A 57,671-nucleotide genomic window follows, 5' to 3' on the forward strand; every position below is an offset into this window, starting at 1 on the left:
TTTGCGTTTTTTGAATAGTGTTTTTTCTGTATAAGGACATTCAGAATTATTCAGAGGTGATGGACACTTTTTGATCCAAACACATAGAGAGTCACTACTTAGAACGTAAGGCCTGAGTTCCGTCAATAAACAACTGCTGTTCAGTGTAATGTAATCTTGTAGCGTCTGGATTTACCTTACGTATCCAGACAGACACCACGCGTTGAGGGAATTTTTCAAAAAGCCAATGGTAAACTTCCGGGTCTTTTTCGCCGTCATCGCCGACCAGTACAAATTTCATATTCGGAAACGTCCGCAATATGTGTTGAATTTTTTCGGTCTTAAACTTGAACTGATCGAGCAAGGGATCACTATCTTCGCCATTGAGTTTCTTCGTAAGAATTATGCGCCTTGGAAAACCTTGATAGTCCAGAAACTGATCGATTCCACGCTGCAGTTGCTTTGGAGAGCCAGTAACGAAAAACAGTGTTGTGTAGTCTGCTTGAGGATTATCGGAGAGTAATTTACTGTACCAGTCAGCCATACCCTCAACCACCCGTCTCTGTTTATAATTCAAGGCGAGTGTATTGCTTATAACATTTTGTTTGTTGATTACGTCGGTGATAATAACCGTGTCATCAAAGTCGGAAATGATACCTAGTGTGTTCTCGGGTGGTATTACAATAAGTTGACATTGCGTGGATAAACCGCCACGAATTTTGGCATCGAGTTGATGATACCCGGAAGATAGGCCTGATGGCTTAGGCACTTCGAGTGTAAAAAATCCTTCCTCGCCAGAGCTTAGCTGATAAACAGTCTCGTTTACATTAAGCTCAATCTTAGCATTTTCTCGTTCATCATTAATTAGCTGACGAAGCTTACGCCAGCTATTGACCAGCCAACTATCATCCGAAGTCACATCTCTTTCATTTTCGACTTCCAGGACGCGTCCCTCGACGAAAATGCTGTCCTGGTTACCATAACAATAGGAGAACACCACCTGATCCTCGTCCGCCCAGGTAGTTTTCACAAGCACGTTGATCAATACGATGGTAAATAGAGCTATAAGAATTCTTACGAGATGACTGCGCATAAGCATCTTCCTTTTTGAAGACTATTATGCAGGAGATTTCCTACACCTCGCAATTACCTAAATGGCAAATCAATACCCGACGATACTCGCTTGCGGAAAGCTGTTCCTTACAAGGGAAATGATATTTCCAAAACGGATACGGTTGAAATCAAATTCTATATTCAATAAGTTTTCTCTGTTTAAAGAAAAAAACACGTTTATCACACCAGGGGCATTTAACACGTGAGCAATGGCTTTTTCGCGCATTTGTTCGTTGACTTCCTCTTTCAACCAGACAATTGCTAACGCATTTTCGATAGTTGCTGAACGTATTGGTGAAGATTCCGACGGAGTGGCATAATTTTCCTCGACTGTTGCTACGGCGTGCATGACATTCCCCTCTTTATTAATTGGATCTAGCGATTATTCGCCTTCCTTGTGAGTGAGAAGATTAATGTTTTTTCGGAGGAATGTTTGTGACCATAGTCACAAAACAGGCGTGTAATATAAACAATCTGAAGTGGTAGATGATTAGGCTTCAGGCTCTGTGCTGAAAACAGACTTTACGGGTATCAGTAATGACTCACCAGCATCGCCAGAGACGCTGGTGAGTTTAAAAATCAATTTCGGAGTTTTTCTGAAGCGAATCGCAGTAACACACCCAGTATCAATTTTCACTGGCTGTGTTTAAGACAACAATCTAGCGATTTGAAGCCAGATCATACTGGTAATACAGACCTTTTATTTCTGGTTTATCATCGATATCGGACTTCAGGACGCGTACATAGATACGCCCTTCGACATCATTAGACTCGCCGGTCTCCTTGATGATAACTGTCAATTTAAACGCGCCACTGCCCACGGCCATCAGTCCCGTAGTTTTCCAGCTGATATCTTTATAGCTAAACACGCGATAATCGGTAGCGGCAAACAACTCCTTGAAACCATCTGTAATCGCTTTGCGTCCAGCAATATTGTCATTGGTGCGTGCATCCTCCGTGAACAGACTTGATATCATATGGCTGTCACCCGATTCGTAATACCACTTGAACCGCGTCATCATGTGGTCCAGCTCTTCAACCGACACATCGGCTATCTTTTTCTCGGCCTTAGGTGTAGTTACCGCTTCCATTTTAGGAATCACAGGTTTCGCTGGTGGTGTCTCAACGCTAGTATTGGCAGGTGATTTTGAAACCATAGCCACTTTTACTGGCTTGGGTTCTTCAATGGTCTTGACCGCGACTGCCTTCACTGGCGCAGACTCTTGTGGTTTAGAAACCGCTTTTTCTACCGGCTTGCTAGCTTCCTGGGACTTCTTTACCTCAACCAGCTTATTGTTCACTAACGCAATATTCGTGACTTTCGGCTCTTCTTTCGCTTTCTTTTCAACCACAACTACCGGTGCAGGTTTTTCTTTTGCTGCTGGGGCCTGCACGATCACCGGCTTTCTTTCATCGGACTTTTTCTCTTCCGGTTTCTTCTCTTCTACCTTAACCAGTTTCTCAGGTTCGATCGGCTTAACTTCTTCTGCGATCTTCTGCTCAGTAACTACTGGCAAAGGCGTTTCTGCGGTGGTAGTTGTTTCATCCGCACTCTGTTTCTCCGCGATTGGCGTCGGAATCACGTCTTTGTGAACTTCAAATGCTGCAACTTCGGTGCTTTCGTCTGCTGGTGTAGTACTTTCCACATCGAAACGATCAACCGAAGAGACCACGCGAGCAGGAGCCTCAGCTTTATCGCTATTAATCGCGATGAACCCGACAAAAATAAGCGCAACCGCGATGCCTGCCGCCATAACCGTCATACCACTGAAACCCTGGCTTGGTGCTGGCGCCTGTTCAGTGGCCAGAGGAACAACCGGTACAAGCTCCTGGCCATCGACGGAATCATCTATCACTTTTGGCTTTTGCTCGCTTACCGGAGGGCGGATTTTTGCCGCCTTACGTACCTCAATTGACGCAATCTTCCCACTGGCATGTTTTTCTGCTTTAGGAAGATCCGGCTGTTTCTTTTCTACTCTAGGCTTGGCTTCAGATTTCTGTTCAGGCTGCATTTCTTGTTTGGTGTTCTTTACAGCTTCCTTTTTCGCATCGGATACAACTTTCTGTTGAATCTCTGGCTTGATTTCAGGCGTCTTAATTGCCGTTTCTACCACTGGCTGCGGCTCAATTTTCGGTGTGGACTTATTGACTGTTTGTTCAGGCGATATCGGGCCGCTTGCTTCGAGCAATTTACCTTTATATGCCTGCTTGCCAAAACTACCTTCATTGATTTCACGATTCAATTGCTGCAGGCGACTCTCGATATCGGATAGTCCTTCTCTTATATCGTCGTCCTCTGATTCTCCACTGGACGACTCAGTCTTCGCAGGAACTTCCTCTTTTTTTATGTCGGCAGATTTCGTTTCTACTGTTTTCGCTTCGTGTGATTTTGCGACATGTTCGGCCGATTTAGCTTCTACCGATTTTACTTCCAGTGGCTCTGCCACTTGTTCAGCCGGTGCTTGCAATTCAGTAATGCTTGCTTCTTTTACCTGATCCTTTTGCATTTGTTTTTGCTTCTGCAAAAGTGACCCTATGGCCTCCACCACGTTTGGTTGAGGATCCGCTTTTGGCGGTTCAGTTTTTCTGTTTTCACTTTCGGGTATACGCTTGAGTATTTCCCCGTCATCGAACGTCAGGTTTGCGTCATTCGACAACTCACCATGCAACTCTGTTAAAAACGTATCGATTCGCGCCTGATCCATAGCATGTAAACCTTCGAATGCCATGTGCTGAAACAAGCGGTCAAAAAAGGAGTTGATTCTTCTGGGTACGCCACAGGTTATTTCAAAACAACAGGTATACACACTTTCAGAGAGTTCGGGATCACCATTCCAACCACTGTTGCGCAAACGCAACTCGACATACTGGGAAATTTCGTCTTTATCCAATGGTTCGAGGGAACAATGAGTAACCTGCAAATCCGCATTGCCTGACACGTCGTCAAATCCGACAAGATTTCTCGCTTCGGCGTGCCCAACCAATACGACTTTTAAAACCGTATCGCTATGCTCACCCAGGGCGACAAAATCGTGAATGAAATCAATTTCATCAATAGACAATCGCTGCGCCTCGTCGATGATTAGCAAATAATCACGCGACGTGGTCTTCATCATTTTGTGCAGTGCAGACGCTTCTCTCGTCGGACCTCCCGCGGGTGCGGACTGTCCCAGACGATGACTGAGCTCCTCTACGATCAAGTGCTCTATATCTGCATCTTCGCTTTTACTAATGCGATAGACAAATGTATTGGGGGAAATGAGCTTACTGACTACCTTCTGAACTAAGGTGGTCTTACCCGTACCTTGCAATCCAAAAAGGGTGATGACTGCTTTTTTCGCTGACATCGCCTGTTCAAGACACGATATGGTGTTCCTGTGCGATTTGCCCTCAAAAAACAGCTCTGGTTCCGATTGTGTTCTAAACGGTGTTCGGGTCAGCTTGAAAAAATGCTCGTACATTTGGTTATCCCTGCCAGTATGGTTATGTGTTTCTTTTAAAGGCACAACTACTTAGTTGTTCTGAAGACCGCTGGTCAAAACTTGAGCAGAAGTTACCTGTAAGGATTGATTCGAAACGTCGGTCCACTGATACTTGGAGTTATTCGATTATCAGGATTTAATTATTGTCTTTAAAACACGACACGGTCGCATAGTCTAAAGTAATTTGTCACAATTATCACCTGTAAAATTCTTTAGGACTGGGATTTTTAGCGCTTTAATCAGACGATATAGGGTAAAACACCAACATGTTTGCGAATATAGCCATTCGGTGTATTATCTCCAATCCACAAAAGCAAAATGACAGCAATCAGGGGCGATAGCGACATGGAGCGGCAGAGCGAACTTAGAGAACTCGAAACGGAATTCAAGAATTCCATAAGGGCATACCGGCAACTGGTAAGAACGGGCATGGACGAAGCGATGGAAGTCCCCGGAGAGGTTGCGCAACAATTGATTGCCCGAACCCGTGAACAACTGGACAGAAGTGATTCCATGAATGCTCGAGCAGCCTTGAGCAAGCTAGGAAAGCACATCGACACCATGAAGAGTGCCTTCCCCAAGGTTAAGAGCCACTTCAACCAGGAATTCGACGCGACAATACACTTCCTCGAGCGGCGTATAAATGAGCGCCACCTGGCTGGAAAAACCACTACCCGCTTACACCACGAAGTAACCCAGTTACTGGAGCGACTTCGTTTCGCCGTGCAAAACGACGATTGGCAGAACAGCCGTCATATCAAGGCAGCGGTAATCGAGCACTACATTTCAGGCCATCAAAGCAAAATTCGCCAGTTACCCAGATCCATTCCCGATGCCTCGACCGCGATTCAGGAACTGGTGACGCATGGCGCGCAATGCCGTTCTGTTATGCAAAGTGACGTGGAAAAACTTTTTAGCCTTTCGGCACAACGACGCAGCAATGCGCTCGGCATAGGCGTTGTTGCGTCGCAGCAGATTATCGAAATTCTGTTTAGCGAACTGTCAAAATCCCGGCTCATTCTGAAAAACCCGAAGAGAGACGGTGATCAGGCTTGCGCCTTGATACGCCTGGGACTGGATAGAAACAGTTTCGTCTATATCATAGGGATAGCTGTTGAAGCCGCCAGCGATATCAGTTCACTGGATAGTATTTCCGAGCATCTTGATTCGATTATCATCAAGTCGAGTGATGACAAGATACCTCGCACGACTTATGAACGATTTCTTATCACCGCGCTGGAGAAGATTCCACAGCGGAATGTCTCACTCGGTGGAAACATGGTGTATTCATTCACCCCGAATTGTGGACAATTCGAAGCGGAACTTACGGCCAAAACTTTCACCGACTGGCTTGGTTCGTACTTGCGCAACCAAATTAATTAACCGTACTCGCAATAATTACACTAAGGAGAAGATAAATGACCATCGAGTCAACCGTATCGAGTATTTCAGACAAAAGCATGTCACGTGTACTGAATGATTTTCTAACCATTGACGGCGTCGATGCTGTCGCCCTCGTCGGCCGTGACGGTTTTGTTATTGATAGTTCAAGCACTTTGGATCTCAATATGGATGCGTTGGGCGCAATGGTTGCGACATCGGTTGAGGCCGCAGAAAAACTGGGGACAGAACTCAAGCTTGGCAATATGGGCCAATACCTGTCTGAGTTTTCTGAAGGCAAGGTCATTATGGCGCCTGTTAAAGACGATATTCTCGCCGTATTCGCCAATAAAGACGTTGTTATCGGTAGTATCCGTTACGCAATTTCCAAACAGATGCCCAAGCTGGTGAATGTGCTGCACTAAGTTTTTCGGGTTTTACTGGTAATAAGATGGCTGTATCTAAAAAGAAAACACTCCTGGCTGCTGCAATACTGGCGTCTCTGACGCCAGGGGCATCTATTGCTGCAATATTTGAAGGAGCAACGCTTGGACTACGGCTGGTAACAGAATTATCGGAAGATGTAGACGATGTAAATGACGAGTCTGCTCGGGCGAAACAGGAAAAAGTAAATTCGGTTGAAGTAGAACCGGTTAAAAAGGAAATCGCTCAGCAGGCGCCTGCCAAGGTGGAAGAAGCAACTGTCCTAGCCCCCACAAAAGATACGCCCGTAAAAAATGAAGCTGCGGACCTGGTCAATGTGGACAATATTGAGCTTGGTGACGCTGAAAGAGTCGCCAAGGCTACCGTCAATCGAGAAAGTCATTTAATTACCAGGCCAACAGAAGCCCGTGATATCCCGGGAAAGCGACAAGGCCCACCGATTTTTCAGGCTTTACCCAAGAGCATTCCCGAGATTTTTCCGCGCAGCGTCAAAATCGAATTAACCAACGCTCAGGAATTAATCCCTGAACTGTCCTACTCTTTCAAAATACAAAACTTTCTGACCGGCATTTCCTATGACTCGTTGAAATATGCTACATCCGGAAATATTGATGACGTTTCAGACAGCGCTGTCGGTAGAAATCGGATGAACAGGCATCTTAAAATGATGCCCCTAAGTTGGGCATTCAAAGCGTCTGATGCTTACTTTGCGATTGGTCCATTTTATGGACGCAGAGAAATCGAACGCACGGAATACGGAGTGCTGACGATAGACTCAGGAACGGAAACACCAGAGCTGGTAAATTTCAACAATGAAGTCATATTGAATGGCCAGCAGCTTGGACTGCAGGGTGCTTTTCATTTCGGCAACAAATATTTCAGTATTCGTGGTTCAGCAGATTTTCCATTCTATTCGACGCTCGTCGTCAATGAATCTTCCCTGTTCAGAACCACTAGCAACTTTCCAAAAAAGAATACGCAAAACACCCGATTTGGATTTTCTTTTTCTGGCAAACTTGATGCGCTTATCAAAACGCCATATTTCGTAGACGTATTTATGAACGCGTCATTTGATCGGCTTCCAATGAATTTTTCACAGCTGTCGGCCACATACGATCAAAGCGATATGCTAATTAAATTCGCCTCGACCAAATATGATGCAGTGACAACAACAATGTCATTCGGTGCTGGACTACTGATTGACATACCTAACTCTCTCGACTTACTTCCTTCTGTCGAAGCCAAGCTCGTACAACAGAATATCCACGATAATGTAATGAACTCAACGCTGGAAGCGAGTAGTCTTTTGGTCTCGATCGGGTTTAGTGGTCGATTTTAGTTCAAACACGTCGGTAATTTCTCTCGTTCTTCTCATTTGTACCTGACGAAAGTTTCAGCACAATTTCACTCCCAAACCTTGCGCACAGGGCAGTTTTTCTCTATGTTAGATTCACCCGGGGAGGGAAGGTCATGAATTTCTCGATTGCAGGAGCTGCGCATGACCATGAACAATTGGCTGGTAGATGCTGACAACCTCAACCTCAGCACACTAAATAAAGAAAAATATCTCTTCAAAAACAGTACCGTCGAATCCTTCATCAGCGGTGGTCGGAATATTGTTTGCGCACCCAAGGGATTCGGCAAGACACTGCTGCTCAAATACATCAGCAATCGCTACACCGAAGCCAGCATGGGTGGCCAGGACGCCATACGAATTCCTTACAACCGTGAAATTGATTATTTTCAGCAAGTCATTGATGCCCACAGTGCGATTACCAGTCGAACAAACTCCGATACCTGGAAAGACTTCTGGATTATCTGCATCTGTCTTTCTGTCATTACCAATTATGCCATCAGGACGAAAGACAAGGTTTATCTTGCGGATTTCGTTTCACAGATTAACAAAGAAATCGGACAACTCCATCTATCCCTATCCATCATCAAACAGATCTCGCATAAACTAAACCAGGGCGACGAGATATCACGTTTCGATATGGTACGTTTGAATCCCACCGAGATTTTGAGTCTGCTACTCCAGGAAAGCCCGGAAGAACTTTTTCAATCCCGATCAAGACTATTGGTAGCGGTTAGGCAGGCCTGCTCAATTATTGAACGCCCCATTGTCATCTTCATCGATAAAGTTGATCAAGGCGTTGATAACCTGCCATTTCAGGCCTGGGCCGACGCGCAAAATGGTTTAGCGCAGGCTGTTTATCACATCAAAAGCATGAACAGCCAGATTAAAATATTTGCCTCAATTCGCATGGAAGCCTGGGCGGTATTCAAACACCAGTTACGATTACAATACTCCGACAATATTGCGGAAATTCGCTACTCACATAGTGATCTGGAACATATTTTCGAAAACGCCATCACTACATTCGAAGACAAAGACAGCCTACGACAACCTAACGAACTCGAAACCAATCCAGTAAAAGCGTTTTCAGGAATTGATACCATTAACAATGAATGGGCCGGCGAAGACGAAACGGCTATCGACTACCTCATTCGTTACTCGCTCGGACGCCCAAGAGATTTGATGATGCTTGGCAAAGTGATTCATGAACATGCACGCGATTTAGATGAGTCTCAATTTCGAGATATCGTTGGTGAGAAGACCTCAAGAGAGATCGAAAACTCTTATTTGTGCGAGGTCGAAAAATTCACTGCTACCGATCTCGCTAGCGATCTGCCCAAGGCGCTAAAGCATGTCGATTCTAATATTATTACTAAAACTCAGTTATATGATGCCTGTTATAAATACAATCGCCAGATCGTAGAAGGTTGCGTAGCAAAAAAAGGCGCTTCATGCTCAGATTGTAAAGACGCAAAAAAAATATTTCAGGATATGTACGCCGTCGGCTTACTCGGCACAGTCTCACATGACGAAGACGGTAGCAATAATTTATATCGCCAACACTTCTGTCGGATAGGTGACTACTCCGGGAATGAACTCCCCATTAGCGATTGGTATATTTTGCATCCCGCGGCAAAATGGTGTGCGCGCAATGCAAACGCCAATTACAAAGGCATGAGAGGCATTCTTACAGGCAATGGAAAGGAATGGAAAAGCGAATACGCCGATAAAATCAATATGAACTGGCTTGTACATGAAGCACGAAAGATTGGCTTATTTGACGAAAATTTCAGCGAACGCATCCTCAATCACCTACGAAAAATGGACGACCACTCCATGGAAGTCAAAAAGGACTTCGAAAAAGCCAAGAAAAAGATTTCACTCAATGATGCAAAAACCGTCGGTGGAATTCTAGTGGACGCGACGAAAATTATTGATGCGTTTTATAAGTGGGTTGTCTAGCCCCGTCGGTGAACGGCAGCAATAGAATATTACAATAGTTTTTTCACCGGCCCATAAGAACGCCGATGTATCGGCGTTATTCCCAGCTCACTCAAGGCGGATAAATGCACTTTAGTCGGATAACCCTTATGTCCGGCAAGTCCGTAGCCTGGGTATTGTTTGTCTAGCTCCGCCATCTCACGATCACGCGTTACCTTAGCGATGATGGACGCAGCGGCAATTGCTGCTACACGGGAATCTCCCTTGATTACCGCTTCACCGGGACAAGGTAGTTTGGGCAATTTGTTACCATCGACGAGGGCAAACTCCGGTTGTACAGACAATCCTTCAACTGCTCTGGACATCGCTAACAGACTCGCCTGAAGAATATTGATTTCGTCGATCTCTTCCACTTCGGCACGCCCGATACTCCAGGCCAATGCCTTTTCACAGATTTCAGGAAATAAGGCATCACGTTGTTTTTCTGAGAGCGCTTTTGAATCGTTAAGTCCTTCAATCGGATTATTTGCGTCGAGTATGACAGCCGCCGCAACGACGGGACCGGCCAATGGACCTCTGCCCACCTCATCAACACCTGCGACGAGTCCAAGTGGGATTGTAAAGTCAAAACTGTGCTGCATTGTTTTCCCTTTTCCGTTTATTCTGATGTATACCCAGCCTGCCTAAACGCCGCTATTACATTTACAAATTCGTGCCACCGAAACGCTCTCAAAAGAATACGCAGTAGCCAGCAGTTGAATATTAGCTTGTGGATCCGAAAGAGAGTCGCAGTACGGATATTCCCAAAAAAGATCTCAACTCTCCCACGCGAAAGACTGTCTTACTCTAACATCTTCTTAATCGCTATCGCCGCGCACTCACTGGCATTTTGTCGTAAGGCCTTGTGCAAGACCTCAAAACGCTGCTGGGTACGTTGATATCGCGTCTGATCATCCAGCCAGGCCAGAACCTCACGACTGATGCGCTCTGGCGTGGCCTTCTCCTGCAAAAGCTCCGGTACAAGCTCTTCACCTGCGAGCAAATTAGGCAGTGCTACATGTTTTACTTTGACTAGAGATTTATAAATAAAATAACTGATCGACGACACCCTATATGCAACTACCATAGGTCGTTTTATCAACATCGCTTCCAGCGTCGCCGTGCCGGAGGCTAACACCACAACACTAGACGCCGCCATGACCTCTCGTGAACGACCATCGAAATAGTGAAACACAGGTTTATCTGGGAACGCGGCAGCGATACTTTCAAAAGCATCTCGCGTCTTGCCACTAACAAACGGCACAAGAAACTCCAGACGCGCTCTCTGCGCTACACAGAGCCGCGCTGTATCCACAAAAACCTCGGCAAGTCGCGTAACCTCACTCATACGACTTCCGGGCAACAGGGCGACATAGGTCTTGCCTTTCTCCAAACCAAGCCTTGCACGTACAGCTTCTTGATCTATTTCAAGATCCACTTCGTCCGCCAAAGGGTGGCCAACAAACTCAACCGGTACGCGATGGCTTTCGTAAAACGCCTTTTCAAATGGAAACAGCGTCAACATCAAATCTACGGAACGCGCGATTTTTTTCACCCGATATTGTCGCCACGCCCACACAGACGGACTCACATAATGCACGGTTGATATACCTGCATGATGTAACCATTGTTCGAGTTTCAGATTAAAATCAGGGGCGTCGACCCCGATAAACAGGTCAGGCGGATTGTCTTGCAGAATTCGAAGGAGTTGTTTGCGTATACCTAGAATTTCACGCAAGCGCCCAAGCACTTCTGAAAAACCCATAACCGCAAGTTTTTCCATCGCAAACAATTCGTCACAGCCTTCGTTTTTCATCAAAGGTCCGGCAATACCAAAGAATATTGCGTCAGGATAGTGCTTTTTGAATTCACGGATGAAACCACTGGCGATAATGTCACCCGATACTTCACCAGCAACAATAGCAATTCGTTTAGGCTTAGACATGTTTATTAGGTGAGCAGTAAAAACGACATCAATGTCACCGCCAGACTGGCGGAAGCAATAAAACGCAACTAGCGGATGATACCGCGAGTGGCTTTTTCCAAAAAGTCACTCATGCGGCGAACTTCCGGCTCTAAAACAGCAATCGACTCAAGTTCTATCAAGGCCTGGCTAACGGTCAGACCGGAACGATAGATAATCTTATAGGCATGCTTGAGCGCGCGTTGAGTTTCGGCACTATAGCCCAGGCGTTTCATGCCTTCGCTATTCAAGCCGTAAGGCTTGGCCAGGTTGCCATTGGCCATAACATATGGCGGCAAGTCCTTAGTGAGTATCGTCCCCATACCTGTAAAGGAATAGGCACCAATTGCGACAAACTGGTGTACCACGGTAAACGCGCCGAGGATGGCATGATCACCGACATGTACGTGGCCAGCAATCTGCGCATTATTGGCAAATATGGTTTTATTTCCGACAACGCAATCATGCGCAACATGGCAATAAGCCATGATCCAGTTATCGTCACCTATACGGGTAACACCCTGGTCTTGCGTCGTGCCACGATTAAATGTGCAAAACTCACGTATGACATTGCGCTCGCCGATTTCCAGGGCGGTAGGCTCACCCTTATATTTTTTATCCTGCGGCGCATCGCCAATTGAGGAAAACTGAAATATCTGCGTGTCTGCGCCTATGCGTGTTGGACCATTAATGACCGCATGAGGTCCAATCTTGCATCGATCACCGATTTCTACATCGGCACCGATTACCGCATAGGGGCCGATGCTGACATTCTCCCCAAGTTTTGCGGAAGGATGAATTATGGCTGTCGTGTCTATCACAATATTAGGCGTCGCGTACCGCACACATGAGTTCAGCGCTGGCGACCACTTTTCCATCCACTTTGGCCGACGCTGAAAATTTCCATACCCCACGCATGGCCTTAATAAATTCCACATCCATGATCAGTTGATCACCGGGCTCCACTGGTTGTTTGAAACGGGCATTGTCCACAGCAACCAAATAGAACAATGACCCTGAAGGCGCACCGCCTTCGGTGGCGAAAGCGAGCAGGCCAGTAGTCTGGGCCATTGCCTCAACAATTAATACACCAGGAAATACAGGTTTCTGTGGAAAATGCCCTGGAAAAAACGGTTCGTTCACCGTCACATTCTTGACCGCGGTAATTGACTTGCCTGGTTCAAAACCAATGACCTTGTCCACGAGCAGGAAAGGAAAACGGTGCGGCAGATACTCGAGTATCTTATTTATATCCAATATCTTTTCCAAAACAAATTCCTTCGCTTAGCTATTTCTGTTAGCAGTGGCTTATCTTAATCTCCCGTGTCCGTCTTGGCAATTTGTGCTTCCAAATTTTTTATTTTTTGTTCGAGTTGCTCAATTTGTCGCAATTTCACGGTATTTTTACGCCAGCTGCGATTGTCCTGCACAGGTATTCCCGACGAATACACACCGGGCTCGGTAATCGACTTGGTTACCATCGACATACCGGTAAAGTGTACATTGTCTGCAATAGTTATGTGTCCATTAAAACCACTACCACCACCAAGTGTGCAATTCTTACCGATGCGGGTACTGCCCGAAATACCTGTCTCTGCAGCCGCGACAGTGTTTTCGCCAATATAGCAATTGTGCGCGACGTGAATCTGGTCGTCGAGTTTAACGCCATCTTCGAGTACTGTCGGCTCTAGCGCTCCACAATCGACAGTCGTACTAGCACCGATCTCCACACAATTGCCTATTCGTACGCCGCCGATTTGAGGAATTTTGACCCAGCGCTCGCCATCTTTGGCTATTCCGAATCCATCGGCACCAATAACACAGGCAGAATGAAAAATGCACTCTTTCCCTGTAACCACATCATCATAGAAAGTCACATTCGCAAATAGCCGTGTACCCTCACCGATTATACAGTCGTTGCCAATAACACTCCCTGCGCCAATACTAACGCCGGAAGTGATAACACTTCGCTCACCGATCACCACATAGGGACCGATATTTACATCGGCGCTGACATTGGCGCTCTCTGCGATAATCGCTGTCGGGTGTATCACGCCCAATTGCGGCGCCTGGCCACTCATGTAAGTCGCGATACGTGCGTAAGCGAGATAAGGATTATCACAGATTAGCGCATCAACGGGACATTCATCTGCAAGCTCTGGCGCGACGATAACCGCACCGGCCTGTGTTTGCTTGAGAAACTTTTGATATTTGCGATTGGAGAGAAAGCTGATTTGCTCAGAATTCGCCTTCTCTAGAGTAGCTATCCCCAGAATTTTACGCTCAGCATCACCCCTTAGCTGCCCTTTTACCAGAGCAGCCAGCTCACCCAGGCTGGCACCGCGCAACATTCGCATAATGAATAACTATTTCTTCTTTTTGAGTTCGCTTAAAACCTGTTCCGTCACATCTACAGATTCGCTCATATAGATGACTCCTTCGGCCAACAACACATCAAACTTCTGCTGCTTTGCATATTGCTGGATGATACCGACCATTTCCCGTTGCAGTTTTTCAAGCAAGTCATTGCGCTTGAAATTAAGGTCATCACGAAATGCTTCCTGGTCACGTTGGAAATCCCGTTTCTTGGCGAGGATTTCACGTTCTAATTTACCGCGCTCAGCTTCGCTCATGATAGTGCCATTGCGCGCAAGACGTTCTTCCAGCGAACGCACACTCTTTTGCAATTCCACCAGCTCTCGTTCTCTTGGCGCGAACTCATTCTGTAACGACGTTCGAGCACTTTCCGCCTGTGGCGCTTCTTCCATCACACGCGCGATATTGACCACGCCAATCTTTAATTCGGCAGCAACCAGCGGCGAAAACATCAACGTCATCGCTGATACCAACCAGAGCTTTTTCAATTTCACTTTTCTTCTCCTTACTATTAATACGGTGCGCCAATTGAGAACTGAAATTCTCGCAACTGGTCGTCCGCTCGGAATCGTAGCGGCAAGGCATAGCTAAACCGCAGAGCTCCCATAGGTGTAATCCAGATGAATGATGCGCCATAGGAAACCCTGAATTCGCGCGCAATATCCCATAGATTGTCGATGCTGGTTGGGTTTGGTGCACTCGGCCCATCCAGGTAGCCACCATCAACAAACAAGCTAAAACGCGTGGAACGACTGTCTTCGGAAAACGGCATCGGAAATACCAACTCAGCAGTACCGGTTACACGTCTATCACCACCGATACGCACCTTTCCTAATCCTTCACAATTTGGCACTACTCCTGTATATGTTACTGGTGGATTATAATTACAAAGCTGTTCTACAGGTCCCAAGCTTCGTTCTTCGAAGCCACGTACACTCTGGCCACCACCAGCAAAATAATTTTCGTAAAACGGTAACTCAGTCCCCAAATATCCATGAGCATAGGAGAAGTTACCTTCCAAATGCATAGTGATATCTTTAAACAATGGTATATACCACTGATGCCGGTAGTTCAATTTATAGTAGTTTGTTTTCGTCACAACGGGTGCAGACGCATCTGCCGACAGGGTTATATAGGTACCGGAATCGGCGAAAAGGATATGGTTCCGAGTATCGTATGACCACGCCCCTGAAACCGACAATGTATAGTAATCGCGCTTCTTCTCACCATTCAGTTCATCACGAAAACTCTGCGTCGTTTCGTCACCGATGGTAATACCCGTATTCTCAAGATTGAGACCGGCACGCGCCGATCTGAATTCACTCAGTGGAATACCGAGAGACATGCTAGCGCCAGTGACGTCAGCCGTATAGGCACCCACCGTTGTGGTAAATTGGGAAATATTGGTACGTCGGGATGACAGACTGATACTGCGACTAATACCATCGACAGTGTAATATGGATCGGAAAGCGACAGGCTGAAGACACGACTGATTTGGCTATTGTTGACTTCTACTCCAACACGCCTGCCTGTTCCCAGGAAGTTAGTCTGATTGACGCTACCGGAAACAATAAATCCCGAATCGCCGCCATAACCAACAGCTGCCTGGATATTACCCGATGGCCGTTCTACTACGGTGAAATTCACATCCACCACGTCGGTACGCCCTGGGACCGGCGGCGTTTCGATATTGATGTTGTCCTCAAAAAATCCTGTGCGCTGTAATCGAACCTTGGAACGGTTAATCTTACTTGTCGATATCCAGCCACCTTCCAACTGACGCATCTCGCGACGCATGACTTCATCCTGGGTTTTGATATTACCCGTGAAGTTGACGCGACGTACGTACACACGTTTACCAGGATCAACGAAAAACACGAGTGAAACTTGATTCTTCTCGTCCTTGTGAAACTCCGGCGCTGGATTGACATTGGCGAACGCATAACCCTCTTCACTAAGGCGTTCACTAATGCGGGTGCTAGTCTCCGTTATTTCTTTACGCGAGAAAACCTGGCCACCACTGACTGTCATTACTTTGCGCATCTCGACTTCAGGAATAATGATGTCACCACGCAAACTCACTTCTTTAACAAAGAACTTCTCGCCTTCATCAACATTAACTGTGACAAACACGTCTTTCTTATCCGGCGAGATGCTGACCTGCGTCGATTCAATATTAAAGTTCACATAGCCGCGGTCCATATAATAGGAGCGTATGATTTCAAGGTCGGCCTGCAACTTCTCACGGGAATATTTGCTGGAACTGGACAACAGTGCAAGAAACGAATGCTCGCCTGAATTAAGTTTGGACAACAGCAACTCATCGCTGAATGATTCATTTCCAATCAGATTGATCTGACGAATCCGAGCCACCTCGCCTTCATCTATAGTCAAATCAATAGCGACGCGATTACGTTCCTGTTCAAGGATGCGTGAACTGATCGATACGCCATAACGGCCTAATGAAAAATACTGGCGCTGTAGTTCAAGCTCTACGCGTTCGAGCAAAGAACGGTTGAAAACTCGCCCGTCGGCGAGCCCGATTTTTTTCAACTCTGTAGTCAAATCTTCGGTGCTGATTTCTTCATTGCCTTTGATAGTGATCTTGGCAATGGACGGACGTTCAACCAGGCGTACAACCAGTGTGTCGCCATCGCGCAACACTTGTACGTCGTTAAAAAAACCGGTGCCGAACAAGGCGCTGATCGCCTGTTCGACGCGAATCTGGTCAAACTTGTCCCCTTCCTTGACCGGCAGGTAATTCAGCACAGTATCTTCACTGATCCGTTCTGCACCTTCAATGCGAATCTGTTTTACGGTAAACGCATCAAACGCCAGCAATAACGGCGAATATAACAGAACCAGAACGACTATCAGACGAATCACAACGCTCATCAAAACCCTTAACCAATCAGCCGATTAATATCGTTAAACAATGCCATAAACATCAGTGCGCCTATCATAACAACACCGATTTTCTGCCCAATTATCTGCGTCTCTTCAGAAACGGGGCTTCCTTTGAAAAATTCGACCAGATAGTACAACAAATGGCCGCCGTCCAGAATGGGAACCGGTAAAAGATTCAACACGCCCAGACTGACGCTGACGATGGCGAGAAAGGAAAGAAAAGGCACGATACCGATTTGCGCGGTCTGGCCGGCATATTGAGCGATACTGATCGGTCCACTCAAGTTTTCAAGTGATGCCTGTCCGGACAACATTTTCCACATCATGCGCAATGTAAGAATCGACATATCCCAGGTCTTGCTGATTGCAGCGGGTATTGCAGCAAGCAGTGAATACTGTTGAATTGCACGATAGGCTTCAAATAGACCGTCGGGCACCAGTGGCGACGCACCCACCCTACCGATCACAGCATCCTGAACCTCAACACGCGCAGGCGTTACTCGGATATCCAATTCAGCCCCATTGCGCTCAATCCCGACAATAATTTCCTGTTCCGGTTTGCCACGTACATATTCCGCCCATTTGACCCAGTCGTTCATGGGCTGACCGTCAACGCGAACGATCACATCCCCATGTTGAAACCCCGCTGCCACGGCTGCACCATCTGCCTGTAAATCTCCAATTACCGCAGGCAATATCGGGCGCAAAGGTGTCATACCGAGATATTGCAGAAAATTTTCCTGAATGGCGTCGACCGGTGTTTCGGACACGTCCATAACTAAGACGGCTTCGCTCTGATCCTCATGGCGTACACCGAGTTCTACCTGACCACCTTTCATGACTGAGCCAACCAGCGACAATCGCATCGCCTCTAATGTCGGCGTTTTCTCACCATCGACGGAAATGATTTCGTCACCCGTCTGCAATCCCGCACGAGCGAATGGTGTTTCTGAGATAACATCACCGACGAGCGGCTTGAGACCAGGCACGCCGAGCATAAAGATCAACGCATAGGCTATGATGGCAAAAGCAAAATTAAACAGCGGACCGGCAGCGACAACGGCAACGCGAGAAGACAGTGGCTTGCGATTAAATGCTCGATGGACTTCTGCCTCATCTACCGGACCTTCCCGTTCATCCAGCATCTTGACGTAGCCGCCAAGAGGTATGGCTGCCAGGACATATTCTGTTCCGTCAGTCTTACCCGTCCGCTGCCAGATAGGTTTACCAAATCCGATTGAAAAACGCAGTACTTTGACGCCCGCCTTGCGTGCGACCCAGTAATGGCCAAATTCGTGAATCGCGATCAATAAGCCCAGCGCGATAACGAAAAATACGACTGAATAGAGAAAACCATCCATTTATGATTATCGCTTTATCTCTTCGACCTTTTCTGTGGCAATGGAGCGTGCTGCTTCATCGTCGCCCAGTATTACCGCCAATTCCTGTGCATCATGAATCGACACCTGCTCAAGTGTGTGCTCGATTATTTGAGGAATTGAGGTAAAGGAAATCTTTTCTTCCAGAAACGCTTCAACGGCGATTTCATTAGCGGCATTGAGTATTGCCGTCGCCGTGCCGCCACGACGCAAAGCATCATATGAGAGTCTTAGACAGGGAAATCGTTCAAAATCGGGGGTCTCAAAATCCAGTCGTGCGATCTCAAACAGATTCAGAGGGGCCACACCTGATGTGTGACGTTCAGGCCAGGCCATAGCGTGGGCGATCGGCGTACGCATATCCGGATTGCCCAGTTGCGCCAACACCGAACCATCGGCGTACTGCACCATAGAATGAATCACACTCTGCGGGTGTACAACAACCTGGATATCGTCGGCAGAGGCATTGAATAACCAACGGGCCTCTATCACCTCCAGTCCTTTGTTCATCATACTTGCCGAATCGACGGAGATCTTACGCCCCATATCCCAATTAGGATGGGCACAGGCCTGATCCGGAGTAACATCGTGCAACTCAGCAAGCGAACGGGTGCGAAATGGTCCTCCCGACGCGGTAAGCAGAATCTTTGTCACCCCCTGGGCGCGCAAATCACCGTGATAATTGACCGGCATGCACTGAAAAATGGCGTTGTGCTCGCTATCGATGGGCAGTAATTCTGCGCCATTCTTTTTGACTTCGTCGATGAGGATTTGCCCGGACAAGACCAAGGCTTCTTTATTGGCCAACAACACACGCTTACCACTACGTGCTGCCGACAGAGTCGGGCGCAAGCCGGCAGCACCGACGATAGCCGCCATGACCTGTTGCACCTCATCCAATGACGCGACTTTTTCCAGCCCAGCTATGCCTTGCAGTACCGTAATATCGGAGATACCCGCTGTTTTCAACCGTTGTTCAAGCTGAGTAGCGGCATTTTCGTCAACCATCACCGCATACTGCGGACGAAATTGCTGACATTGTTGAAACAGTCGCTCGACCTGTTTTCGTGCGGTCAAGGCAACCACGCGATACTTGTCGCTATGCTGCGAAATGACATCCAGTGTGCTCAGGCCTATCGAACCCGTAGAACCCAGAACGGTTACGCCAATCACCGTTTATATCTCCAGAAGTTGTATGCCAAGCACAAACAGTGGCGCAGCAGCCGTGACACTGTCGATACGATCAAGTACGCCTCCATGCCCAGGCAGGATATTACCGCTGTCCTTCACGCCGGCGCGTCGTTTATACAGACTTTCCAATAAATCGCCTTCTACCGACACCAACACGATCACCAGACACATCAATACAAATTCGATCATTTTGTCGCTACTGATTTCCAGCCAAAACATACCGCCAAGCAATACATAGATCGTAGCGAACAACAGAGCGCCCATCACGCCTTCACGAGACTTACCTGGGCTTACCTTGGGAGCCAGTTTGTTGCGTCCAAATTTTCTGCCGACAAAATAGGCACCGCTATCGGCCACCCATATCAATACGAACATGAATAACAACCAATGCGCACCACCGTCTCGTCCGTGCAACACAACTAAGGATAACCAGGTCGGAATTAACAACAGCAAACCGACCAATATATTCAAAGGTAAAGCCGAGGCGGACATGCCTTGTTGACCCTGATAACTGACTATAAGAAACAGAGCAAACAACCACCATGCAGCGGAGGCAAATAGTATGGTGTGAAGAATTTGAGTTTCATGACGTTGATCCAAAAGAACAAACATCATGGCGGCGACGATCAAAACATATACCGCGCGTAAAACTGGCTGGCGGATACCAATAATGCGCGTCCATTCCCACGCGCCTATGGCAACAAACACGGCCAGAACATAAGCCAGGTGCTCGCTGCTCAGGGCATAAATTCCCCAGACAACGAGAGGGATGAGCGCCAGTGCGGTAAGGATTCGGTGCTTAAGCACCCGCCACCTTCTCTATCTGGTCACCTGTCAGACCAAAGCGGCGTTGACGACGGGTAAACGAGGCAATGGCCTTGTCCAGTTCCCCTTTAGAGAAATCCGGCCATAGCAACTCAGTGAAATACAATTCAGTATAGGCGAGATCCCACAGCAGGAAGTTGCTAATGCGTTGCTCGCCACCGGTGCGAATGAACAAATCAGGTGTTGGCATATTAGAAAGAGACATGTATTGACCAAGCATTTGCTCGTTAATGTCCTCCGGTTCCAATTCGCCTGCCTTGACCTTTGCCGCCAGCTTTTTCGTGGCATTGGTAATATCCCAACGACCACCATAATTTGCCGCAATAACCAGTTTTAATCCGGTATTACCGGCAGTCAGGTCTTCAGATTCTTTCGCGCGTGCCTGTATCTTGTCAGAAAATGCTTCCAGACCACCGATGATATGTAACTGCACATTGTTCTTATGGAGTTTTTTAACTTCTTTCTTCAGCGCGGTCAGAAACAAATCCATTAACACGCTGACTTCTTTGGTAGGACGTTGCCAGTTTTCACTACTAAAGGCAAACAAGGTAAGCACTTCAATGCCGTACTCGGTACAGGCCTGTACGGTTTTACGCACCGCTTCCAGTCCCACACGATGTCCGGCAAATCGTGGCAGACTACGACTCTTGGCCCAGCGTCCGTTGCCATCCATGATGATAGCGATATGTTTCGGCATTTTGGTCGTACCGATGGGTGTTACCTTGTTGTTCTGGGTATCTGACATGCCCTGTAGTTCCTGTTATAACACCATTGACCGCTCTTGGCCTGATGACACTCCACATAATTTTGAACTAGTCCGTCGATGTTCACGGAACAATACTTTCAGCAGCCGAATTCCGTGTGATATCGCTGAACTATTCAAACAACAATTATATTTCCATCAACTCTTTTTCTTTTTCTTTCAGCATCTCGTCGATGTCAGCGACATATTTGTCGGTAATTTTCTGCACCTGTTCCTGTACTTTGCGATCATCATCCTCGGTGATTTCCTTGTCCTTGAGCAGGCTTTTCACATCACCCAATACATCGCGACGAATATTACGTACCGCAACCTTGGCGGCCTCGCCTTCTTTGCGCACAACCTTTATTAAATCCTTGCGTCGCTCTTCCGTCAGTGGCGGTAAGGGAACGCGGATGAGTGTACCGGAAGTGGCAGGATTCAAACCCAGATCCGAGGTCATGATTGCCTTTTCTATGACTTGAACCATGTTCTTTTCCCAGGGTGAAATGGCAAGTGTCCGCGCATCCTGTACTGTGACATTGGCCACCTGAGACAAAGGCATCTGGCTGCCATAATAGTCAACTGTTATTGAATCGAGTAAGGAAGTATGTGCGCGTCCAGTCCGTATCTTGGCCAGGTCAGTCTTCAACGACGCCAGGCTCTTTTTCATACGGGTCTCTGCATCCTTCTTGAGATCTTCTAACATTAGTCCTCCACTCTTACCAATGTGCCTTCTGCTTCGCCCATCACGACACGCATCATCGCACCCGGCTTGAACATATTAAACACACGAATCGGCATCTTCTGATCACGACACAGCGCAATCGCCGCAGTATCCATCACATTGAGCTTGCGCTCTATGACCTGGTCATAGGTTAAATTAGCATAGAGTTCTGCGTTCGGGTTTTTCATCGGATCCGCTGAGTAGACGCCGTCGACCTTGGTGGCCTTCATCACTATCTGTGCGCCTATCTCTATACCGCGCAAACTTGCCGCGGAATCGGTAGTGAAAAATGGGTTGCCAGTACCCGCGGCGAAGATGACTACACGCCCTTTCTCAAGATGGCGGACTGCACGACGGCGGATGTAGTCTTCGCATATCTGGTTTATCTTGAGCGCTGACAAAACCCGCGCATTCAAACCATGCTTCTCTAATGAATCCTGTAGCGCCAGGGCATTGATTACTGTTGCCAGCATGCCCATTTGATCGCCAGTAACTCGATCCATCCCGGACTCGGCCAGGCCAGCACCGCGAAAGATATTCCCTCCGCCAACCACCATGCCGACCTGGACGCCGGCGTCAACCAGCTCCTTAATTTCGCTGGCGATCCTGCCGATGATTTTGGGATCTATACCATAATCCGCATCACCAAGCAGGGCCTCACCACTGAGTTTGAGCAAGATACGTTTGTATACTGGCTGCGCCACGCGTCACTCCGTTTATTGTTTAGCCTTTGACCTGTGCCATAACCTCTTCGGCAAAGTTCTCTTCTTTCTTCTCGATACCCTCGCCTACTTCAAAGCGCTCAAAACCAACAACCGTCGCGCTGTTGGACTTCAATAACTTTTCAACGGTGGTGTCAGGGTCTTTAACGAAAGGCTGACCCACCAGGGTGACTTCTTTGAGGAATTTCTTCACGCGGCCTTCAACCATCTTGGCGACGATGTCTTCCGGCTTACCACTCTCGGCAGCCTGTGCCGTGAAAATTTCACGCTCTTTTTCCAGCAATTCCGCAGGAACCTGAGACTCGTCAACACAAACCGGGCGACTTGCTGCAATATGCATAGCCACATCCCGCGCCAGTTCCTCATTACCACCTTCCATGGAAACCAGCACAGCAATGCGTGATCCATGAAGATAGGCGCCTAATGTTCCGGCACTTTCAACAATCTTGAAACGACGTACGCTGATGTTTTCACCGATTTTCGCAATGAGTGCGCGACGTGAAAGATCGACGGTATTGCCGTCTGCCAAAGCGGTTTCATTTAGTGCCGCGATATCCGCTGGATTATTGGCCAGAGCCGCATCGGCAACTGCGTTTGCGAAACCATTGAAATCATCACCTTTGGAAACGAAGTCGGTTTCGGAATTGATTTCGACGATAACTGCGCGCTTGTTGCCAGCGTCGATTTTGACCACGACGGTACCTTCAGCTGCGACACGACCGGCCTTCTTATCAGCCTTAGCCATACCGCTCTTGCGCATGAGTTCGATCGCTGCTTCGATATCGCCGTCGGTTTCGACCAGCGCCTTTTTGCACTCCATCATGCCCGCGCCGGTTCTTTCTCTTAACTCCTTCACCAGGGATGCTGTAATTGCCATTGTTTCCAAACCTCTATATTCGCTAGTTAACTGGTAAAAGGGGGGCATTGCCCCCCTTTTTCAAAGACGTGTTACCACTTGCCCTAACAGGGTAAGAATTGGATTTACTCTTCTGAGTCATCCTTCTTCTTAGTAGTAACCTTCTTCTTGGTAGCCGTCGTCTTCTTCTTGGCAGTTGTTTTCTTAGGCGCCGCCTTTCTCTCGTCACCTTCTTCACCGTCTGCCGCATTGCCCTGATCATCAACTTCAACGAAGTCGTCATCTCTACCAGGCAGAGTGATCGCTGCACTACGTGCTTCGATGATGGTATCGGCCACACCGCCTACATACAGGCGGATAGCGCGAATCGCGTCGTCGTTTCCAGGGATGATGTAATCCAGACCTTCAGGGCTATTATTGGTATCAACTACGCCAATAACGGGGATACCGAGCTTGCGCGCTTCGGCAACGGCAATTTTTTCATGACCAACGTCTACGACGAATACCGCTTTAGGCATGCCGGCCATATCTTTAATACCACCCAGGCTGCGCTCAAGCTTTTCCATTTCGCGCTGAAGCATGATGCCTTCTTTCTTGCTCAGACGCTCGAAGTGACCGTCGGCTTGCATGCTTTCCAGATCCTTGAGGCGCTTGATCGACTGACGAACCGTTCTATAGTTAGTCAACATTCCACCCAACCAGCGGTGATTCACGAAAGGCATGCCGCAACGTTCGGCTTCTTCCTTGACCACCTGGTTGGCGGCGCGCTTGGTGCCGACAAACAGAATATTGCCTCCACGGCTGGCAACACTACTGATAAAATTCATCGCGTCCCGATAAAGCGGGAGGCTTTTTTCAAGATTGATGATATGGATTTTGTTACGGTCCCCAAAGATATAAGGGGCCATACGGGGGTTCCAGAAGCGAGTCTGGTGTCCGAAATGAACACCGGCTTCCAACATTTGACGCATAGTGACAGACATAATTACCTCTATATGGGTTAGGCCTCCACATACCCCATGAACCAACCCCGGATATCTCCGAAGCACCCTGGCTCACGTGCCGATATGTGTGCGGATTTACAAGTAAAATAAAGGCGGCATTTATATCATAAAATCGCAGGTTAGCTCAAACACTAATAGAACAATAGCCTTCTCCCGCCTGGTCCATTATCATGTACGGCAAAATTTCCCAGTAATTAGCTAAGCTTTAACCGATCGGATTTACAATTTCGCTATGAGTGTACATATCAAAACTCCGGAAGAAGTCGAAAAAATGCGGGTTGCCGGCCGTCTGGCAGCCGAAGTCCTGACCATGATAGGCCCGTATGTCAAAGCAGGCGTGACTACCGACGAACTCAATCAGATTTGCCACGATTACATCGTCAATGAGCAGCAAGCCATCCCTGCGCCACTGAATTATCGCGGCTTCCCCAAATCGATTTGCACCTCAGTAAACCATCAGGTTTGTCATGGCATTCCAGGCGACAAAAAGCTCAAAAATGGCGATATCATCAACATCGATATCACCGTGATTAAGGACTCCTATCACGGTGATACCAGTAAAATGTTCTATATCGGTGAGCCATCGGTGTTAGCACGCCGGGTGACGGAGACTGCCCACGAGGCCATGTGGAAAGGCATAAACATGGTCAAACCTGGCGTGAGACTAGGCGATATCGGCTATTTAATTCAACAACATGCCGAATCCAAAAACTGCTCCATCGTACGCGAATACTGCGGCCACGGAATCGGACGCCAGTTCCATGAAGACCCCCAGGTCTTGCACTATGGCAAACCGGGCACCGGCATCGAACTGGAAGCAGGAATGACCTTCACCATTGAACCCATGGTCAATGTCGGTAAACGTCACGTCAAATTACTTAAGGATAACTGGACGGTAGTGACCAAAGACCACTCCCTGTCTGCTCAGTGGGAGCACACTATCCTGGTGACCGAGACTGGCGTAGAAGTCCTGACCCTGCGCGAAGAGGAACGTAGTTAAGCCCAATGGCCACTACAGATGTCTATCTGTGTGATTTTGTCCAACTGGATCAGGATCTTGCGTCCACCACCAGTCCGGTAACCGTCATCCGTAAGGCCATAACCCAGGCCAGAAATCGCCTTGTCGATGCCTTTTGGGCAGATATCAATATCGAAAACCTGGTACACGCTCGTTCCGACTTCACCGACGAAATTCTAAAACGCGTGTGGCAACGCCATATACCTGAAGGTCTGGTCATATCCCTGGTCGCCGTCGGCGGCTATGGCAGACAGGAGCTACACCTTGCATCTGATATAGACATATTGATTCTCGTTGAAAATCATGCAGATATTCCCAACGAGGCCATCGAAGCACTGATCACAGAACTATGGGACCTCGGGCTGGAAATCGGCCATAGTGTGCGCGATCTCAATGAGTGTATTAATAGTGGTAGCGAAGATATCACTATCGCCACCAACCTCATGGAAGCGCGTCTGGTTTACGGCAATTCCTCGCTGTTTACGCAATTACAGCAGCTGAGCGATCGTGAACACATCTGGCCTAGCCGTCAGTTTTTTGAGGAAAAATGGCAGGAACAAAAACAACGCCATTTAAAATTCCATGACTCGGCCTACAACCTCGAACCCAATATCAAAGAGGGGCCGGGGGGGCTGCGCGATATACAGATGATCGGCTGGGTCACCAAACGCCATTTCGATGCCGATTCATTGCACGACCTGATCAAGGTAGGTTTTCTCAATGAAGCCGAATATCAGGCTTTAATAGAAGGACAGTCTTTTCTGTGGCGCATTCGCTTCGCCTTGCACGCAATTACCGGTAGAAGAGAAGACCGTTTGCTGTTCGAACACCAGCGCGCCATCGCCGAGCGATTCGGTTTTCAGGATGAATCACCGGGACTGGACCACCATGACCCTGCCCGCGCCGCTGACGGCAGACGACTGGGCGTAGAATTGTTCATGAAAAAATACTTCCGCACTATCACCGAGTTGAGCCGTCTCAATGAAATGCTATTGCAGCTATACCAGGAAGTTATTCTTTACGCCAACCAACCCGTAGCGCCTCAACCAATCAATCGGCGCTTCCAGTCGCTGCACGGCTTTTTAGACGTCACGCGAGAAGATATCTTCGAACACTACCCTTACGCCTTACTCGAACTTTTTCTCATACTCCAGCAGAACCCTGAGCTCAAAGGCGTGCGCGCGACAACGGTGCGCCTGCTACGTAAATATCGCTCACTCATCGACGATGACTTTCGCAACGACATCCGTTGCCGCACGTTGTTTATGGAGATCCTTCGTCAACCTATCGGCATCACCCATACACTTCGACGCATGAATCAATACGGCGTTCTCGCAGCCTATCTCAAGGAATTCGGCAATATCGTCGGTCAAATGCAATACGATTTATTTCACGTATATACCGTCGATCAACACACGCTATTCGTAGTAAGAAATCTTCGCCGTTTTGCCGTCGAGGATCACAAACAGGAATTCCCTTTGTGCAGTCAGGTGAGCGCCTATATTCCCAAACCGGAATTGCTCTACATCGCAGGTCTGTTTCACGATATTGCCAAGGGCCGCGGCGGTGATCATTCTGTGTTAGGCGCGGAAGACGTCACCCACTTTTGCGAACGTCATGATTTAAGTGAAAGCGATACCGAGCTCGTCAGTTGGCTGGTGAAAAACCACCTGATTATGTCGATGACTGCGCAACATAAAGATATTGACGACCCGGAAGTCATCAACCACTTCGCCAGCCTGGTGCAAAACCGCACGCGACTGGATTATCTTTACCTGCTGACGGTTGCCGACATGCGTGGCACCAATCCAAAACTATGGAACAGCTGGAAAGATGCACTATTAATCGAACTATATAAACAAACCAATAACGCCTTTCGCCGCGGCTTGGAAAACCCAATGGACAAGCGCGGCCTGATACGCGAGACAAAAATGCTCGCGGCGCGCCAGCTTGTATTGAAAGGCATTTCGATGGAGCGTATCGAAGCCATCTGGCAAAACATGCGCGAGGACTATTTTCTGCGCTATAGCAGCGAAGAGATTTCCTGGCACATGGAACACCTGGCCGAGGACAGCAGCCACCAACGTCATCTGGTATTAATGCAGCCAACCGCTAGTCGCGGCAGTACCGATATATTTATCCACGCACCGATTAAACCTTATTTGTTTACGATAGTAGCGGGCACTCTTGGACAGCTCGGTCTCAACATCGTCGAAGCGCGCATAGTGCCCACAACCGACGGCTACACCATGGATACCTATGGTGTTCTGGAATACAACAATGATCCCATTACAGACCCACATCGTATCGAAGAAATAGGACAGCGCCTCAACAAGGCACTGGACGCGATGAAACTGGAAAAAGCCAATCGCATGCGCGGCAACCGGCGTATTGAACACTTCTCCATGGCGCCGAAGGTCACCTTTAGTGACGATCCGGCGAATCATCGAACCATTATGGAAGTCGTCGCCACGGACCGGTCCGGACTGCTGGCACGCATCGCAAAAGGGATTACCGATGCCGGTTTAATCATACAAAACGCAAAGGTATCCACCATAGGCGCGCAAGCCGAAGACGTATTCTTTGTAACCGACGCTGAGCAACGCCCTATCGACAATCTGGAAAAAAGAGAAGATATCCGCCGTTTGATTTGCGCCTATATCGAACCGGAGAAGGATTAAGATGGGGAAATTCAGGCGTGTCTTCGCGATCGGTGATCTTCAGGGATGCCTGTCTCCACTACAACAACTACTGACACAAATCGACTTCGATCCAAGTTGCGACCAGTTATGGTTTTGCGGTGATCTGGTCAATCGTGGTCCTGATTCACTGGAAGTACTTCGCTTCGTCAAGTCACTGGGTGATGCCGCCATTACCGTACTCGGCAATCATGATCTGCACTATCTCGCAATAAGCGCCGGCGTCACCACACCGCGACCCAAAGACACCCTAGCGGAATTATTGGCCGCGCCAGATCGAGCCGAACTGGACGAGTGGTTACGCCACCAACCACTGTTACATATCGACGAAGATACTGGTTTCGCGATGGCGCATGCGGGCATCTATCCTAACTGGACATGGGAAACGACTAAGCAACTGGCCAAAGAAGCCGAATCGGTGCTACAAAGCGCAAAAGCCGCCGAATTTTACCAATCAATGTATGGCAACCAGCCGGATCATTGGCAGTCGGCGCTAAACGGCCATGATCGAACCCGCTTTATCATCAACTGTTTTACGCGCATGCGTTATTGCAATGCCGATCACCGACTCGATCTCACCCATAAAGGCCCGCCAGGTTCTCAGGCGTCAGGACTACTGCCCTGGTATAAGGTCATCGGGCTCGATACCGGCGGTCTGCAACTGGTGTTTGGGCACTGGTCAACACTCGCTAGCGATGAAACACCGTCAAATATCCATGCCCTTGACACCGGTTGCGTCTGGGGTGGACAGTTAACCGCTCTGGAGCTGCGCACGGGAAAGCGAATTTCGATACCCTGCACACAAACCCTCAAACCCGAGCCAGGCGCTTGAAGAGAAAATAAAAATCTCTCTGGAAAGTGACTCCCTCTGAAGACTCTGACATAATCGCCAAAGCAGGAAATACGCGGGCTACAGCCCCTGGCATTTAATTTGCTTTTTGTAGTGAAATCCATCGCTACATAAAAACACCAATGGACAAGCCGAAATGGTCACGCATATAAATGTCGTCGATGAGGGCAAAACGTCAGAAATCGAGGGTAATGCCCAGGTCATCGATAAAGTTCTAAATGTGGAGCAGATCGCCTGCGACAATCCGCGGCTCGGTCTGGCCCTGCGCGTGTCCAATGCCCTACAAACAACTCTCGATATCGAACAACTGATCTCACTGTTTTCCAAACGTATCAGCCCTGCCCTGCCACACGAGGGAATCAGCTATTGCAATGACAGGCTGGGCATAGTAATTCAATTAAACCGCAAGAAAAGCAAACACTTGTGTACATATCGCGTGTTATTAAACGATGAGCCCATGGGCGACATTACCTTGCGCAGAAGCTGGGAGTTCAGCAACGAAGAAACCAATATTTTCGAATACACCCTGTGTAATCTGATCTACCCGTTGCGCAACGCGATTTTGTATCGTGAGGCTGTACTTGCCGCCCACAAAGATCCTCTAACCGGCGTGAACAACCGCGCGACTTTTGACGAAACCATCATCCGTGAAACCCGTTTGGCAAGGCGTTATCACCGCCCTTTGTCACTGATCATACTCGATATCGATCACTTCAAATTGATCAATGACGAACTGGGACACAGCATGGGTGACTGCGTTATCAAATCCACGGCTGAATGTACCGCATCGTGTATTCGTAGTACCGATATTCTTTTTCGCTATGGCGGAGAGGAATTCGTCATTATGTTGAGCAACACCAGCGCAGAGGGCGCTAGCCAATTGGCTGAGCGCATCCGCCGTGCAATCGAGCGCAGCAAAACCGGCTGCGGTGCCGAAAGTCGTTCCGTTACCGTCAGTCTGGGCGTTTCCACTCTTAGTCATGATGAAAGCGAAAAAGAATTCTTTTCCCGCGCCGATGCCGCGCTCCTCGAGGCCAAACGCAGCGGACGAAATCGCGTGTGTATTGCCGAACAGCTGGAAAAAACTCAGGCCTGAGCCACCGGACATCGCTCCCTCAAAACACATTGCTGACATAACGGTTTCTTACGACAAACATCTTTGCAATGCATCACTATCAGCGCATGATATTCATTGAACAGCGCCACCTCCGCGTTCAAATGAGCATGAAACAAGTCCTGTACTTCCTGATAGCTAATGTCCTCTTCCATCAAACCCAGACGTGAAAACAGACGCTTTGTATAGGCGTCCACTACGAACCAGGGACGCTCAAATGCGTACAGCATTATATCGTCCGCCGTTTCCGGTCCCACCCCATTAACACTAAGCAGACCTTTGCGTAGTGTTGTGTCATCGAGATTACATAACGACGCATAGCCACCGACATCGAGATACCATAAACAGTAATTTCTCAGGCGTTTCGCCTTGATATTGAAATACCCGGAAGGTTGTAGCCACAGCGCCAGCTGATCGTGTTCGCTATCGACTATGGACTGGGGATCAAGTTGATCGGCCTGTTTCAGATTGGCTATTGCCTTTTCCACATTGATCCAGGCAGTATTCTGGGTCAGTATTGCTCCTACCATGACCTCAAACGGCGTTTCACCAGGCCACCAGTACTGTTTGCCATAGGCCGCAAAAAGTTCATTATATACCTGCTGAAATCTGAGATTCCGCTTCATCTATCATTCCCGTGCCGCAAAAAGCCGATATAATAGCTGCCAATCTTTCACTTTAAAAAACAACGATGAACTTCAAACAAGCGCTTTCCGCGAATCAGCTCTATACCCGTTGTGATACCTCACTTTTCAATTTCGAAACCACTGTCGAACTTGCCCCCCTGGCCGATCCACTGGGACAGGAACGCGCGATTGCGGCGATAAATTTCGGCGTGGGCATTCCGCAAGAAGGATATAACCTATATGTACTGGGAAAATCCGGTGTTGGGAAGCGTCATCTGCTACAAGGCGTTATTGAGCCGATAGCAAAAAACGCATCGACGCCGTCAGAATGGGCCTATCTCTACAATTTCGACGACCCCCAACACCCCATCTGTATAAGTCTGCCGCCAGGTACTGGCATTCAGCTACGCAGCGATTTAAAGAATTTTTGTGAAGAACTCTTTCATGCCATACGCGCCGCATTTCGAAGCGAGGTTTACAGCTCCCAGGAAAAACACATCGAGGCCAGTTATCGCAAACGTGAGAATGAGGCCTTTATCAAACTCGAAAAGAGCGCCCACAAAAAAAATATCGCCTTCCTGCGCACGGAGAATGGGTTTGCATTTGCACCCGTACGTGATAACCACGTCATTGAACCTCACGAGTTTCAAAAACTCCCCGAGGATCAACAGCGGCAGATAAATGATGACATTGATTCCTTGCAGAGCAAGTTACAGGTATTGGTTGAAACCCTACCCTTATGGCAACAAGAGGCACGCCAACACTACAAAGAACTGGCAGCAAAAACTGCACGTCTGGCCGTCAGCTATCTAATCGACAATTTGAAAGACAAATATCATACACATCACCACCTCACCGATTTTTTCAATCGCATTGAACAGGATATCGTTGACAATATCGACGTTTTTCGTCGCCCGGAAGTTATCGAAGCCGGAATAAGTGAAACAACCGATCCACAAAAATTTCCGCCTATAAAACATTATCAGATTAATCTGTTGACGGACCGTAGCAGTATACAAGGAGCGCCTGTCCACTATGTAGATCACCCGACCCACGATAACCTCATCGGTAAGACAGAATATCTGTCTCACATGGGTACATTAGTCACAGATTATACGCTTATACGTCCCGGCGCCCTGCATCACGCCAACGGTGGGTATCTCATCATTGATGCTCACAAATTGCTGACCCAGGCACACGCCTGGGAGGCCCTGAAGCGCGCACTGACTTCAGGTGAAATCGTTATTCAATCTCTTGCGCAAGACCTCGGACTGATCAGTACAGTTTCACTTGAACCAGAACCTATTCCCTTGCGTACTAAAGTCATTCTGTTAGGCGAGCGAGATCTGTACTATTTACTCGCTGAACACGATCCCGATTTCGAACAACTGTTCAAGGTTGCCGTCGATGTGGAAGATCAGATTGCACGCACGGCTGACAATACTGGTGCATTCGCCAAACTCATTGCTTCGGTTGCACGGCAGCATCACTTGCTGCCATTTCATCGCAGCGCAGTGGCACGCATCATTGAACACAGCGCACGCCATATTGAACATGCTCACAAGATCAGCATACATATGGGGCTAATCATTGATGTGATGGTCGAGTCCAGCTATTGGGCCAAACTACAAAAGGCCAGCACTGTCGACGCCACTCATGTAGAGACTGCGATTCGTCAACAGGATTACCGCCATGGGCGAATACCTGAGCGCCTGCAGGAAGGCATCATTGATGGCACCACTTTAATCGACACCACAGGCAGCGCGATCGGGCAAATCAATGCTTTGACCGTTATCGGTTACGGTAGCCGAATCTTCGGACTACCCTCGCGCGTCACCGCCACAGCCCGTGCCGGAGACGGGAAATTACTCGATATTGAACATGAAGCCGATCTCGGTGGTGAGATACACACCAAAGGTGTCTTGATTTTTTCGCACTTTATGGCGGCGAGATATGCCACACACAAATCGTTTTCGGTATCGGCCAGCGTTGGTTTTGAGCAGTCATATGGCGGCGTTGAAGGCGACAGTGCATCGGCTGCTGAGTTATGTGCCGTGTTATCTGCCATTGCCAATATCCCGCTCAAACAAAATCTTGCGGTAACGGGATCTATCAATCAACACGGCATGATTCAAGTCATCGGCGGCATAAACGAAAAAATAGAAGGCTTTTTTGATATCTGCGTCAAACGCGGTCTGACTGGTGATCAGGGCGTCATCGTGCCACGCCACAATATTCAGCACCTGATGCTCAAACAGGAAGTCATAACGGCTGTTGAGCAGGAAAAATTTCACATCTTCGCAGTTGATCACATCGACGAAATGCTCGAGCTCTTCACCGGCATGAGCGCCGGACAACGCGATGAAAACGGTGAATTTCCTGAAGACAGTTTTAATTACGCCGTCGAAGAAGCCTTGATCAAAATGGCCGAACAGATTCATCCACCAGATAGCAAAGACGATGATGAAGACGAGGAGGATGAGGACGAAGAAGATGAGGAAAAGAATGTTTCCTCTGACGACAGTTCATCGCCGGAAAAAACTGGGGAAGATAAAGCAGCACCAGACAATGATCCGCAAAAACCCGATGAACAACCGGATACTAAGTGACGTACCCAGGTGATGCAACACAGCGAGCCTCTTTATCGCGGACGATTTGCCCCCTCACCCACAGGCCCTCTGCACATAGGCTCACTCATTGCAGCTACCGCCAGCTATCTCGACGCAAAATCCCGGCATGGTCAATGGCTGATACGCATCGAAGACATTGACCCGCCGCGCGAAGTCGCAGGCGCTGCCGACAACATTTTACGCGTACTGGAACAATTCGGTTTCGAATGGGATGAAGATGTTGTCTATCAAAGTCGACGCGGCGCGCTGTACGAAGAGGCCATCAGCGAATTAACGAAAAAACATCTCGTGTATTTTTGCCAGTGTTCACGCAAGGACATTGCGGCTAGTGCCACACATGGTTTAAACGGCCCTATTTACCCGGGCACTTGTCGTGATGCCATACCCACCCATCAGCAAGGAGCCCTGCGATTCGAGACTAAGGATCAAAGCATCACATTTGATGATGCAATCTGTGGAAAAATCACCCAAAACGTGGCACGAGATAGTGGTGATTTCGTTATCAAACGAAACGATGGACTCTACGCCTATCAACTCGCCGTCGTTGTCGATGATGCGGAACAACAAATCACTCACGTGGTTCGCGGCCGCGATATTCTCGATCTCACGCCCGGACAGATTTTACTGCAACAGGCACTCAAGTTAGATACCGTTCACTACGCCCATTTCCCCGTAATCACAAACGCACTGGGACAAAAACTTAGCAAGCAAACCGGCGCACCTCCGGTGGGTGCAAAAAATCCGGTTTCGACCTTATTGGACTGCCTACGCTTTCTCGGCCAGGCAGCGCCTGTAGAATTAGGTGATGCTACTCTCGACGAATTCTGGATTTGGGCGATATCCAACTGGAATCTTGCAAACACAGTCACCACCTGTCGCGACCAGCCGCAATAAGCATCTGTTAGTCTCCTTTCTTTTTCCTGTCTGACCAGAGTGTTGCTTTCACTTACACCCGAGAAACAGTGCCCGGTTTCCTCCGTATACGTTAAAGAAAACCATAAAATTCATTTAAGAAATAACAGCTTGTTAGTGAATAAAGTCATACGCATTCATTAGGAATTAAGTTTGCCAGCGCATGATTTCGCGCTATATCTCAGCCGACAATAAGAACAGTTTCCATTGGGAGTTACACCAACGTGAATAGACAGGGTCTGGTCCGCATGCGCGGTTTATTTGTCGCCTTGTTGCTGCTGGTTGCCTGCGACCCTGCGCCACCACCACATAACAGAAATGATAGCGACGGCCAGTTTCGTGCCGCAGTTATTATCAACTGCGACAACAGCTGCGATTATGTTAGCCAGCATATTCAACTTAGTGGTGGGCGCGTTCGTCAGCGTTACCGAAATGTTCCCGCCCTCAGCGCCGAAATAGACCCCAATACACTCGCCTCCCTGTCTGCCCTGGTAGGCAAAAGCGCGATACTTCGTGACCGTATTCTGGCAAATCCTCGTCCAGCTGAACGCTATGCCTTGTCGCCGGCCCAGTCGAGAGACGCCAATCTAATCGATTTGAATCGTTTTAATACCTTGGGGGCTAGCAATGTCACACCAACAAATTTTAGCTATAACAATGTATTAACCGGCGCCGCTACGGCTCACCAGAACGGTATCCGCGGCCAGGACGTTATTGTTGCGGTTATCGACAGCGGTGTCGCCAATAATCCCGAGGTCGTCCCGGTGTTGGCAGACACTGTTATTGGTGGCGAGAATTTCGTCGACGATCCGGAAGAACCATCGGCCACCAGTACGCTAAACGATCATCACGGCACCTGGGTCAGCACCATGATAGCGGGACACGGCGGGATCATGTTGCCACCCGACACCGAACTGGCGCAGGCCGTCAAGCGATACGCCCCGGAAAGTATAATCCCCGTCGATACCACGAATTCAGTCATTCCAATGTTTGGCACTGCGCCAGACGCCAAAATTTATGCCCTAAAGACCTTTCCGGCCAATGGCGACGGAACACCGAGCTCGGTGGTAATTGGCGCTATGGATCGAGTTTTGACCTTGAAAACGAATTTCCTCAACGGGAAGCCCTCGGAACCCATCGCCGGTGACGGTAGCGAAGATCGACCCTTTGTATACGACTCGCTTGACATCAAAGTAGTCAATATGAGTCTTGGTGGTCCGACATTATTCGCGGGTCGGGAGATCGACGATATTCTCACTGAAAAACTGCTCGCTGTTGGCGTTGTGGTCGTCACTGCAGCGGGTAACGAAGGTTATGCCGCGATAACTGGCGCTAGCCCCGGTACCGGCATTGGCTCTATCGCAGTCGGTGCCGCCAATCCACCCAAGCATGAGCGCATCCTGCGCGATATGCAGAACGGACCAGGAAATGGCGCGGATTTTCGCCCGACTGATCACATTCAGATTGCCAGTTTCAGTTCGCGCGGCCCGACAGCCGATGGCCGACCGGGTATCGATATCGTTGCCAACGGTTTTGCCTCTTTCGTACAGGGTCCGGATGGCCATGTGAGCATGGTTTCAGGGACTTCATTGTCGTCTCCAACCATCGCTGGGGCGGCAGCATTGCTCTCTGGAGCCTACCCTGAGTTGAGCGCTGAACAAATCCGTATCGCCTTGATTGAAGGGAGTAATCCCGACCTGATTGGGGGACGCCCCGGTATGAACGACCAGGGCCAGGGCTTTGTTGATATTCAGAATTCGATTGCCATGATAGAAGCGGGAACGCTGCCCAGCCTACTACCCACACAACCCTATGCTGCGCCAAACACCCTGATTCGCGAAATCCTGACCAGCAATGGTTATCCAGTAATCCGTTTTACCCGCGCCGATAATTACCGCGCACGCATCATTCTGGAACCAGGTGAAGTTAAACAGTTTTTCCTGGAAATTGAGCCTGATGTCCACGACGTTACCCTGAACATCGAAACCATCACGCCAGAGTTACCTGCCGCTAAACAAAATGTCTTGTTTGGTGATGATTTGATGGTGACCTTTGTTGATTCGCCTACCTCGGTTGATGACACGAGGTTGCGTGAGTTCCTCTCGAATCCATCAGAGTTCAATATTGCCCACCCACAACCCGGTGTGGTGCGTTTGGCCTTTATGGGGGACTGGACCAATATCGGTAATATCAGCGCCGATTTCTCTATCACGCTTAATCGAGAAGCCAGACCCGAGCCGGTTGTAACCGGCGTACTAGTGGACAAACAACAGGATGAGTACATCTTCACAGTTACGCCGGAGATGACACAAATTGTTTTGGATCTCTCCTGGGCAGCCGACTGGCGGTTCTATCCATCGCATGATCTTGATCTCATCCTTTTCGATCCGAATGGTGAAATCAACATCGATGGCGCTACCCTGGCGGCACCTGAGATCGTGTTTATCGAAAACCCCATTCCCGGAGAGTGGAAGCTAAAAGTTGAGGGCTATCTATTACACGATATGCAGGATGAGTACATGATAAGCAGCCAGGATCAGGACGGGCAACCGATCGCAATAACACCGGTTGGATCGGTTCCAGCAACACCTCCTGCCGACCCAGCACCTGCGCCACTAAACCGGCCGGGTTCGCGCTAGTTGGATAAATTGAAAAACGACGTAAACATTAAACATGCTTAACTTTTTCAGCTACAAGTTAACTGCTACTGGTAAAAAACCATGAGCTACTGAAAAAACCGCCAAAACCGCTATAAATCAAGCAATAACCGGGACTTTGATGCGGGTTACGAGGCACTCGGCAAGACACGGAAGTACATAAAATAATTAGGCCGAAATTGGGGTTTTATTTTGCCACTGGTGAATAAGCGTACAAACGGTACAACATATTGAATATAAAACGCATTCACCTTGGCAATAACCTAGCGCTATGCTAGATTTAACGAAAAAAAAACGGGGTTAAAAAAATCAAACGACGTGGGGAAGCAGGGGCGGAAAACCATCTCAATAATAACAACAATGGTTTCAAAATCTTATATTCAAACTCCTGTATTAACATGCAAGTTAGTCTTCCTCGCGCATACACGACGCAGCGTATTTCGTTTGGCATAAGAACCAAAGGATAAATCGTGAAATCACGAAACTGGGTAAGTGTCGGGGAAAAAAATGGTACAGGGAAGGCGCACATACCCGATTAAGGGTGTGATCAATCCGCTCGATTCTGACCGTGATACTAAAACCGTATCGCGCGTTTACCTGTTTTTGCCACTTTTCATTTTGCTTTTCTGCGTACTCGCTACCCCCTCGGCCTCAGCCTCGCAATGGATGACTTACGTCGATCTGTCCTCGCTTCACAATCACAACAAAGACAGCGAATGCCAGCATTGCCACAACGGCGCAGATGCCTCCCCAAAACCCGTTAGCCATGTGATGAGCAGCGATCAATGCCAGAGCTGTCACGATAGCGCTGCGTGGATACCAGCGAAATTTGATCACGAAGATACCCAGATGGCTTGCGATAGTTGCCATAACAATTTCGTCGCCACCGGTGCACCGTCAGATCACCCGGCTGTCCCTGAGACCTGCGACGCCTGCCACATGAGTATTGCCTGGACCCCGGTTACCCAGACGTTTGCTGATGTGCTTCCCCCTGACATTGTAGCCTCTCAACCTCGACTCGCTTCTCGTGCACTTCGTACCGTCCGCCCCGGCGCATTATTCGACCACACTGGCATCGTCGATCCATGTAGTACCTGCCATGACGGCGTGCAGGCGACAGGAAAATCACCGACGCATATTGATTCCACGCAAGTCTGTGACGCCTGCCATACTACGGTGACCTGGCGTCCACCAAAGCGCGTCGACCATGATCAGGTTGTTGGCGCCTGTATTAACTGTCACGACGGTGTTATAGCACGAGGCAAAACAGCAACACACATAAACACGACGGATAATTGCGGCGGTTGTCACACAGTCTTTGCGTTCAGGCCAATACCATCGGTCAATCATGATGAAGTTGTTGGGACATGTCTTGATTGCCACAACAACGCAATTTCTATTGGCAAACCTGCTACGCATATTCCAGCCTCGGATTCGTGCGAAACCTGCCATACCACGATTTCTTTCCGCGCCGGTACCGTTGTCGACCACTCACAGGTTCAGGATGTGTGCGTTACCTGTCATAACGGTACAACAGCCGCAGGAATGCCCAGCTTTCACGTTCCGGCATCCAACGAGTGCGGTGCCTGCCACGGTACCCCACCCTCTGGATGGCGTCCGGTGATTACCGTAGACCACGCACAAGTCATTGGCGCGTGTGATCGTTGCCATAACGGTACCCTGGTAATGGGTAAAGGCGCCAATCACGCGAACACCACTGACCTTTGTGATGCCTGCCATACCGTACAGGCATGGAAACCTGCGCTGGCCACGATTGATCACACACAGGTCATCGGTGGCTGTCAGAGTTGTCACAACGGCACGATTGCAACGACAAAATCGAATCTGCATATTGCTACTACCGACAATTGCGACGCCTGCCACAATTCCACGGCGTGGGTACCGCCTACAACAGTAGACCATAACGAAGTCATTGGGGTTTGTAGCACCTGCCACAACACCACACTGGCGATAGGCAAACCCAGAGGGCATATCAATACCACTGATTTGTGTGATACCTGCCATTCGACAACTGGCTGGGTGCCTGTTTTAACTGTTGACCACAATCAAGTCATCGGAATTTGTTTTGACTGCCACAACAATTCTGTAGCGCTTGGCAAACCGGCTAATCATTTGCAGAGTTCGGATACTTGCGACAACTGCCATGATACAACGGCCTTTTCACCTGCCATTTTTGCGCACGAAAATGTAGCCGGAATATGTGCAACCTGTCATAACGGCACAAGCGTAACAGGCAAGTCGCCTCAGCATATCCCCACCACGGACCAATGCGATGCCTGTCATAATTTCACTGCCTGGGTTCCCACGGTTGCCGTCGATCACTCCCAGGTATTGGGACAATGTATCGATTGCCATAACAACGCCATTGTTGCAGGTAAACCGCAGATCCATATTGCGACCAGTGATATTTGTGATGCCTGCCATAACACAGCGCCTGGAGCCTGGGTGCCAGTTATCACAGTTGATCACGCCGAAGTCATAGGCCAATGTATAGACTGTCACAACAATACCGCCGCCATCGGTATACCAAATGGCCACATTAACACCACAACCAATTGCGGTGCCTGCCACTCCACCAGTACCTGGACGCCGGTAATTTTGGTCGATCATAACGAAGTGGTTGGCGCATGCGGTACCTGTCATAACAACACTATCGCGCAAGGCAAAGGTCCAAAGCATATTCCTGTGGGAGACGCTTGCGAGGCATGTCATTCCGTTACGGCATGGATGCCTGCAGTGACCGTGGATCACGCACAGGTACAAGGTGCTTGCGCGGCCTGTCATAACAACACCCTGGCCCGTGGAAAATCCGCAAACCATCCACAGACAACTGACTTGTGTGAAGCCTGTCATTCAACAACCAGTTTTTCGCCAGCAATTGCCGTTGATCACAACGAAGTGCTCGGTAATTGCGTAAGCTGTCATAACAATAGAATTGCCCAAGGCAAGCCTGGCAACCACATCCAGACTACAGACGTTTGCGATGCGTGCCACTCGACTGCGACCTGGTCACCGGTCATACTCGTTGACCACGCTCAGTTACAACCGGGAACTGCGTGCGCGACCTGTCACAATGGTTCGGTGGCAAGAGGTAAATCTGCTGGACATATCGCATCAACCGATGTTTGTGGTGCATGTCACAACACCTCTGCCTGGTCGCCAGTAACCAATGTCGACCACGATCAGTTGCTACAAGGAGCCACTTGCGCCACTTGTCACAACGGTTCAATTGCTCAAGGTAAAGGTCGGTCACACATTGCGACTACGGATCGTTGCGAGGCCTGCCACAACCCACGCTCATGGTCACCGTTTACCGTCGATCACGTTGAAGTATTAGGTAGCTGCTCCTCCTGTCATACCCAGCCAGCCAGTCATCCGAACACCACCGATGTGTGTGAAGCCTGTCATGATGTGGCGCCGACGCCTTGGTTCCAAATCCTGACCGTAGACCACACCCAGGTTTTGGGTAGCTGTTTTGATTGTCACGACGGCGTCATCGCTACGGGTAAGTCTGCCGCGCATATCTTTTCAACCGACATCTGCGAGGCCTGCCACAACACAACAGCTTGGGCACCGGTGTTCACCGTTGATCACAATGAAGTACTAGGCACCTGTGAAACTTGTCATGCCGCACCTGCAGACCACGTTGCTGCAGGCGTGACCGCTGGCTGTGAGGCTTGCCACTCAACCACGACCTGGTTGAACCCAACCGCAGATCTGCCTGCGCCTGCAGGCGCACCGGCACCAGCACCGGCACCAGCTGGAGGCGGCGGTGGCGGTGGCGGTGGTGGTGGCGGCCACATGTGACAACCGGGGCAGGCAAAACCTTGCCTGTCCCGCCCCAAAAGTACACGAATACGACGATTTATCCCACCCGCCCGCTATCTATCCTATCGCTTTGTTTTACTTAAGCGCTTCCTCCAGTCAAATACCCCAGGTGTTGTTTGGTTACCGTCACTCAAGGCACTCATATTGCTTATATACACGCAAGTTAAAATTTTTCGGAAAACAGGCGTGGCAAGGGCTTTATTTAGAAACCGTTTTTTGATTTTCTGCCTAACTGCAATCGGACTTTTTTGTGGTTCAGTTCTGCCGGTTAATGCAGCCGAGTCTGCCGGCATGGATATCGTGCTCGTCGTCGACGGCTCCGGTAGCATGAAGGTAAATGACCCCAAAAAAGTCAGAATTGAGGCTGCAAAAATGTTCATCGGCTTGCTCGACAAAGGCGACCGCGTTGCCGTCGTCAGTTTTGCCGATCAAGCACAAACCCAAGTCGACCTGCTCAGCCTGGAATCTGAAGATAACAAAATCAAGCTTGTTCAAGCTATAGAAAGCATCAGCACAGAAGGAAAACTGAGTAATATTCATGATGCTCTACAAAATGCGTACAAGAAACTGAAAACGTCTAAACGCAAAGAGAAGCTCATCATTCTCATGTCAGACGGTAAAATGGATGTAGGTGAAAGAACAAAAGACATCGCGTTACTAGAGAAAACGCTAGACACACTAACACCGGCTATGGCGAGAAAAAACATCAAAATCTATTCTATCGCCTTCACTAAGAACTCTTATATCCCGTTACTAAAACTTGCAGCAAGAGACACCAATGGGCATTTCACATTGATGCGTGATGCCTCTCAAATTCATCATGTGTTTGAAAACATTTTTGAACGAGGAAAAAACCCGGACATGGTTCCCATGACGGGGAATAGTTTTATCGTTGATGGTTCCATCTCTGAAATGACAGTCGTCGCTACCAAATTCCACACCGATTCCTTTATCGCACTTGCCAATCCAAGCGGCGAAGATATTTCAACCGATCAACATGACATCAACACCAACTGGTTTAACGCAAAAGAGTTCGACCTGATAACTATTCCCAATCCAGCAGCAGGTTACTGGGAAATAAAGTTCAGCGAAGGTGGCAATCGCGTTTATGTTAAATCCGACCTTACGCTCGAAATTGACACACCAAAAAAGGAAATTCAGACCGGTCGCCCTTTTATCGTTCGTGCCTGGCTCAAGAAGAATAACAAAACTGTCTCCACCGGAGAAAAATCCACCTCTTCTATTTTTCATGTCACAGCAACGACTCCCAGCGGAAAAATAATCAAATCAAAATTGAAAGCTGGCAAAGGAAAAAACGGCATAGGCCAGGGAGAATTTAATTTTGAAGAAGAAGGTCTATATAAATTCAACGTCTATACTCGTGGACAGTCTTTGGACAGAGAAAAGTCTCTTTTTGTGACCATACGCCATACAGGTTTGGCTTCTCCGTTCGAATATCTCGACAAGGTCGATCCTGAACTGGCGCTCGCAGAAGAAACAGCTATGGAAACGCCTCAGATTGCAGTGCAAGTCCCTGCGGAACAAGCTCCGTCTACCAATAAAGAACCTCCTGCTGTAGCTACTCATACACCAGCGCAAGTTGTTGCGACTGCTGACAAAACGGCGCATCAAACGCCTGAACAAACGCCCGCGAAAGTTGATCAGCATCAGAAAACAGTCGCCACACCAGTACAAGAACAACACGCTCCTGCTCAAGCAGACGCAGCAGAACACGACCCAAATGCAAATACAGAAGACGGACCTGACACTGAGCAAGCCTCAAATCCAAAGGAGGAATCTGAAGTTGATGTTAGTGGTGCAGTCATTGCCTTTCTCGTCCTCAATCTTGGCATAGGAGGTCTTGTCGGCGGCTGGTTCTTGTACAAGCGACAACAGACAAAAAAAGCCGAACCGCAGGAAATGGAAAAGTTTGAAAATATTTCAGCCGAAGCAGGCAAGGTAGACTTGAGCGATGATGACGACAGTGGCATGGTGGCCGAAGCCAGCACTTCTACCTTATTAGCAGAAGCTGCCAACCCAGAAGGCGAAGATGAATTTGCCGGTCTGGATTTGGATATCGGCGCTGCAGAGCAGGAACTGGCAGATCCAGGAAAGGATAATGCGGCATGATCCTGACGGAGCCGATAGAAGTAAAACTATATATGCTACTCGGTCTCGCCGAGTTGATTTTTATCCTCATCGCCCTTGCCATTTTTCTGTATCTAAAAGTCCGCAAATACAAACCTCACTATCAGGCGAACACCTCCCCTATTGACTATATAAAACGCTACTTGAATATCGCCCTGGACTATTCCAGAAGCTATGCCAATAGCCTTGCGGACGACGCCAACAAAGGCGATATCGAAGCCACCAAAAGACGCATGCATATGGTTGCTCGTTTAAATTGGTTGGTATTGGAAAAAGATTTCATTAGTTTTGTAAACCCCAATACGTCCTATTGGGACGACATCAATTTTCGCATCAAAAAAATGTTGCGACGCTGGCAGGAACTTGGTTTTATTGAAGCCCCGCCAAACGAACATGTCATTACAGTTACGCTTTCCCAAGGCCAGGACGGCAACGGAGAACCTGAGTATGATCCAAGCAAAGGCGATATCAGTCAAATTGGTCCGACTGGAGACACCCCGGCTGATTTACGAGCGCGCGTACAATATCTCGAAAAGCAAGTTCGGCAAATGGCCAGCTACAAAACCCTATACTTTGGATTGCAGAACACCTATGAAGGGATACAAAAGTCTTACAAAGAACTGAAAAAAGCCATGGCTGGAATGCGCATGGACTCTGTGGACGCAGAGCGCTTGAAACAAATTATCGCCGAACACGAAATGGCCGAGAAATCGATGGAAGATCAACTCGAGCACATGGAACAATCCAAGAAACGATTGAATGAGGAATTGAATCAACTTGAAGCAGCCTATGAAGCACTTGAACATGAGCGTGCGGAATCACCCATAGATGAAGATACGGATTTCAATCTCGAATCACCTAGGACAGCAACACCGGCAGTGGAAATGATCGTTAATTATTCGGATCTGTTTGATAACTACGAAAACGTATTACGCGAATTCCGCGGATTTCTGCACACATTACAGGTAGACACTGATACCAAACTGGAAATAGACGAACATGCAGAAATCCTGGACCGCAGTAAGAACGAAATCAAGACCTGTGTCAGCACTCTGGAAATGGAACGCGATCGCCTCATGCAGGAATTGATCGAACTCAAAGGGGAAGATGGAGGACCAGACTCAACTGGAGACCACACCCAACATAACGCAGCCTAGTGGCTGAAAACCGCAAAACTTACGCTCAAGTAAACGACATGCAAAACAAAGTAATTGAAATTTCTCTACTGGGACTGGCCATCGGATTTATACCGGTGATACCCGTGTTGTGGATTATGTATCGCTGGGGAATGAAAACCGCCAATACGCTCTACGGCCTGGGCCGCATGCTCGTCCAGTTGATGATAGTCGGTTATTTTCTGGCCTTCATTTTCAACAGTTCAAGCTTACTACTTATCTCAGGCATTCTTAGCGTAATGCTGGCCGCGTCAAGCTGGATCGCGCTGAACACTATTACCGAACATCGCACGACGTTTTTGTGGAACGCCTTTGTTGCCATACTATTAGGCGGTTGTAGTGTGTTGGCAATTATCATCAGCGGCGTTGTTCAGCCAAGTCCGTGGTATTCACCACAATATGTTATTCCACTGGCAGGAATGATCTTCGCCAACGCCATGAACGCCGTCAGCCTCAGTGCCGAACGTATGCTTTCAGAACTCCGACGTGGTGATGACTATCTCAGCGCCCGACACACCGCTTTTCAAGCAGCCATGATACCCGTGACCAATTCTTTGTTCGCCGTCGGCATCGTGTCTTTACCTGGAATGATGACCGGGCAAATTTTATCCGGTGTGTCACCACTCATCGCGGCGCGCTATCAAATCGTAGTCATGTGCATGATCTACGCGTCGTCAGGACTTTCCGCCGCTTACTTTTTGTGGCAATCGAAAAAACAGTTCAATACTTTATCCAATTGAGTTTTTTGCGCAACTACGACTGATTCATTCTAAAAGGCATATGATTTCGGAAACAGCTATCGCTCGATAGATAAGACAGGCAAAAAATATCTAGGCATCGCAGAGATCTTCCATACGCTCAACTTCCCGTATGGTGATATACCCATTCTCAACTGAGATCAAACCGTCTTCTTCCCAGGCCTTGAGCTGTTTGTTAATGCTCTCGCGCGACGCACCGGCCAATTTACCGATATCGCCCTGAGACAGCTTCATACCAATCTCCACTCCGGTTTCCGTTTCGCGACCATAGTTGTCAGCGAGACCGAGAAAGCGTTTGGCAAGACGATTGGGAAGATTCTTGAAAAAATTATCTTCGCAGAGTTCATCAGCTTTGCGTACACGAGAGGCAATTGTCGATAGTAGACTGATAGCAACTTTGGGATTTTTCTCAAGGAAGGGCACAAAATCGCGTTTCTCGATAACCAGTAATTCAGAAGATTCGATGGTTTTTACCGTAGCGGTGCGTTCACCACCGTCGAGCATGGCAATTTCGCCGAAAATATCACCTGGTCCCAACAGACCAAAGGTCAGCTCTTTTCCTTCGTCGGAATCCGTTGTCAGACTCACGCTACCACGGACGATGAAATACATTTGCGTGCCGAGATCACCTCGACGAAAAACGACTTCGCGCTTTTTATAGGATTTGACTTTGGCGTATTGCGCCAGCCCCTTGAGCTGCCACTCTGGCACCTGATTAAACAAATAGCTTCTGGCGATAAGAGACTGCTTATCTTCCGCTGATCTGGTGTCCATGTTTGACTCCTCGATTACCCTCAATGTCACGCGTTTATCCTGAATTGCTCAGGCTACGCTGTATTGTAGTCAAGCGCAGACAAAAGGTGAAACGAAAAGCCGCGCTCTCCTATCGACAGCGCGGCGAAAACAGAGAAATCAAACTATAATCTATAGTTATATCAATCAATTACAGTCTTTATTAAGCAGCATTTCTAAATTTCAGTTTGCCTTGCAGAGGGAACTCGTGGACACCTTGCTGCTTTCTCAGCCATTTCAGATAAAACTTGGCCGCGCGGTATCCTTCGCGAAAGGACAGGGTGAGATGCTCAGGTTTAGTCAAATGCAGTCCTTTGAGCGCATGATGAAAACCTGCTTCAAAGCGATTTGCGCGCAAGTGTATGGGTATAGCAATGCCGACGTCCCGGGGTTTCGGATATTGGTAGTTCATAAGTGCCTCCGTCGTGTACCTATAAATAGGTATCGAGCAGGATTCGTTCCGAAAATGATAAAAGCGTCACAAGTTTGACGGCCAAATCATCATTTTATTCGCCAAACGCAATATATCCGCTACTTAGCGGCGTACTAAGAACAAGATAAAAACCAGGGTTAACCGCGAGCCGGAAAGCATCTCCTCTGTGAAGAACAAATGCCGAGGATATGTAAGCAAACAAGGCGAACAAAACAGGCCGTTTAACGACCGCTACGAGTGCGCTAAGATAGAGCACAGCAACTGGACCTCACATAGACAAAGATAAGGAAGTAGCGATGAGCGAAAATATCGATTCCGTCTTACACGAAGAACGCAGCTTTACTCCCGCTGACAGTTTTGTTTCTCAGGCAAACATCAAGGCTGCCGACCTGCAAGCCATGTATGAAAAGGCTGAGAAGGACCACGAAGGTTTTTGGGCGGACCTGGCGCGCACGGAATTGGCCTGGCACAAACCGTTCGCCAAGGTACTCGATAGTAGCAACGCACCTCATTACCAGTGGTTCACCGACGGCGAAATCAACGTATCCTACAACTGCCTGGATAAACACCTGGCAAGCCGCGGCGATAAAGTCGCCATCATCTTTGAAGGTGAAAAAGGCGACTCCAGGACTTACACCTATAAACAACTCCACGCCGACGTGTGTCGCTTTGCCAATGCCCTCAAAAAACAGGGCATCAAGAAAGGCGATCGCGTCGTCATCTATATGCCAATGACGGCCGACGCAGTTGTCGCGATGCAGGCCTGTGCACGCATAGGCGCGATACACTCGGTGGTGTTCGGTGGTTTCTCTGCCGAATCGCTCAAAGATCGTATCGAAGACGCCGGCGCGAAAATGCTGATTACCGCTGACGGTGGTCATCGTGGTGGCAAGATCGTCGAACTGAAATTGGCGGCGGACAAGGCCCTGTCCAAGGGATGCGCAACGATAGATAAAGTCATCGTTTTGAAGCGCACTGCGCACGCGGTAGAAATGAAGGCCGGGCGCGATATCTGGTGGGATGACGCAGTCGCAGGCATGGCAGATAGCTGCGAACCAGAGTGGGTAAACAATGAGCACCCCTTATTCCTGCTCTACACTTCCGGCTCCACTGGCAAGCCCAAAGGCATACAACATTCGTCGGGCAGTTACCTGCTCAACAGTATCCTGACCATGAAATGGGTATTCGATATCAAGGACAAGGATATCTTCTGGTGTACTGCCGACGTCGGCTGGATTACCGGCCACAGCTACGTCACCTATGGCCCACTCGCTACCGGCGCCACCATGTTAATCTACGAGGGTGCGCCCACCGTCCCTGACGCTGGTCGCTTCTGGAAGATCTGTCAGGACAAAAAAGTCACCATTTTCTACACCGCACCGACGGCGATTCGCGCCTTGATGAAGGCCGGTGACAGCTTCCCCAACGCCTATGATTTGTCCGCTTTACGCTTACTGGGCACCGTTGGCGAACCGATCAACCCTGAAGCTTGGATGTGGTATCACACCATCATCGGCAAAGAGCGTTGTCCGATTGTCGATACCTGGTGGCAAACCGAAACTGGTGCGCATATGCTTGCGCCGATTCCCGGCGCAATGGCTGCCAAACCAGGCTCTTGTACTCGCGCACTGCCCGGTATTGCTGCGGATATCGTCGACCAGGACGGCAAAATTATCACCGAACCCAATCAAGGTGGGTTCCTGGTGATTAAAAAACCGTGGCCTTCCATGTTACGCACCGTATGGGGTGACGATGAGCGTTATATCAAAACCTATTGGGGTGAATTCCAAAACCGTTACTACGTCGCTGGAGACAGCGCACGCAAAGACGCCGACGGGTATTTCTGGATTATGGGGCGCGTGGATGATGTACTGAATGTCTCGGGACATCGTCTAGGCACTATGGAAGTCGAATCCGCACTGGTGGCTCATCCACGAGTTGCCGAAGCGGCTGTGGTTGGCAGACCCGATGACATCAAGGGTGAAGCCATATTCGCCTATGTAGTTTTGCGCGGCGAGCGTCCTGCCGGCGGAGTCGACGAAGCGCTAACCAAGGAATTGCGCGGCTGGGTCAGCGAACAAATCGGGCCGATCGCCAGACCCGATGATATACGCTACGCCGACAATCTACCCAAAACCCGCTCGGGAAAAATCATGCGCAGATTACTGCGTACGATTGCTAAAGGCGAAGCGATTACTCAGGATACCTCGACACTGGAAAACGAAGCCATACTCGACCAGCTTCAAGGTAAGGCTTAAAACGCTGCGAGCGTGGCGAAAAACTCGCCGCGCTCGCAACACAATACGCTTCATTTTGAGGGCTAGTGAAATAGCTCACATACGTTATACTTGGAATAACTGCATAATGCGTTATCTCAAGAGTTAGATAGGGAGTCATGTCTATGAATGGAGTCGCCACCAAGCACTCACAGCAAAATCGCCAATCTGTTTTCTTTAAATTCGTTCAGCTTTTTTGTGTGTTTTTTATTCTGACTATGCCGGCACTGGCCAGGGATTCCATCGAAATTTCTTCGAGCAATGACTTCGAAGCACCGAATATCGAACACGATTTAAACAATGATGTACTGAAGGACAAAGCGGGCGATATCGTCGTTCGGGTTAGAGTTACCGATGAATTTAGCGTCAACTCGGTATCGCTATTCTTCCGTGACAGCGATAGCAACAAATACCGTAAACGCCCAATGTTAGCCGCTAAGGGTGAGAAGGATATATTTGAAGCCAGTATTCCAGCAGGATCGGTAACGGGTTCACGCATCGAATATTATTTCGAGGCCGATGACAAAGTCGGCAATAAAAAGTTGAAGGGCCTGGAGTTTTCACCGTTGAAAATGGAACTGGCCCGTTTAGGCATCCAAAAGGAAACACCTAAGCCGGCGGTGAGTAAAACCGATAGTATTGCGCAGACTAAACCTGTTGAAAAAGCAGAAGAGCCGGCTACATCTGAACCAGCACACGATCAACCACTCACTTCAACAGATTTCCCTATGGTATGGATACCAGGGCTTTAAATAAAAGGAATATGGAAATGAAAAAACTACTCGGCATTTCAGCGCTTACACTACTCCCCTTGGCAGCGAACGCGGGTCTTATTGGCGGTCTAACGCTGGAAAGTGGGCTGTGGCAAACCGGTATTGATGGCAATGCCATGGGATTCAGTATTGGTCCCAATGTCGCCTATACCCATGATCGTTACTTTGGCAGCTTTGGATTCACGCTTGGCAGCTATGAGGACAGTAATGCGCAGTCAACAATTGGCCAGAATGAAATCGATTTGTCTGTTGGCTATCGGGTTTTACCCATGGCGTCTGCCTTTGTAGGGCTACGACAAACCTTTCTCTCGTATACGAATAAACCCATAGAGCTAGAGTTCAAAGACAATATCACCACCGTGGGCGCAGGTGTAGCGGTGAACTATCCGCTGACTAACAAGCTATTTATTGTTGGCGCGACATCTCTAGGTATCCCCTTCGCTTCATACAGCAGCGACAACCAGGCAGAAGTGACAGGTAATGGCTTTAGAACTTCTCTGGAGGCTGGAGCAACTTATCGCCTAAACCGCCAAAGCAGCCTCAATGCGCGTTTGAAGGGACAAAATCTGGTTGTCAATTATGACGCCACTCAGAGCAGCTGGAATACCTCGACCTGGAAACTCAGCCTGGGTTTGACTCACGCTTTTTAACAAGCGAATTCGAGTTAAAACAAGAAATAGCGGAAACAATCATGAAGAAAAAGGAAAGTGGAATTACTTCCACTTTCCTTTATCCCATTTCATCTGATCCCAACTGGAACCGAGGGTAGTCTTGTCTTCATCTGATGGATGACCTGACTCATGCTCCGCACCCACTCCGCAAGCAGACAAGACCACGACTGAAAAGATCAAAACCAATAGATTTAAGCGCATGTTCTTTCCTCCTGAAAGACTTTTAAAGTGCAACGTTGATAAGAATATTACACTTTTTCATCGCCAAGGTGTTAAGAGGTTAACAACTTCCAGGCATTAAAGGCAAGTAGACTTAACAACAGAACTCAACATTGAAACAAATCCACCAGGAAAGGAATCTACTATGTACATTACAAAAGGTCTTGTTTTCGCAATCGCGCTAGGCATTGTGGCCAGCATGAATGTCAACGCCGAAACATTGGGTGACGACGCCCTGATCAAGTTTGAGGCCAATACCCCGGCCAAGGCAGATGATGTTAATCAGAATTTTGAAAAGTTGCGTGAGGCTAGCAATAGCAATGAAGAAAAAGCCACTCAACTAGAAACGAGGGCCAATGCTGTTGACATAAAAATAGACGCCATAGAGCTCGTAACATCTGACGGTGGCAAAGCGAACAACAACGCACGCAACCACGACAGGTATACTGACGACGAAGCTCGCGCAGCGGTGTCAATGGGCACCATACCTGGCGACATCAACATGGGTGGTAACAATATTCAAAACGTTGGGAACCTTCCTGACGGGAAGACCTATGCTTCGTTAGTTCGAATTCGTACACGCGGTTGGGTTTCGACACTCGGCGGTTCACCCGAAAAAGACTTTGCGCAGGACGCAATGAATGGTGTGGTTACTATTGACGGCGAGACAGTCATGGAGTTGAAGCGATCCTATAACTTAATAGTCATGGAACGTGCTACTGGAAATATTGTGTTTACACAAGAATACGATGTGTTTGATAACGCAGCGAATGCCCAAGCGATGGCTGATAAACTTGCCACGCTTAGCATTGATCACATAGTGATTGTGGCGACGTTTGATGAACCTAAAAGTCGCCGTCTCCTGAATGGACTTGATGGGCAAATGCTGCGTTGTGGTGCCAGTCAGGTGTTTACAGGTGGACAATTTCGTTATCGTTCAGCCTATGCACTTGTTGGAATTTGTGACATGGGGCCAGGTTCAGGTCTCGAGTATTATTCGGGCGAAGTCGATAATGACACGACGGCATTTGTTGATGCTTCTGTTGTCATCACCGATGGTTCTTTCAACGCGCCAGCTAAACCCGTAAATGGCAAATGGATTGACCTGCCACTTGCGGCAGGTTTTTCCGCATATGGAAATGAACATCAGACACCGCAATACAGAATTCAGGGAGACGTTGTGTGTTTGAGAGGCTTAGCTACAGCAACAATCGCAGCAGGCAATCCCAATGTTGCTATCGCAAACTTACCGATAGGCTACAGACCACCCGCTATCGAAATTTTCTCAGCGTCAGGATACAACGGAGGCATAGGTGACAGAGTCGACGTGCGCGCTAATGGGCAAGTTGCACTCGTATCACAAGACACCAACACTTGGGTCTCGCTTGCAAACATGTGCTTCTCGATATCTCCGTAATTCGTCACTTAAATAAAAAAGCCTGAAACTGTTTCACAGTTTCAGGCTTTTTTATCGTCTAAACCCTTCGCTATCAGTCCAACTTCCCTTCCCGCTTCAACAACACATGCTTAGGGCGAAAGGCTTTCACAAAATCCGTATTTGTTTCAATAAACGGCCCATCGATCAGATCGATACAATACGGCACGGCGGGAAACACCGCGTTTAAACAATCAGAAATTGCCGAGGGTTTTCCGGGAAGATTGATAATCAAACTACTGCCACGAATGCCCGCTGTTTGGCGTGACAATATCGCCGTCGGCACCACCTTGAGAGATTCGAGACGCATCAATTCACCGAAACCGGGCATCATTTTTTCGCACACTTTTTCGGTAACGTCCGGTGTAATGTCGCGTTTGGCCGGGCCGGTACCGCCGGTTGTCACGACTAACTGACACGACTCTTCGTCACACAAACGCAACAAGGTGGCTTCAAGTATTTCCCGCTCATCCGGCACCACACAGCTCACCGCTTCCCAGGGAGATGCCAATGCCTTATCCAACCATTCACGAATCGCCGGGCCACCACGGTCCTCGTACACACCCTGGCTGGCCCGGTCAGAGACCGTCACGATTCCAATACGCATAATCTGCTGAGTCATCACATTGTTCCTGTTTCGTTCGTGCCTGGAAGCGACGTTCGGAATGAAACTTACTGCTCGGCCAGACGCTCTTCCAAAGGCTTGCGCTTGAATTTGTGCAATACAAAAAACTTGATATCCATGCCGACCGCAAAAGATGCGGGCACTGTAATCAGCGTGATTACTGTCGCAAATATCAATCCTGAAGACAAGGCCAGCGCCATGGGTGCGACAAAAGGATCACTACCACCCCAACCATAGGCGGTCGGTAACAAACCTACGACTGTTGTAGTTGCGGTAAGAATAACCGCGCGCAAACGACGACGTCCTGCCAGGATCAAGGCCTCGACATAATGCATACCATCCTCGATCGCACGCTGGACAAAGACCAGCAACACAAGCGAGCTGTTCACCACCACGCCCGACAATGCCACCATTCCCATTAAGGCAAAGAATGACAGCGGCATGGGCTTCCAGTAAATACTGTGCAAGTAGAAACTCACCACAATGCCGATGGCACCAAACGGAATTGCCAGCATGACAAAGAAAGGATAGCTCATATTATTGAACTGTATCGCCAGAATAAAAAAGATACCGATAAGCGCAAACAAGAATGAGAACGCCAGGTCACGGATAGACTCCTGGTTTTTCTCCGCTTCACCACCGAATTGAATACTCACTTTCGATCCATCGTCGCCTATCCATTGATCTTTTTTCTCGGCAACGATCTTGTTGATTTCAATACTGGTCAGTTTCTCGGTATTCACATTGGCGGTCACCGTCACCACGCGTATACCTTGTTTGTGACGGATCGTGGTAAAGCCTTCGTACTCCTGAAAATGAGCAATCTTGGCCAACGGCACCAGACCACCCCGCTGATTTGGAATCTCGATCTGCTTTAATACCTCAAGCTGATTTTCCGTTTCAGGAAAACGTATCGTGACGTCAATTTCTTCAGAACCGCGTCGTGTGGTACTGACAACCAGACCACCAACAACCGCACGCACGTGGCTAGCAGCAACAGCCAGGTTCACACCGGTATAGGCCGCCATTTCGCGATTCATGACGACGTGCACTTCTTTGTCACCAGGTTGCAAACCACTCTCGACGGAGATAACACCATCGACTCCCTGAACAATATCGATCAAACGTTGCGCCACACGTTCACTCGCAGCGGCATCATTGCCCGAAATTTCCACTTCCAACGCACGCCCCGTTGGCGGACCAGGCTTTATCTCTTCAACAGTGATCTTCAGGTCCGCATATTTCTCACCCAACATCGCACTGACTTTCTTCATATCTACCAGGGCATCATGATCGGGACGAGATACGGCCGGCGTATACATCACACGCAACTGTGCATAGCGAGAACCGATCTGCGTTAATGGGTCACCGGCATCACGTTGGATCTGACCGACAGAAGCCAGGGTACTTTCCAAGGTATCTTTATCCACGATTTGCCGCACATCTTTATCGATGTTCTGCATGATTTTACGCATCGCTTGCAAGGACGTACCTGGTGCAGCAACTACACGCACGATATATTGCTCTACACCAACAGCCGGAAATAACTGGAACGAACTTTTTTTGGCTATGCCTACACTTGCAACCAGCATCACCACAGAGACAATCACAGTTAACCATCTCAGTTTTAATGCCCAGTGCAAAACTGCGGCATAAAAATTTTCCAGCCCTTTAATCCAGGCTCGCTCCTTCGGGTGTTTGTTTGGATTGGAAACCGTCACCACGTGGGCTGGCAACATAAGAAACGATTCCAACCAGGAGAAAAACAACAAGGTACAGACTACAATCGGTATGGCGACAATAAATTTACCGATCAAGCCGGAAACAAACACCATGGGTAGAAACGCGACGATAGTCGTCATAACCGTTGCGGTTACAGGTCCGATGAGTTCATAGGCACCTACTATTGCCGCATCCCGTGGTTTTAAACCCTTCTCCATGTGATAAGTAATATTTTCACCAACGATGATCGCATCATCAACCAACATACCCAACACCATGATAAAACCAAGCATGGAGATCATATTCAGCGTGACACCGGACACCCATAACACGGTCAGACCTGTGAGGAAAACGATAGGTAAGCCCCAAGTCGTAGTCACCGCCACTGACGGGCGCAGAAACAAAAACAAGGCGCCTAATACTAATAGGATTCCGACGATACCGTTATTGGTCAACACGCCGAGACGCATGCGCGTAAAGCGCGACATATCCTGATAGGTATCAACGCGTACTTCGGCGCCGTATTTTTCCGCAATCGTACCGAGATAGTCTCGTACTTTATCGACTGTGCGTATGATGTCGGCGTCCGCCTTTTTCATGACGATCATATTGACCGCCGGTTGACCACCTACATCATAGTATTTGTCTGCTTTGACCAGAGTTTCACTAATCGTGGCGATGTCTTTCAGTTTTAGGCCATCACCAAATTCATTCGAACGAATAACCAGATTGGCAATATCTTTAGTATTGCGAAATTCGCCAACAATGCGCACGGACTTTTGTCCTTCAGGTGTATTGATCTCTCCACCTGGGGCATTGATATTCCATCCGGATAACAAGGCACTGACTTCGGAAACAGATACGTGTTCCTTGTCCATCTTTTTCACATCGAGGGTGATGCGCAATTCCTCTTTGCGTGTGCCCTGTACCGTGACGCGGGCAATTCCGTCCACGGCTAACAAATCGTCTTCTATCTGATCCGATAGACGCTTCAAACCAAGATCGTCAAACGGACCGGATACCGAAAGCTGCATGACCGGAAATACCGCGCCATCAATCTCCAACACAAACGGATCTGCGGGTAAGTCGGTAGGTAGTTTTGCTCGATCAATCGCCAATTGGACTTCACTGGTCAGGCGTGCTCGATTGGAGGCATCCGGGTCAAGCTCCAAGGTGATGCGCGTCGATCCGGGAAACGAAACCGAAGTGACTTTGTCAATGCCACTCAATGCCTTCAACTCTTGCTCGATCGGCGTTACCACCAAACGTTCTATCTCTTCTGGCGTTGCGCCGGGATAAAACGCCGACACCGATATCTGATCCAGATTCACATTGGGAAAGGCCTCGCGATTGATATTAAACGTCGCCCACAGGCCGAGTATGATAAGCAATACCGAGACGAGATTGACGACAAGTTCACGATTGACCAGGAAACTGATTATTGCATTCATTGTGTTACTCCCCAGCCTTTTCCAACGGGACGACTCGTTGCCAGATGTTGCCACTGACTACAGACAACTTTGCAAACTTCTTTGCCAGTTCAACTTTTTGTTGTTCCAATGCGAGACGCGCAAAGCTGAGATCGTTTTCATAGAAAATCAACTGTTGCGTATCCGCCCTACCTCGACGATAGCGTTCAACACCTTCATCGAGTTTTTGTTGCTCTTTGTCCAGGCGTGAGTTCAATTCCTTAATCGCATTCGAAGTTTCATTCATTTCCGCAACGAGTCTAGACAATTCATATTTCAATTTCGTCTTTTCCATTTCCAATTCACGCTGCGCTACCTGAATGTCGATGCGATACTGGGAGATTTCTGCACCTATATCGCGATTATCCATTTTACGTTGAAAATCCAAACCAACAGAAAAGGCATAGTCTTGTTCATTTACAGTACCGGTGGCGCTGTCGCCATATTTAGCGCGCCCCCCAAGCGTGGCAAAGCCGTCCAACTTGTCCCGTTTCTTATCTCCAGCGATACTAATTTGGGACTCTGCCATAGCGATTTGCAATTCACTGAGTTTAATCGAAGGTGACCACTTCACCGCTGCCTCAAACAAGACCGAATATTCGGGAAGCGCATCGACCTCTAATTTCGCGTCAGCAACAACGCTACCTATCGGATCTGCATTCATGAACTGATTTAGCGTGGCGACAAGACTGGTATGTGCAATCTTCAACACTTCGAGATCGGCTTCTCGTGCCTTGATCTGTGCATTCATCTGCAGAATATCTTTCTGCTCCGACAGGCCAAGTTCTTTATTGCGTTTGTTATATTTCAACAGACGGCGACTGCGCTCGATCGCGTCCTCCGCATTTTTCATTTGAATCTGAATCGCCACCAAACTGTAAAATACATCTACTGTTTGCCGCGCCATGGCATCTTGTACGAAAAAACGCTGCAAATCAGTCATGTCCTCGCCCAGTGCCGCGATTTTCTTACCCAGACGATATGACGGCAAACCGAGACCACGTAATAAAGGATGTCGATAACTGATATCAATATTGGCGTCGTGTGAAGGATTAGGAAGTATTGGAAACAATGCCGCATCCGCATTCGCATAGCTGTAACCGCCGCCAATACCGACAACTGAACCGTTTGGCATAACGCGCGCGATATTGCCGTTAAAGCGCATTGTATCCTGTGGAATACTGCCGAAACCGATATCGTGGGAATAGCTACTTTGACCGCTGACTTGCCATCCCAGCATACTGTCAAACTTCTCTTTCTCCAGCCCACTACGCTCTTTTTTCAGTCGCGCCACTTCCAAATCAAGCGACTTATCCACCACTCTTTGTAGAACCTGTTCGAGTGTCATGCTTGATGCCATCGTCCCAAAGGGAATTGATGTCGTCAAAAATACTGCAGCCGTCAGCAAAACCTTCTTCATTATTCTCTGTCACCTTTTAGCACGGAATTCATAATCATATTGTTGATCTCGTCGAGCGGAAACGCGTTTCCTTCGCCCTTTTGTACCGGGAGAGGATAGTCGCTGAACATTTGCATCATGCGCTTGCGCATCGGTTCTCCAGTGGTATAAATGCTGAGACTTCCCATGATCAACATGTGTACCAGAAAGGGATTCACCGTGCGGAACTGTTTTGTCTCGATGCCTGCGGCAATAACCTCACGCAATATCTTCTGCACTTCACACATCGCCAACATGCCGCGTTCCGGAATGCGTTCTGCGCCTGACACCACCTCGCGCATCATCACCGCCGGAAAATAGCGATAACGCCCGGCCATATGCTCGGCCAGAGTCTTGATATAGGCGCGCAATTGCCGGGTTGGTTCACTTTGCTGCGACACCGCATGGCGGACACCCTCCAGTGTTGCTTCCAGAGGAGCGACAAAGATGTGTTCATACAAGGCCTGCTTGTTCCCGATGCGGTAATACATGGTGGCCTTATTGACCCCGGCATCAGCGGCGATTTCATCCACACGGGCCCCTGAGAACCCCTTCTCAGCAAAGTGTTTTGCCGCAATTTCCAGAATAAAATCTGTTAGTTCTGGCGATTTTTCCACACTATTCACGAGATAACTAACCAGTTAGTTAAACCAATTGGTTAAGGTATCGGCCCCACCCGATATTTGTCAATGCAATTTCGGCTTTGATACAGTCTCGTCATGAAAAAAATTGTATCTTTGATTTGCCTACTGGCCTTGGTTGGCTGTGTCCACACGTCGTCCCGGCTCTCAGAATTTGCCAGTGATGGTTGTAGTCTGTTCCCCGATGGTGATTTCAAAGATCCCAACGCCTGGTGCGACTGCTGTGTCCAGCACGATATGGTCTATTGGCGAGGGGGAAGTGAGGCGGAACGGGTCGATGCCGATCTGGCCCTCAAACACTGCGTCGAACAGAAAA

General features: G+C 48.5%; 46 protein-coding genes (1 of these 46 cut by a window edge). 20 read left to right on the forward strand and 26 right to left on the reverse strand.

Translation table 11 applies throughout. From position 1 onward, the window contains the following. Window positions 1-94 precede the first annotated feature (94 nt). The 3 genes from OEZ43_05945 to OEZ43_05955 all read right to left on the reverse strand — a co-directional run bounded on the left by OEZ43_05945 (window position 95) and on the right by OEZ43_05955 (window position 4,553). Complete coding sequence (locus tag OEZ43_05945; GenBank protein MDH5545115.1) at window positions 95-1,072, reverse strand: DUF2183 domain-containing protein; 978 nt, start codon at window positions 1,070-1,072, stop codon at window positions 95-97. A gap of 69 nt (window positions 1,073-1,141) precedes the next feature. After that, on the reverse strand, window positions 1,142-1,441 hold the full coding sequence (locus OEZ43_05950; GenBank protein MDH5545116.1) for a hypothetical protein: 300 nt from the start codon (window positions 1,439-1,441) through the stop codon (window positions 1,142-1,144). A 310-nt stretch (window positions 1,442-1,751) separates the two neighbouring features. Further along, window positions 1,752-4,553: an AAA family ATPase gene (locus OEZ43_05955; GenBank protein MDH5545117.1), complete on the reverse strand. Its 2,802-nt coding sequence runs from the start codon at window positions 4,551-4,553 to the stop codon at window positions 1,752-1,754. A 339-nt stretch (window positions 4,554-4,892) separates the two neighbouring features. On the opposite strand from OEZ43_05955, the gene OEZ43_05960 reads away from it, so the two are divergent. The 4 genes from OEZ43_05960 to OEZ43_05975 all read left to right on the forward strand — a co-directional run bounded on the left by OEZ43_05960 (window position 4,893) and on the right by OEZ43_05975 (window position 9,717). Next, on the forward strand, window positions 4,893-5,957 hold the full coding sequence (locus tag OEZ43_05960; GenBank protein MDH5545118.1) for a hypothetical protein: 1,065 nt from the start codon (window positions 4,893-4,895) through the stop codon (window positions 5,955-5,957). 35 nt (window positions 5,958-5,992) lie between these two features. Then, window positions 5,993-6,379 carry a roadblock/LC7 domain-containing protein gene (locus OEZ43_05965; protein MDH5545119.1) on the forward strand — a complete coding sequence of 129 codons (387 nt, stop codon included), beginning with the start codon at window positions 5,993-5,995 and terminating at the stop codon, window positions 6,377-6,379. A gap of 26 nt (window positions 6,380-6,405) precedes the next feature. Then, window positions 6,406-7,737, forward strand: a complete 1,332-nt coding sequence (locus OEZ43_05970) for a hypothetical protein (GenBank protein ID MDH5545120.1) — start codon at window positions 6,406-6,408, stop codon at window positions 7,735-7,737. Window positions 7,738-7,896: 159 nt separating this feature from the next. After that, window positions 7,897-9,717 carry a hypothetical protein gene (locus OEZ43_05975; GenBank protein MDH5545121.1) on the forward strand — a complete coding sequence of 607 codons (1,821 nt, stop codon included), beginning with the start codon at window positions 7,897-7,899 and terminating at the stop codon, window positions 9,715-9,717. A gap of 29 nt (window positions 9,718-9,746) precedes the next feature. Here OEZ43_05975 and rnhB read toward each other — a convergent pair whose 3' ends face one another. From rnhB to rpsB, 15 genes are all read right to left on the reverse strand, one after another. Beyond that, window positions 9,747-10,337 (reverse strand): ribonuclease HII, encoded by a 591-nt coding sequence (gene rnhB, locus OEZ43_05980; GenBank protein MDH5545122.1) that lies wholly within the window; start codon window positions 10,335-10,337, stop codon window positions 9,747-9,749. Window positions 10,338-10,537: 200 nt separating this feature from the next. Further along, window positions 10,538-11,680, reverse strand: coding sequence for a lipid-A-disaccharide synthase (lpxB, locus tag OEZ43_05985; GenBank protein ID MDH5545123.1), 1,143 nt, complete (start codon window positions 11,678-11,680; stop codon window positions 10,538-10,540). A 68-nt stretch (window positions 11,681-11,748) separates the two neighbouring features. Continuing rightward, the gene (lpxA, locus tag OEZ43_05990; GenBank protein MDH5545124.1) at window positions 11,749-12,519 is read right to left on the reverse strand and encodes an acyl-ACP--UDP-N-acetylglucosamine O-acyltransferase; all 771 of its coding nucleotides are present in this window, start codon (window positions 12,517-12,519) and stop codon (window positions 11,749-11,751) included. A gap of 4 nt (window positions 12,520-12,523) precedes the next feature. Continuing rightward, window positions 12,524-12,967, reverse strand: coding sequence for a 3-hydroxyacyl-ACP dehydratase FabZ (gene fabZ / locus OEZ43_05995; protein ID MDH5545125.1), 444 nt, complete (start codon window positions 12,965-12,967; stop codon window positions 12,524-12,526). 44 nt (window positions 12,968-13,011) lie between these two features. Beyond that, the gene (gene lpxD / locus OEZ43_06000; protein ID MDH5545126.1) at window positions 13,012-14,055 is read right to left on the reverse strand and encodes a UDP-3-O-(3-hydroxymyristoyl)glucosamine N-acyltransferase; all 1,044 of its coding nucleotides are present in this window, start codon (window positions 14,053-14,055) and stop codon (window positions 13,012-13,014) included. Window positions 14,056-14,064: 9 nt separating this feature from the next. Then, complete coding sequence (locus OEZ43_06005; protein MDH5545127.1) at window positions 14,065-14,568, reverse strand: OmpH family outer membrane protein; 504 nt, start codon at window positions 14,566-14,568, stop codon at window positions 14,065-14,067. A gap of 17 nt (window positions 14,569-14,585) precedes the next feature. Next, window positions 14,586-16,970, reverse strand: a complete 2,385-nt coding sequence (bamA, locus tag OEZ43_06010; GenBank protein MDH5545128.1) for an outer membrane protein assembly factor BamA — start codon at window positions 16,968-16,970, stop codon at window positions 14,586-14,588. Window positions 16,971-16,978: 8 nt separating this feature from the next. Further along, window positions 16,979-18,343 (reverse strand): RIP metalloprotease RseP, encoded by a 1,365-nt coding sequence (rseP, locus tag OEZ43_06015; protein MDH5545129.1) that lies wholly within the window; start codon window positions 18,341-18,343, stop codon window positions 16,979-16,981. A gap of 6 nt (window positions 18,344-18,349) precedes the next feature. Further along, complete coding sequence (gene ispC, locus OEZ43_06020) at window positions 18,350-19,534, reverse strand: 1-deoxy-D-xylulose-5-phosphate reductoisomerase (protein MDH5545130.1); 1,185 nt, start codon at window positions 19,532-19,534, stop codon at window positions 18,350-18,352. A 3-nt stretch (window positions 19,535-19,537) separates the two neighbouring features. Next, window positions 19,538-20,359, reverse strand: coding sequence for a phosphatidate cytidylyltransferase (locus OEZ43_06025; GenBank protein ID MDH5545131.1), 822 nt, complete (start codon window positions 20,357-20,359; stop codon window positions 19,538-19,540). After that, window positions 20,352-21,122: an isoprenyl transferase gene (locus OEZ43_06030; protein ID MDH5545132.1), complete on the reverse strand. Its 771-nt coding sequence runs from the start codon at window positions 21,120-21,122 to the stop codon at window positions 20,352-20,354. The genes OEZ43_06025 and OEZ43_06030 overlap by 8 nt, the downstream gene beginning before the upstream one ends. A 145-nt stretch (window positions 21,123-21,267) precedes the next feature. After that, window positions 21,268-21,825: a ribosome recycling factor gene (gene frr / locus OEZ43_06035; GenBank protein ID MDH5545133.1), complete on the reverse strand. Its 558-nt coding sequence runs from the start codon at window positions 21,823-21,825 to the stop codon at window positions 21,268-21,270. Then, window positions 21,825-22,547 (reverse strand): UMP kinase, encoded by a 723-nt coding sequence (pyrH, locus tag OEZ43_06040; protein ID MDH5545134.1) that lies wholly within the window; start codon window positions 22,545-22,547, stop codon window positions 21,825-21,827. The genes frr and pyrH overlap by 1 nt, the downstream gene beginning before the upstream one ends. 19 nt (window positions 22,548-22,566) lie before the next feature. Next, a complete protein-coding gene (gene tsf, locus OEZ43_06045) occupies window positions 22,567-23,442 on the reverse strand; it encodes a translation elongation factor Ts (GenBank protein ID MDH5545135.1) in 876 nt (291 codons plus the stop codon). Window positions 23,443-23,546: 104 nt separating this feature from the next. After that, window positions 23,547-24,407, reverse strand: a complete 861-nt coding sequence (gene rpsB, locus OEZ43_06050; protein ID MDH5545136.1) for a 30S ribosomal protein S2 — start codon at window positions 24,405-24,407, stop codon at window positions 23,547-23,549. A 250-nt stretch (window positions 24,408-24,657) separates the two neighbouring features. Here rpsB and map point away from each other — a divergent pair, with 250 nt between their 5' ends. The 4 genes from map (at window position 24,658) to OEZ43_06070 (ending at window position 30,088) form a co-directional block, all read left to right on the forward strand. Continuing rightward, a complete protein-coding gene (gene map, locus OEZ43_06055) occupies window positions 24,658-25,425 on the forward strand; it encodes a type I methionyl aminopeptidase (protein ID MDH5545137.1) in 768 nt (255 codons plus the stop codon). A 5-nt stretch (window positions 25,426-25,430) separates the two neighbouring features. After that, window positions 25,431-28,124, forward strand: a complete 2,694-nt coding sequence (gene glnD / locus OEZ43_06060) for a [protein-PII] uridylyltransferase (protein ID MDH5545138.1) — start codon at window positions 25,431-25,433, stop codon at window positions 28,122-28,124. Window position 28,125: 1 nt separating this feature from the next. Continuing rightward, window positions 28,126-28,974 carry a symmetrical bis(5'-nucleosyl)-tetraphosphatase gene (locus OEZ43_06065; GenBank protein MDH5545139.1) on the forward strand — a complete coding sequence of 283 codons (849 nt, stop codon included), beginning with the start codon at window positions 28,126-28,128 and terminating at the stop codon, window positions 28,972-28,974. A gap of 154 nt (window positions 28,975-29,128) precedes the next feature. Then, complete coding sequence (locus OEZ43_06070; protein MDH5545140.1) at window positions 29,129-30,088, forward strand: GGDEF domain-containing protein; 960 nt, start codon at window positions 29,129-29,131, stop codon at window positions 30,086-30,088. On the opposite strand, the gene OEZ43_06075 is transcribed toward OEZ43_06070, so the two are convergent. Beyond that, entirely contained in the window at window positions 30,079-30,732 is a 654-nt protein-coding gene (locus OEZ43_06075; protein ID MDH5545141.1) for an endonuclease III domain-containing protein, read from the reverse strand. The genes OEZ43_06070 and OEZ43_06075 overlap by 10 nt on opposite strands. 65 nt (window positions 30,733-30,797) lie before the next feature. Here OEZ43_06075 and OEZ43_06080 point away from each other — a divergent pair, with 65 nt between their 5' ends. The 7 genes from OEZ43_06080 to OEZ43_06110 all read left to right on the forward strand — a co-directional run bounded on the left by OEZ43_06080 (window position 30,798) and on the right by OEZ43_06110 (window position 44,843). After that, window positions 30,798-33,341 carry an AAA family ATPase gene (locus OEZ43_06080; protein MDH5545142.1) on the forward strand — a complete coding sequence of 848 codons (2,544 nt, stop codon included), beginning with the start codon at window positions 30,798-30,800 and terminating at the stop codon, window positions 33,339-33,341. A 12-nt stretch (window positions 33,342-33,353) separates the two neighbouring features. After that, the gene (gene gluQRS, locus OEZ43_06085) at window positions 33,354-34,256 is read left to right on the forward strand and encodes a tRNA glutamyl-Q(34) synthetase GluQRS (protein MDH5545143.1); all 903 of its coding nucleotides are present in this window, start codon (window positions 33,354-33,356) and stop codon (window positions 34,254-34,256) included. Window positions 34,257-34,498: 242 nt separating this feature from the next. Further along, a complete protein-coding gene (locus OEZ43_06090) occupies window positions 34,499-36,913 on the forward strand; it encodes a S8 family serine peptidase (GenBank protein MDH5545144.1) in 2,415 nt (804 codons plus the stop codon). A gap of 525 nt (window positions 36,914-37,438) precedes the next feature. Next, window positions 37,439-40,759: a cytochrome C gene (locus OEZ43_06095; protein MDH5545145.1), complete on the forward strand. Its 3,321-nt coding sequence runs from the start codon at window positions 37,439-37,441 to the stop codon at window positions 40,757-40,759. Between the two features lie 312 nt (window positions 40,760-41,071). After that, on the forward strand, window positions 41,072-42,910 hold the full coding sequence (locus tag OEZ43_06100) for a VWA domain-containing protein (protein MDH5545146.1): 1,839 nt from the start codon (window positions 41,072-41,074) through the stop codon (window positions 42,908-42,910). Next, entirely contained in the window at window positions 42,907-44,085 is a 1,179-nt protein-coding gene (locus OEZ43_06105) for a hypothetical protein (GenBank protein ID MDH5545147.1), read from the forward strand. The genes OEZ43_06100 and OEZ43_06105 overlap by 4 nt, the downstream gene beginning before the upstream one ends. Before the next feature lie 38 nt (window positions 44,086-44,123). Then, window positions 44,124-44,843: an ABC transporter permease gene (locus tag OEZ43_06110; GenBank protein MDH5545148.1), complete on the forward strand. Its 720-nt coding sequence runs from the start codon at window positions 44,124-44,126 to the stop codon at window positions 44,841-44,843. Between the two features lie 90 nt (window positions 44,844-44,933). On the opposite strand, the gene OEZ43_06115 is transcribed toward OEZ43_06110, so the two are convergent. Both OEZ43_06115 and OEZ43_06120 read right to left on the reverse strand, forming a co-directional pair. Then, window positions 44,934-45,635, reverse strand: a complete 702-nt coding sequence (locus OEZ43_06115; GenBank protein MDH5545149.1) for a Crp/Fnr family transcriptional regulator — start codon at window positions 45,633-45,635, stop codon at window positions 44,934-44,936. Window positions 45,636-45,816: 181 nt separating this feature from the next. Beyond that, a complete protein-coding gene (locus OEZ43_06120; GenBank protein MDH5545150.1) occupies window positions 45,817-46,065 on the reverse strand; it encodes a hypothetical protein in 249 nt (82 codons plus the stop codon). Window positions 46,066-46,382: 317 nt separating this feature from the next. On the opposite strand from OEZ43_06120, the gene acs reads away from it, so the two are divergent. The 3 genes from acs to OEZ43_06135 all read left to right on the forward strand — a co-directional run bounded on the left by acs (window position 46,383) and on the right by OEZ43_06135 (window position 49,785). Next, a complete protein-coding gene (gene acs / locus OEZ43_06125; protein MDH5545151.1) occupies window positions 46,383-48,344 on the forward strand; it encodes an acetate--CoA ligase in 1,962 nt (653 codons plus the stop codon). Window positions 48,345-48,487: 143 nt separating this feature from the next. Continuing rightward, a complete protein-coding gene (locus OEZ43_06130; protein ID MDH5545152.1) occupies window positions 48,488-49,114 on the forward strand; it encodes a hypothetical protein in 627 nt (208 codons plus the stop codon). A gap of 17 nt (window positions 49,115-49,131) precedes the next feature. Further along, window positions 49,132-49,785, forward strand: coding sequence for a porin family protein (locus OEZ43_06135; GenBank protein MDH5545153.1), 654 nt, complete (start codon window positions 49,132-49,134; stop codon window positions 49,783-49,785). Between the two features lie 63 nt (window positions 49,786-49,848). Here the strand turns inward: OEZ43_06135 and OEZ43_06140 are convergent, their stop codons facing one another. Then, on the reverse strand, window positions 49,849-50,007 hold the full coding sequence (locus tag OEZ43_06140) for a hypothetical protein (protein ID MDH5545154.1): 159 nt from the start codon (window positions 50,005-50,007) through the stop codon (window positions 49,849-49,851). A 163-nt stretch (window positions 50,008-50,170) separates the two neighbouring features. On the opposite strand from OEZ43_06140, the gene OEZ43_06145 reads away from it, so the two are divergent. Then, window positions 50,171-51,442 carry a hypothetical protein gene (locus OEZ43_06145; protein MDH5545155.1) on the forward strand — a complete coding sequence of 424 codons (1,272 nt, stop codon included), beginning with the start codon at window positions 50,171-50,173 and terminating at the stop codon, window positions 51,440-51,442. 73 nt (window positions 51,443-51,515) lie between these two features. On the opposite strand, the gene mog is transcribed toward OEZ43_06145, so the two are convergent. From mog to OEZ43_06165, 4 genes are read right to left on the reverse strand one after another with little or no spacing between them, the layout of a single operon-like run. After that, window positions 51,516-52,082, reverse strand: coding sequence for a molybdopterin adenylyltransferase (gene mog / locus OEZ43_06150; GenBank protein ID MDH5545156.1), 567 nt, complete (start codon window positions 52,080-52,082; stop codon window positions 51,516-51,518). 50 nt (window positions 52,083-52,132) lie between these two features. Then, window positions 52,133-55,258 carry an efflux RND transporter permease subunit gene (locus OEZ43_06155; protein MDH5545157.1) on the reverse strand — a complete coding sequence of 1,042 codons (3,126 nt, stop codon included), beginning with the start codon at window positions 55,256-55,258 and terminating at the stop codon, window positions 52,133-52,135. Between the two features lie 4 nt (window positions 55,259-55,262). Then, window positions 55,263-56,696, reverse strand: coding sequence for a TolC family protein (locus OEZ43_06160; GenBank protein ID MDH5545158.1), 1,434 nt, complete (start codon window positions 56,694-56,696; stop codon window positions 55,263-55,265). Next, window positions 56,696-57,340 (reverse strand): TetR/AcrR family transcriptional regulator, encoded by a 645-nt coding sequence (locus tag OEZ43_06165; protein ID MDH5545159.1) that lies wholly within the window; start codon window positions 57,338-57,340, stop codon window positions 56,696-56,698. Before OEZ43_06165 ends, OEZ43_06160 begins: the two co-directional genes overlap by 1 nt. Window positions 57,341-57,451: 111 nt before the next feature. Between OEZ43_06165 and OEZ43_06170 the strand changes: the two genes are divergently transcribed. Continuing rightward, window positions 57,452-57,671: the 5' portion of an FAD-binding oxidoreductase gene (locus OEZ43_06170; protein MDH5545160.1), read on the forward strand. It continues 203 nt past the right edge of the window; 220 of the gene's 423 nt are visible here — the first part of the coding sequence; it begins with the start codon at window positions 57,452-57,454; the stop codon falls past the right edge of the window.

It is taken from the genome of Gammaproteobacteria bacterium, assembly GCA_029881255.1.
Taxonomy (GTDB): Bacteria; Pseudomonadota; Gammaproteobacteria; order S012-40; family S012-40; genus JAOUMY01.

Bases quoted from the DNA above. Each gene is read 5' to 3' on its own strand.
- OEZ43_05945 (MDH5545115.1), bottom strand. From the start codon at position 1,072: ATGCGCAGTCATCTCGTAAGAATTCTTATAGCTCTATTTACCATCGTA.
- bamA (MDH5545128.1), bottom strand. From the start codon at position 16,970: ATGAGCGTTGTGATTCGTCTGATAGTCGTTCTGGTTCTGTTATATTCG.
- rseP (MDH5545129.1), bottom strand. From the start codon at position 18,343: ATGGATGGTTTTCTCTATTCAGTCGTATTTTTCGTTATCGCGCTGGGC.
- OEZ43_06130 (MDH5545152.1), top strand. From the start codon at position 48,488: ATGAATGGAGTCGCCACCAAGCACTCACAGCAAAATCGCCAATCTGTT.
- frr (MDH5545133.1), bottom strand. From the start codon at position 21,825: ATGTTAGAAGATCTCAAGAAGGATGCAGAGACCCGTATGAAAAAGAGC.
- OEZ43_06105 (MDH5545147.1), top strand. From the start codon at position 42,907: ATGATCCTGACGGAGCCGATAGAAGTAAAACTATATATGCTACTCGGT.
- OEZ43_05960 (MDH5545118.1), top strand. From the start codon at position 4,893: ATGACAGCAATCAGGGGCGATAGCGACATGGAGCGGCAGAGCGAACTT.
- gluQRS (MDH5545143.1), top strand. From the start codon at position 33,354: ATGCAACACAGCGAGCCTCTTTATCGCGGACGATTTGCCCCCTCACCC.
- rnhB (MDH5545122.1), bottom strand. From the start codon at position 10,337: ATGCAGCACAGTTTTGACTTTACAATCCCACTTGGACTCGTCGCAGGT.
- OEZ43_05950 (MDH5545116.1), bottom strand. From the start codon at position 1,441: ATGCACGCCGTAGCAACAGTCGAGGAAAATTATGCCACTCCGTCGGAA.
- lpxB (MDH5545123.1), bottom strand. From the start codon at position 11,680: ATGTCTAAGCCTAAACGAATTGCTATTGTTGCTGGTGAAGTATCGGGT.
- OEZ43_06115 (MDH5545149.1), bottom strand. From the start codon at position 45,635: ATGGACACCAGATCAGCGGAAGATAAGCAGTCTCTTATCGCCAGAAGC.
- OEZ43_05955 (MDH5545117.1), bottom strand. From the start codon at position 4,553: ATGTACGAGCATTTTTTCAAGCTGACCCGAACACCGTTTAGAACACAA.
- OEZ43_05975 (MDH5545121.1), top strand. From the start codon at position 7,897: ATGACCATGAACAATTGGCTGGTAGATGCTGACAACCTCAACCTCAGC.
- OEZ43_06080 (MDH5545142.1), top strand. From the start codon at position 30,798: ATGAACTTCAAACAAGCGCTTTCCGCGAATCAGCTCTATACCCGTTGT.
- OEZ43_06160 (MDH5545158.1), bottom strand. From the start codon at position 56,696: ATGAAGAAGGTTTTGCTGACGGCTGCAGTATTTTTGACGACATCAATT.
- glnD (MDH5545138.1), top strand. From the start codon at position 25,431: ATGGCCACTACAGATGTCTATCTGTGTGATTTTGTCCAACTGGATCAG.
- OEZ43_06145 (MDH5545155.1), top strand. From the start codon at position 50,171: ATGTACATTACAAAAGGTCTTGTTTTCGCAATCGCGCTAGGCATTGTG.
- OEZ43_05965 (MDH5545119.1), top strand. From the start codon at position 5,993: ATGACCATCGAGTCAACCGTATCGAGTATTTCAGACAAAAGCATGTCA.
- map (MDH5545137.1), top strand. From the start codon at position 24,658: ATGAGTGTACATATCAAAACTCCGGAAGAAGTCGAAAAAATGCGGGTT.
- lpxD (MDH5545126.1), bottom strand. From the start codon at position 14,055: ATGCGAATGTTGCGCGGTGCCAGCCTGGGTGAGCTGGCTGCTCTGGTA.
- acs (MDH5545151.1), top strand. From the start codon at position 46,383: ATGAGCGAAAATATCGATTCCGTCTTACACGAAGAACGCAGCTTTACT.
- OEZ43_06030 (MDH5545132.1), bottom strand. From the start codon at position 21,122: ATGTCAGATACCCAGAACAACAAGGTAACACCCATCGGTACGACCAAA.
- mog (MDH5545156.1), bottom strand. From the start codon at position 52,082: ATGACTCAGCAGATTATGCGTATTGGAATCGTGACGGTCTCTGACCGG.
- OEZ43_06140 (MDH5545154.1), bottom strand. From the start codon at position 50,007: ATGCGCTTAAATCTATTGGTTTTGATCTTTTCAGTCGTGGTCTTGTCT.
- OEZ43_05970 (MDH5545120.1), top strand. From the start codon at position 6,406: ATGGCTGTATCTAAAAAGAAAACACTCCTGGCTGCTGCAATACTGGCG.
- OEZ43_06110 (MDH5545148.1), top strand. From the start codon at position 44,124: ATGCAAAACAAAGTAATTGAAATTTCTCTACTGGGACTGGCCATCGGA.
- OEZ43_06100 (MDH5545146.1), top strand. From the start codon at position 41,072: ATGGATATCGTGCTCGTCGTCGACGGCTCCGGTAGCATGAAGGTAAAT.
- OEZ43_06135 (MDH5545153.1), top strand. From the start codon at position 49,132: ATGAAAAAACTACTCGGCATTTCAGCGCTTACACTACTCCCCTTGGCA.
- OEZ43_06120 (MDH5545150.1), bottom strand. From the start codon at position 46,065: ATGAACTACCAATATCCGAAACCCCGGGACGTCGGCATTGCTATACCC.
- OEZ43_06070 (MDH5545140.1), top strand. From the start codon at position 29,129: ATGGTCACGCATATAAATGTCGTCGATGAGGGCAAAACGTCAGAAATC.
- OEZ43_06095 (MDH5545145.1), top strand. From the start codon at position 37,439: ATGGTACAGGGAAGGCGCACATACCCGATTAAGGGTGTGATCAATCCG.
- OEZ43_06065 (MDH5545139.1), top strand. From the start codon at position 28,126: ATGGGGAAATTCAGGCGTGTCTTCGCGATCGGTGATCTTCAGGGATGC.
- OEZ43_06155 (MDH5545157.1), bottom strand. From the start codon at position 55,258: ATGAATGCAATAATCAGTTTCCTGGTCAATCGTGAACTTGTCGTCAAT.
- tsf (MDH5545135.1), bottom strand. From the start codon at position 23,442: ATGGCAATTACAGCATCCCTGGTGAAGGAGTTAAGAGAAAGAACCGGC.
- OEZ43_06075 (MDH5545141.1), bottom strand. From the start codon at position 30,732: ATGAAGCGGAATCTCAGATTTCAGCAGGTATATAATGAACTTTTTGCG.